This is a genomic window from Arthrobacter sp. Y81 (assembly GCF_002929335.1).
In the GTDB taxonomy this organism is placed as follows: domain Bacteria; phylum Actinomycetota; class Actinomycetes; order Actinomycetales; family Micrococcaceae; genus Arthrobacter.
Window position 1 is genome coordinate 1 of sequence record NZ_PJIL01000010.1, and the last position, 54,962, is coordinate 54,962.

Here is a 54,962-nt window from a genome sequence, read left to right on the forward strand (position 1 = left end):
CGCCGAACGCTACCTGGCCGCCCTGGACGACGCGGACAGCATCGCCACCGCCTTGGTGGAAGAACCCACCCACGCCTGAACCATGCCGGTACGGGAGTGGAACGGGCTCTGACGCAGCCGTGGCCTGGCCGCCTGGAAGCGGTTGCCAAGCGCTGTTCAAGCGCTGCACACGGGGCCACAATGGAGTATGTCTCCTGAACGCTTCAGCGGGCCTCCCCCCTTGGTGGTCGGGGTGCTGCCCGGCCAGCATGCGGAGGTGCTGCGCTCCGCCAGCGGCCTGGCGGAAAAGATGGGCCTCCCCTTGCTGTGCGCCTACGTGGATGAGGCAAGCTACCTGGTCGAGTGGGACCCTGCGCGTTCCGCGCACCGGCTGTCCCTGCACCCTGACAAGGACGACGCTGATGTCCGCGCCGTGAGCGAAGAGCTGCGCGCGGTTGTTGGCGCAGCCTGCGCCGGGAAGTCCGTTGAGTGGACACTCCGGGTCCTGGCCGGAGACCCTGCCCGCGCCTTGGGACGCGTGGCCGCAGAGGCCAACGCCTCCATGATTATCGTTGGCACGCCCGAGCGCGGACTGGGGCACCGCATCTCGGCTGCCCTTAACGGTTCAGTAGCCGCGTGGCTGAGCCACCACCAGGACCGCCCCGTCCTCGTAGTGCCCGCCCGCATGGGTGCCCACCGGGACGAACCGGAGTGACGGCCACTCCGGGCACCATTCATCACGGCTACGGGCGCAACTGCAGGGAACTGGAGCTATGGTTGGCCGCGGCGTCCGACGCCGACCTCCGCCGCCGCAGCGCGGGCACCCGCTGGACCAATGAGGAGCTGCTTTTCCACATGGTCTTCGGCTACATGGTGGTGCAGGCGCTGCTGCCCCTGGTTCGCATATTCGCAGCCCTTCCAGCCCCATTTAGCAGGGGATTCGCGCGAATCCTCAACGCCGGAACTGCGCCGTTCGACGTCGTCAATTACCTGGGCTCCAAAGCAGCGGCCCGGGTGTTCAACCGGAAGCGGATGGCGGCGAAGCTCCGACGGGTCACGCGGTCACTCGAGCGGCGGCTGGAGGGCGAGTCAGTTGCGTCAATGGCCCGGGGAATGTCCTTTCCCGACCGCTGGGACCCCTTCTTCACGCCCTGGATGTCCGTGGCGGACGTCTATGCCTATCCCATCCTGCACTTTGACTTCCATGCCGCGCAGCTCAGTCTCGGCCCCGGAAGAGCAACCTAGGAAAGTCGGGACGAAAGACCCTGTGAAACTAAAGCGAAAGTAGTTATTCAGGGTGGTGGCGCTCACCGCGGCCGCCAAGTATGCTGGATTTCGCAGGAAGATGTTGGACCTGCCCCAAAAGCTGCTCCGGAGTGCGTATCCCCCAATAACGCACTCCGGAGCTTTTTAATGTCCGGCCGGATTTCCCGTGTGGCCCCGGTCGCCCCTCAGGAGCAATCCCGTGACCTCAGCGCCAAGCCACTCCCCGACCGCAACACCTGCGGTGACCGCCCCGCTGTACGCGGCCGGCTTCGTCACAGCCTTCGGCGCACACAGCATCGCCGCCGGAATGGGCGCCCACAGCGGTGACATCGGGCTGAGCCTGCTCAACCTGGGTATCCTCCTGGCCGTCTATGATCTGGCGGAGGTGGTGCTAAAACCCGTGTTCGGAGCCCTGAGTGACCGCATCGGCACCAAGCCGGTAGTCGTGGCGGGGCTCCTGGCCTTCGCCCTGATGTCGCTGATCGGGCTGTGGGGGGCGAACCCCCTCATGCTCGGCCTCGCCCGTATTGGCCAGGGCGCCGCCGCCTCGGCCTTTTCACCGGCCTCCTCCGCGATGGTGGCGAGGCTTGCCGGCCGCAGCGCCGGCACATACTTTGGCCGCTACGGTTCGTGGAAAAGCCTCGGCTATGTCGCAGGTCCCCTGATCGGCGCGGCGCTGATTTTCCTGGGCGGCTTTCCCCTCCTCTTCGCCGCCCTTGGCATCCTCGCGGCAGCCACCGCAGTGTGGGCGATGGCGGCGCTGCCCCGGCTGGACCCTCTGCCGCGGCCCCGGTACACGGTGTTGGACCTAGCCCGCCAGGTCACGCACCGCAGTTTCCTTGTTCCCACGCTGGTCCTGGCGGCGGCCACCGGCGCCCTGGGCACTGCCATCGGATTCCTTCCCGCACTGGCCACCCGGCACGGCCTGGACCCCGTCGCCGCCGTGGCCGCCGTCAGCCTGCTGGCCCTCACGTCCGCCGCGACACAGCCGTGGATCGGCCGCCTGCGCGATCAGGGCCGGCTCCCTGACGGACCGGGGATGACAGCCGGACTACTGCTGACGGCGGCGGGAATCGCAGCCGTGGCGTTGCTTCCCGGGCCGGTCACCATCTTCGCCTCGGCTGCGGCCATCGGTGTGGGCATCGGCACCGCAACACCGCTGGGCTTCGCGCACCTCGCCGCCACCACCCCGCCCGAGCGGCTGGGCCGGACCATGGGATCAGCCGAGCTGGGACGGGAACTCGGCGACGCCGGCGGCCCCCTCCTGGTGGGTGTCGTCGCCACAGCTTCCGCGCTGCCCCTGGGACTCGGAGTTCTCGCCGCGGCCGTCGCCGCCACGTCCCTCCTGGGCATCGGCAGCATCGGGCGCAGCGGGCTTCCTGCGGAGCCCCCTGAACCGAGGCCCTGAACCCGCACCGCAAAAGCGCAGCGACGCAAACCGGAGACTCGCGGTATACCCCCAGGGGGTACTTGTTTTATACCCCTTAGGGGTATATGTTGAGTATATGGACTCACCTGAAGACGCCGCCACCGGGTTTGCGGACACCGAATCCGTCCCGCAGCACGGCTACACCTCAAACAAGGACGCGTACCTGCGCAGGCTTAAACGCATCGAGGGCCAGGTCCGCGGAATCGCCCGGATGGTGGATGAGGACAAGTACTGCATCGACATCCTGACCCAGGTTGCCGCGGTAAATAAGGCCCTGCACGCGGTGAGTCTCGGCCTCGTCGAGGAGCACATTGGCCACTGCGTCGTCGGAGCCGCCTCTGAGCCGGACCCTGTACTCCGCGCGGAAACCATCGACTTCAAGGTCAAAGAGGCCACCGATGCCATCGGGCGCCTGCTGCGGTAAACCCAACCCCGCCCGCCACACCTTCCGGCTGATCCAACCGGGTCAGTCCGGCACCACCGGCACCGCCGAGAAAAAGGAGCAACCATGAGCCCCGTATCCACCACCGTCAACGTGTCCGGCATGACCTGCGGACACTGCGTGTCCTCCGTAAGCGAAGAACTCGAAGCGCTGGAAGGCGTGGAAGCGATCGACGTCGACCTCAACGCAGGTGGAATTTCCACCGTCACCATCACGTCCGAAAAAGCGCTCTCGCGCTCCGAAATCGGGGAAGCAGTGGCTGAGGCCGGCTATCTCGTGGTGGCCAACGAAGCCTGACCCGCCCACCCCACCAGGACAGAGGACACCCTGTGAGTAACGAGCAATTGCTGCACCAGCCGGGAAACCGCGTGATCGAACTGGACATCGAAGGCATGACGTGCGCTTCCTGCGTCAGCCGCGTGGAACGCAAGCTCGGAAAGCTCGACGGCGTGGAAGCCTCGGTAAATCTGCCCCTCGAGTCCGCCCAGGTCACGGTCCCGGCCGGCATCACCGACGACCAGATCACAGCCACAGTGGAAGCGGCAGGCTACAAGGCAAAGATCCGCCCCCCGCGCTACCCGAGCCAAGGTTCCGGCCACGAAACCGCTGCGCCTGGCTCCGGTGGCGCCGCGCCTGCTGACCACATAGCTCACGGTGGCGCCGCCGCCCAACTCAAGCCGAGACTGACCGTCGCAGCCGTTCTTACGGTCCCGGTGTTCGTGATCTCGATGTTCCCGGCGTTCCAGTTCGCCGACTGGGGCTGGGTTGTGGGCGCCCTGGCTTTGCCCGTCGTGAGCTGGGCGGCCTGGCCCTTCCACCGCGCCGCGGCCATCAACGCACGGCACTTCGCCTCAACAATGGACACCCTGGTCTCCATCGGCGTCGTTGCCGCCTACCTGTTCTCTGCCTGGCAGTTGCTGGCCGATCCTCGCATGACCGAACACCCGGGCATGGAAATGGGGTCGGGTGGCCTGTACTTCGAGGTGGCCTCCGTGGTCACAACCTTCCTTCTCCTGGGCCGCTACCTGGAAGCAAACGCCAAGCAGAAAGCGGGCGACGCCCTCAAGGCGCTGCTGAACCTCGGTGCGAAAGATGCCACGGTGCTGGCAGACGGCGCGGAGCTGAGGATTCCGGCCGATCAGCTGGCGGTTGGCGACGTCATGGTGGTCCGCCCCGGTGAGAAGATCGCCACCGACGGCGTGGTGATCGACGGCGCCTCCGCCGTGGATGCCTCCCTGGTCACGGGTGAGTCGGTACCGGTCGAAGTGGGGCCGGAGAGCATTGTCATCGGTGCCACCATCAACACGTCCGGCCGGCTCCTGGTCCGGGCCACCCGGGTCGGCTCGGAAACCACACTGGCCCAGATGGCGCGACTGGTTTCCCAGGCGCAGACCGGAAAAGCACCGATCGCACGCCTCGCGGACCGCATCAGCGCGGTGTTCGTTCCGATTGTGCTGATCATCGCCGTCGGCACCTTCGCCGCATGGCTGCTGATTGCCGGGCCCGCCATCACGGATGCTGAATGGCGCGCGGCCTTCACCGCCGCGGTGGCGGTGCTGGTCATCGCCTGCCCCTGCGCCCTGGGCCTGGCCACTCCGGTTGGTCTCCTCACCGGCACCGGGCGCGGCGCCCAGCTGGGGATTCTGATCAAGGGCCCGCAGGTGCTTGAAGACACGCGAACTGTCGACACCATCCTGCTGGACAAGACCGGCACGGTGACCACCGGACGTCTTGCCGTTGACGGAACCCGGGCCTTCGGCACCTACAGCAGCGCAGAGGTGTTGCGCCTTGCCGGGGCAGTGGAGGCCGCTTCCGAGCACCCCATCGCCCACGCCATCGCGGCTGCTGCGCTTTCCGCGGAGCGCCGGAACGACGACGGCGGGCGGCTTCCCGCCGTCGGACACTTCCGTTCCGCGCCGGGCGGCGGGGTTTCCGGCCAGGTGGCCGGCCAGCTGGTCACGGCTGGAAGGACAGGCTGGCTGCGGGAAAACGGCATACCTGTGACGACGGAACAGATGGAGGCGCTACGGACCGCCGAAGAGTCCGGGGCCACTGCCATCTGGGTTGCCGTGGACGGGGAGGCCGCAGGGATTGTCTCGCTGCGGGACAGCATCAAGCCGGGCTCGGCTGATGCGATTGCGCGGCTAAGGCAATTGGGCCTCCGGCCGATCCTGCTGACCGGGGACAATGCGGCAGTGGCTGCTCAGGTGGCAGCCGTCGTCGGCATCGCTCCGGACGATGTGTTTGCCGCGGTTCTGCCGGCCGGCAAGGTCGACGCCGTGCGGAAACTGCAGGCCGGCGGGGCCACGGTCGCTATGGCCGGCGACGGGGTGAACGACGCTGCGGCCCTGGCGCAGGCCGACCTGGGCGTCGCCATGGGCTCGGGCACGGATGTGGCCATCGAAGCGGCGGACCTCACCGTGATGGGCAACGATCTGCGACAGGTGGCGCAGGCCATCGAGCTGTCCCGGCGGACGCTGGCCACCATCAAGACCAACCTGTTCTGGGCATTCTTCTATAACGCCGTCGGCATTCCGGTGGCGGCGCTGGGTTTGTTGAATCCAATGATCGCCGGCGCTGCGATGGCCGCGAGTTCCGTGTTGGTGGTGGCCAACTCGCTGCGGCTCCGCAGCTTCGGCCGGCCATCCCCAACCGGCCGGGCCGCTTAGGCGGCGCCGAAGCGGACAGCCGCCCTGGCACGCGCCTTGGCGGCCTCCTCGTCCCGGTGCTTGGCCGGGGCATGCGTCACCAGCGAATCAAGCAGGTGCTGGGTGATGTGGGCGATCTCGTGCACGGCCTCCTCAAAGGCCTCCTCATTGGCCTTGGAGGGCTTGGTGCTGCCGCTGACCTTCCGCACATACTGCAGGGCGGCGGCGTGCACCTCCTCGGAGGTGGCGTGCGGTTCAAAGTTGTGGAGAGTTCGGATATTCCGGCACATAAGCCCATGCTAGGCTCTGGAACGCCTGGGATCGACCCCCTACCATGGGCTGCTTGACGTCTTCCGCACGTGGGGAGAGCTGCATGGGGAGCGGTGCCCATCGACGATCGGTTGGGCCGCGGGATAGGTTCTAGGTAATGGATCTTCCGGATGAGCCGGGGGCCGCTGGGGAGCCGATCGGATCGGGTCCGTTGACTAAAGGAGATAACTAATGGCTATTTGGGGCGCAGACATTGCTCAGCTCAAGGCGCTCGGAACCAAGCTGCAGGCTGGTTCGTCCGAGATTGAGAAGCAGAAGTCGCAGCTGTCGAAGGCTCTTGACGGCACTGACTGGAAGGGTCCGGACGCTGACAAGTTCCGCAGCGAGTGGTCCGGTTCGCACGTGACGGCCCTGGCCAAGGTGGCACAGGCGCTGCAGGAAGCCGGCAAGCAGGCTACCAAGAACGCTTCCCAGCAGGAAGAGGCTTCCCGCTAGGAAGGCCGACTCCCGCCAGGGACGGATTCCGAGGAAGTACCGACAACATGCCGGATGCCCCGGACGCCACACAGCGTCCGGGGCATCCGTGCGTCCGGGGTGTCCGGCTGTTACCGGACCGAGATGCCGGCACGGCGTGCCGCTGCTTAGGGGACCGGCTCGACGTCGTTCGCGTGATCCAGCGGCGCCGGCGTTGCCGCGCTTTCCGAAACGGAGCCGCCCGCAGCGGCGGCTGCCGCCCGCGAACCCCGGAGTTCGTCCACCCGGACCAGAACCACACCGCCGACAATCAGCACCCCGCCGAGGAGCTGGATGGGACCGGGGAGTTCACCGAGCAGGAGCCACGCCCAGATAACGGCGAAGAGCACTTCGGTGAGCGACACGAAGGACGCCACTTTGGAACCCAGCGCCCGTGCGGCAACAATGCCGGAAACGTAGGCAAGGACCGTGGCCAGGACAATCAGGCCGCCCAGCGAAACCCACCACGGCGTGACCCACGGCCCCAGCTTGGTGTCCGCCGTGCTGAAGGCCATGGGCAGAAGGCCCGTGGCTGCGGCCAGCCACATCACTGCTGCACCCACCATCAGGCCGCCGGACGCCAGGACAATCGGCGGCAGCGTGTCATTTTCCTTGGCCGTGATGAAGAAGTAGATGGCCAGGCAGACAGCAGCGGCGATTCCCCAGAGGACACCGACGAAATCAATCTTCACTGCACCTGTCAGGTCCAGTACCAGGATCAGTCCGCCCAGCGAAAACAGCGTTCCCGCAATAGTCAGGGGGCGCGGCCGCCGGCGGCTGGCCGCCCACAGCCAAAGCACAATGATCACCGGGGCCAGATACTCAAGGAGCAGGGCAACGCCTACAGACAGCCGCGCCACGGCGTTGAAGTAGAAAAGCTGGCAGGCCGCCACGCCGATCAGGCCGAACAGCAGTATGGTCAGCCAGTTGTCCTTCAGCTGGTTCCAGCGGCCGCGCAGGGCTGGGACGGCCGGGACGGCGAGGATTATCGCCGCTCCGGTGAGGCGTGCCGTCACGGCGGCGCCGGGCGTCCAGCCGGTTTCGAGCAGGGCTTTCGCAAATGATCCGGAAAGTCCGAAAACCGCCGAGGAGAACAGCGCAACGCCGAGCCCGGACGCCAGAAAGCCGGCAGCGGGACCGCGGGTGGCGCCGGGCCGGGAAACGGCGCCCTCGACGGACGCTTCGGCGCGTTTGCGTACGGCAGGCACGGCTGCCTCCTGTCAGGAGTAAAGTGGGGTAATGGTCATGACATTACGCCCGGACCCTGTAAGGAGTCAAGATGGTATTTGCCCCTGACACTGAGGTTGCACTCCGTACCGTGGTGAGACTGATCAACAGCGCCGCCAACGGCGAAGAGCACCTCGCAACGGTCGGGGATTTGGACCGCTTTCTCCACGAGGAAGGGTTCTCCGGCGCGAGGGCCCGGGACGCGGCTGAACTGGCCAGCGTCCATAAACTGCGGGGCCAACTCACCGAACTCTGGACCATGGATGAGGACTCGGCCGTCGAAACAGTCAACCGGCTGCTCCGCGACGCCAGTGCCCTGCCGCAGCTGATCAAGCACGATGAATGGGACTGGCATCTGCACGCCACCACGCGGGAAGCCCCTTTGGCGGACAGAATGAGCACCGAAGCCGCCATGGCACTGGTGGATGTGATCCGCAGCAAGGAGATGGACCGGATGCTGGTCTGCGCCGCGGAAGATTGCGACGCCGTGGTGCTCGACCTCAGCCGGAACCGGTCCAAGCGGTATTGCGATACCGGGAACTGCGCCAACCGGGCGCATGTGGCCGCTTACCGTGCGCGGAAGGCGGCGTCATAGGAAACCGCGCCGGCCGGAACCGGCGCCCGAAGATCTAGCGGGGGTCGGCGCCGGGCGCGGAATCCGGCGTCCCCGGGGCCTGGGACTCCGGACGTGCGGAGTAGCCGCCGTGCCCGGAGGACTTTTTCGAACTCAGATTGACACCGGAACCCTTGCCCAGGTGGTCGGGGTTGTCCTTGTAGCTCATCGAGAGCATGGCGGCGATGACCAGGGTCACGATGAATGCAATGCCGGCACCGGTGAAGGCGAGATCGAAACGGGGAGCCCGGGAGCTGCCCCCGGAGGCGAAGATCAGCACGGCAAAGAACGCCAGGACAGCCCAGAATGCGGAGAACATGAGGGGTCCCCTGACCGAGGTCCGCAGATTGCGCGGTTCTCCTGGTTTCTGGTGTGCCAAGGTGTTTCCTCCCGTGCGGCACGGCCGGGGCCCTGCCGCCTTTAGTCAAGCGATTGTTCTACACGAAGTAGAACCGTTCCATACTAGTTTACGGCCTCACTGGAAACGGTCTGCGCATCGTGCCGCAGGGTCAGGGCAGCCAAGATCCAAAGAACGCCGGAAATGATCGCCCCGCCGCCGGCCACCCCCAGCAGGGCATGCGCTCCGAGGCTGATGAAGAACGGCAGGGCCACAGCAGTTCCCAGGCCGATCACGCCTGAGGCCATCCAGTCGCGCGCCAGGACGCTGCGGCCGCGGTACAGGATTCCCAGGTAGAGTTCCGCTGCCCCCAGCAGGCCCAGGCCAAGTGCCGCGATGACGCCGAACACCAGTTCACCGCCCAGGAACACCACGGCAACACCGGCCCCGGTCATGGCAGCGCCGGCTGCGGCCATGGCTTTGCCGGCCGGCTGCTTGGCTGCAATGCCAAACTGCCCGATACCGCGCAGCAGCGTCACACCGGTGGCCAGCAGGTAGAGGCCGCCCGCCCAGCCCATTTCGGATGCCGACGGCGCCGCCCAGAACACGGTCACCGCGCCGAAGGCAAGGGCTACCACCGCCCTGGTGAGCACCGGCTTCCACAGGTCCGCGGCGGGAGCGGTGAGGGCAGCAGGATCGGCAGGAGATGCGGGGAGGGTCACGCGTCCAGTTTAGTGCGCAGCGGATTCCACGCGAACCCGGCACGCGAACCGCGCAGCCGAACCGGCTGGTCAGCCCCGGGAACCGGCCTGGGACGAACCCAGGACCATCCACTTGTCGGTCCTTGCCCGCAGGCCCAGGGTCACAGCGCGGGCGGACATGTAGCCCAGCGAAAAGGCAACCCACAACCAGGCGAGGCCGGCGGCGCCGTCGACTGCCGCAAGCCGCACGGCCACCAGCAGGGGCACGTACACCGCAAGGTTTACGACGCCGGCGATCGCCAGGTACTTCGCGTCACCGGCACCAATGAGGACGCCGTCCAGGACAAAAACGTAGCCGGCGAGCGGCTGTCCCACGGCGAGCACCCACAGCGAGAGCATCAGCGCGGACTGGACGCCGGCGTCGGACGTGAAGAGGCCGCCCGCCCACGGAGCCGCAACGGCCAGCAACACACCGGTGACCACACCAAAACCCGCACCCCAGCGGATCATGGTCCGGGTCAGCTCGCGCACTTTGGCAGGGTTGGCCGCACCCAACTCCTTGCCGATCAGGGCCTGGGCGGCAATGGCCAGGGCATCCAGGGCGAACGCCAGGAACGTGAAGATGGTCATGGCCAGCTGATGGGCGGCCAGGTTCACCGAGCCCTGGGCCGTAACCACGAGCACCGTTGCGAGGATCGCGATGCGCAGGCTCAGCGTCCGCAGCATGAGCCAGGACCCCACTTTGGTCATGGCCCGCACTCCCCGCCAGTCCGGCCGCAGCGAGACGCCGTGGTCGCGGGCATTGCGCTGGACGATGACCAGATACACCAGGGCCATGGCCCACTGGGCGATGCTGGTGCCCACGGCGGAACCGGTCACGGACCAATTCAGCCCATAGACGAGGGCCAGGTTGAGGAGAATGTTCAGGGTGAAGCCCGCCGATGCCACGGCCAGCGGCGTCCGCGTGTCCTGCAGCCCGCGCAGCACCCCGGTGCCGGCGAAAATCAGGAGCATGGCCACGAGTCCGGGCATGGACCAGCGGAGATAGTCGACGGCGAACTGGCGGACATCGCCCGTTGCCCCCATCAGGTCGACCAGGAGCTCGGCACCGGCAAACCCTGCCGCTGCCAGCACCAGGCCCAGGACAAGTGCCAGCCACACGCCGTCCCGGCCTGCCGCCAGTGCCTTGGGGAGCTTGCCCTCGCCGATGGCCCGGGCAACCGCCGGGGTGGTGGAGTACGCCAGGAACACCATGAGGCCAACGGCCGTGTGGAGCACCGCGGACGCCAGCCCCACCCCTGCCAGTTGTGCCACACCGAGGTGGCCAACGATGGCCGAGTCCGCCAGAAGGAAGAGCGGCTCGGCGATTAGGGCGCCGAACGCCGGGACGGCTAGGCGGAGGATTTCCCGGGTGTTCCGGCCGGCGGGAACAACTTCGGCGGTGGCGGGTGATTCTGGCACGGATTCAGCCTATCGGGAGAGACCCGTCACATGCCGCTTCAATTAGTTGACTCTTCAACTAATTCTTGGCAATGTTAATTATTGAAGTTTCAATGGCGCGTTCCTCACGGGGCGTGCGGCAATGTCCCACCGATCTCCGAAATGGTGAAACTCCTATGAATCAGTCCACACTGACCACCACAGCACTCACTATCCTGCGCGTCATAGCTGGATTCCTCTTCGCAGCCCACGGCTGGCAGAAGTTCAATGAGTGGACCATCGCGGGCACCCAGGCCTCGTTCGCCAAGATGGGCGTACCGGCCGCTGAACTGGCAGCCCCCGCCGTCGCCACTCTCGAGCTTGTTGGCGGCATCGCGCTGATCCTCGGGGTGCTGACACGCATCTTCGCCGCACTTCTCGCGCTGGACATGCTCGGCGCCCTGTTCCTTGTCCACGCCTCTGCCGGCGTTTTCGCCGCCACGGGCGGTTACGAGCTGGTGCTTCTGCTTGCAGCCGGAGCCCTCGCCATTGCCCTGACCGGCGCGGGCAAGGTGGCCGTGGACCGCGCCCTGTTCGGCCGCAGCAACTCGAAGCTCAGCGTCCTCGCCTAAGCAGCCGTCCCCCGAAACAAAGAAAACCCGCACGACGCCGGGCCGGTCACCAAGAGGCGGCCGGCCCGGCGTCGTTTTCCGTGGGTACTCCAAAAAAATATTCCAAACTTGGAATACTAGCCGGAGACTCCCGTCAACTCGTTGGGCACGTGCGGCAGCTCAGCTGATTTCTTTACGCCGCCCGACGCAAGGTCCACGGCATGGATCACCCGGCGGGCCGGCTCGGTGACGTATGCAGTGGAGCCCTGCACGAACAATGTGGGGCGCGGATCCTGCCACGTCTCGGACTCCTCCCACGCCTCCACCACCGGAACGGTGGACGTGATGTTTCCGGTCAGCGGATCGATGATCCGCAGGGCACCGTCGGTCCCCAGCACCAGGGCCTCGCCCTCGGGGCCCCTGCCCAGCGAGCGGAACGAGTAGCTGGTGCCGAGCTCCACGAGGCGGAGGGTCGCCGTGTCCGTATTCACGAGTGACACACGTGTTGGACGCTCCAGTTCGGCCTCCCTGTCGACTTTGTAGTCGCCCACGACCACGGGCGACTCCGGCGATCCCGCCTGGTTCCCCATTCGGCCGTAGGTGTCAGGACTGGCCACCTTGGAAATGCGGCCGTCGCGGTAGATGAGCATCCCGTTTTCGCAGCCCACCACAACGGCGTCCTGCCCTGCCGATGCCTCGCCATGCACGCCCGGGCAGTCCTCGTTGCGCACCAGTTCGGTCCGGTCCTGGCCCGCCCCGGCACTGAGGACGGCGACTCCCCTCCTCGCCTCATCGTCGCCAAGGGTTACCAGCAGCTTGCCGTCCTTCAGCGGCACCGCCACGCCGTGGTGGGCTTCCGGCGTGGTGTAGACATCAGTCCCCGGAAGATCCCCGCCTTCTTCCGCCAGTCCGGCCGGGTCGAAGATTTCAACTTTTCCCGAACCGTCACTGAAAAGTGCTGTCCTGCCGGCATGGAATACGGCATGGCCGGGCTTGATCGCCTCAAACGCGGTGTCCGTAAGGGCCGGCGGCGCAGCATAGGAATGCCCGTGATCGCCATGCTTTTCGGTCCAGACGCCGGCATCAAACACCCGGAAGGCGCTGCCGGTCGATACCAGGACATGACGGCCGTCGCCCGCGGGGTTCAGCCTGTTGAAGCCCGCGAGCTCTGCCTCGCCCACCACCTCCAGCGACGCGGCGTCCAGCACCGTGATGCCCTCGGCGTGCGTCATGACCAGCCTGGGCACCGGGCCCTGGACTTCCTGGGTGGCGGCGGACTCGGCAGCCCGCCCCGTGGCTTGCGCGCCGGCTCCCGCGGCGTCACCGCCGACGCTTCCGGGAGCAGCACCGGCGCAGCCGCTCAGTACGAGAGCCGATGCAGCCAATGCCGCCGCACCGGAGAGGCGGGGAAGGGAGGCGCCAGGTCGCCGGGGCGCCGAGAGGCCGGCGGGCCACAGGAGCACCCGCGGGATGCGGGCTGGCGCGGACAGCGGGGAGTGGAGAAGGAGCCAGAAGCGGGACGGGCGTCGAGTGGGATTCGTCATGAACTAAATGATAGTGATTCTCATTAGCTAATCAAATCGAATGAAGATGGGAAACACAGCCTCCCCCGGCAACGGACGCCGCCGCACCCCGCATATGGCGGGTGGGGCGGCGTTTGTGTCATTCCGACCGGGCGGTACGCCGGGTCATCAGTAAACTCTCAGCATGAGCGAGACTGCCGCCAATTCAGTGACCCTCCGCTTCCTAGCGGCCCCCACCGACGTCGGCCACAGCGGTTCCGTGGACGCCGGAACGGTCCTCGAGTGGGTTGACAAGGCTGCTTACGCTGCCGCCGTCGGCTGGTCCAAGTCCTATTGCGTGACCGCCTACGTGGGCAATATCCACTTTGCGGATCCGGTCAACAGCGGCGACATGGTGGAGGTCACTGCCACGATCGTCTACACCGGGCGCTCCTCCATGCATATCCGGACGATGGTGTCCTCCGGCGACCCCAAAGGCGGCCCGGCCACGATGCGCAGCCAGTGCATGGTCATCTTCGTGGCCGTGGGCCCGGACGGGAAGCCGGTACCCGTCACGCAGTTCGAGCCGTCCACCGCGGAGGAAATCGAAGAGCGCGACCACGCCCTGGCACGGATCAAGGTCCGCGAAGACATCGTCCAGGCAATGAACGCGCAGGAATACACGGACGCCGGAACCGCCGAACGGGTTGTCCTCCGTTTTATGGCCGCTCCCACGGATGTGAACTGGGGCGGCAAGGTGCACGGCGGCATCGTCATGAAATGGATCGACGAGGCCGCCTATGTGTGCGCTTCGCGGTACTGCGGCAAGGACACCGTGGCCGTGTTCTCCGGCGGCGTGCGCTTCTACCGTCCGCTGCTGATCGGCCACGTGGTGGAAGTGGAAGCGCGGCTGGTGTACACCGGCACCAAGGGGATGCACATTGCCGTGCACGTCCGTTCCGGCGATCCCAAGGGCCGGGAGATGAACCTCACCACCTACTGCCTGACCGTCATGGTGGCCCGCGACGCCGCCGGGAACTCGGTGCCCATTCTGCCCTGGGTGCCGGTCTCCGAGGAGGACAAGCGGCTGCACACCCACGCCCGGGAACTGCTGGAGATCCGGGGCCGGGCACCTGGAAACCGGCTGCCAAACCACCTGCTGGCCGGTGGCGCGGCGCGCGACACTGCACAGGACACGGCCACGGCGGGGCAGGCGACGTAGCCCGGCAGGCTAAAAGCCGCCGCCTCCGGCGTCGGCCGCCATGTTGGCAAAGCGCGAGTAGTGCCCCTGGAACGCCACCACAATGTCCTTGGTGGGGCCGTTACGGTGTTTGGCGATGAGGATGTCCGCCTCGCCGGCGCGCGGCGATTCCTTGTCGTAGACGTCCTCACGGTGGAGCAGGATAACCATGTCGGCGTCCTGCTCGATGGATCCCGACTCACGGAGGTCCGAGACCATGGGCCGCTTGTCCTGCCGCTGTTCGGAGCCACGGTTCAGCTGCGAAAGGGCAATCACGGGCACCTGGAGCTCCTTGGCCAGCAGCTTCAGGGCACGCGAGAACTCTGAGACTTCCTGCTGACGGGATTCGACCTTCTTACCGGAGCTCATCAGCTGCAGGTAGTCAAGGATGACCAGCTTGAGGTCGTGCTGCTGCTTGAGCCGGCGGCACTTGGCGCGGATTTCCATGAGCGACATGTTCGGGCTGTCGTCAATGAACAGCGGGGCGTCGTTCATCCGGCCCATGGTGGTGGCGATCTTGGACCATTGTTCGTCCTTGATGGTGCCCTTACGGAGGTCCTGGAGGCCGATGGTGGCCTCCGCGGAAAGGAGGCGCATGGCGATTTCGTTCCGGCCCATTTCCAGGGAGAACATCACCGTGGCGAGGTTGTTCTTGATGGCCGCGGACCGGGCGAAGTCCAGGGCGAACGTGGACTTACCGACGGCCGGGCGGGCGGCGATGACGATCATCTGCCCCGGGTGCAGGCCGTGGGTGAGCTCATCCAGTTCGTAAAAGCCCGTTGGCACGCCCGTCATGCCTTCGCCGCGGTGGCCCGAGGCTTCGATCTCGTCCACAGTGGATTCCATGACGTCCTTGAGGACAACGTAGTCCTCAGCCGTACGTCGTTCGGCCACGGCGTAGATCTCGGCCTGGGCCTGGTTGACAAGGTCTTCCACTTCACCGTCTGAGCCGTAACCCAGCTGGACGATCTTCGTGCCGGCATTTACCAGCCGCCGCAGGACGGCACGCTCGGCAACGATCTCCGCATAGTATCCGGCGTTGGCTGCAGTAGGTACGGTCTGGATGAGCTCGTGCAGGTAGGCGGGGCCGCCGATCCTGTTGATCTCTCCGCGCTTGGTCAGCTCATCAGACACGGTCACGGCATCGGCAGGCTCGCCGCGGCCATAAAGGTCAATCACGGCCTCGTAGATTGTCTCGTGGGCGGGGCGGTAGAAGTCCTGGCCGCGCAGGATCTCAACGACGTCGGCGATGGCGTCCTTGGACAGCATCATGCCGCCGAGTACTGATTGCTCAGCAGGGATGTCCTGGGGCGGCTTTCGGTTGCCTTCGGAACTCCGGGTGCCCTCGATTGAGTCCAGGTGCGTAACTGACAAAGCTGCCGTCCTCCATTGTGTACCGCGGCGGTTTCTCAATGCCGGCGGTGCTGTAGCTATCTGCCTGTGGGCTGCCATGCGCAGCGGAATTCCCCGCTGCGCAGCAGGACCAGTAGTACCAGCAGGCACTGACAGTTTTCCGGCGTCGGCAAAGCGCCGACGTCCGCTCCTTCCGGCCGCTAATCCGGTTATCCCCAGTTTGCGGAGGTTATCCACAATTGAGCGTCCGAGTCCGTTTCCGGTTGTCCCGCAACTGGCCTGTCCGGACTATCGAAAACAGGTACCAACGCCCCAAGAACAGGTATCCCGCTACGTTAGTACCCGTTCCGCCGGCCACCAAGCCCACATACATGCACACCTGTGGATAAGTTGTGGATTAGGGGCCCCTGCTTGTGCACAGCCTGTGTGGTCACCTGTGGATACCAAAAAACTTTCGCCGCCAATGTGCCCCTGACCTGCGAAAACGTTCAAAGTGGCTTGTGGATGAAAGATTCTTTTGGGGAACGTTCATCCACAGCTTGCAGGTTCACATTGGGGATACTGGCCAGTAGGAGAGGCGTAGTGACGCAGAATATACGCGCATTGTGATGTACGCCACGACAACTGGCTCGAATTGACGGTTTACCCACCCGGACTGTATGCGCCCGTCAGAATATGCTGTGGATAACGGTGAACTGGCATAAGCTCTATTCATGGGCGATGTATTAGTAGTTATGCTGCCTGCCCTCATTCTGGTGGCAGTGATTTGGGGGGTTTCAACGGCGTTGAAACCACGGGACACCGGCATCTCCGACGCGGAACGCTATCAACTGGAACTGGCCCTCCGGTCGCAGGCTCACTACGCTGCCCAGGTGAAGGCAGCCACGGCCGCGCGGGCGCGGGTTGACGCCTCCACCCGGCCAAGCCAGAACGAGCAACAGCAGTCGCAGCAGGTCGACCACGCACGGGCGGCCCTGCGCGCCCAGGCCGGCTCCAGTCCGGGCGTGGGCATGCACGGCTACCAGGGACCGGTCCTCCCCGGCGGGCAGCTGAACCCGCAGTTCGCCTTGCAGCTCCAGTCGATGGCCCGCAGCGGCCAGAAACTCCAGGCCATCAAGTTGCTGCGGCAGGCAACGCATTCGGATCTCTTGACCGCCAAGAATTATGTAGATCGGCTGTAGTAATGGAATCGCTAGTGATCCCCGTTCTGATCCTGCTCCTCGTTGGAGCGGGCGTCCTCGTGGTGGCCCGCGCCGTCGGACGCCGCACCGCCGGCAACAGGGCCAGTGGCAGCACGCCGCCCGGGGACCCTGTGGAACTGGCCCGGGCCGCGGCGGCCAAGCTCACCGAAGACCAGCACCGGCGCCTGTACGCCCTGATCGCCCAAGGGCAGGCCATGGCGGCCATCAAGCTCTACTACGAAGCCTCAGGAGAGGGCCTACGGGCCTCGCGTGACGCCGTCGGCGCCCTGGCGGCCAATCCGCAGCCCTTCCACTCAGCGGCCCCTGAGGAGCCGGAGAATGACGACGACGACGCTCCCGAGCGTTTCCCGTACCGCTACCGGGCCATCGCCAGTAAGGGCGATGTCACCCGCGAAGTCAGCAGCAACATGCTGAATGACGAAATCTACGGCCGGATCCGCACGCTGGCCAGAAGCGGCGACACGGAAGCGGCGGCAATGGCGCTGACGCGGCACTCGGACATCTCCATGAAGCAGGCCCGGGAGTTCATCGCCCTGCTCGACGACTGAGCTTCCAGCCTGGGGCAGACCGCCTGACCCCGCACGCGGGGCCCTCCGGCTGATGCGGGCCGCCGGGGCCTGTTGTCAGAAATCGAAAAGCTCCCCGAGCCAGCCTTCCTTCTTTTTGGGCCGCCTGCGGTCGTCATAGCGCCGGTCGTCATGCCCGGGCTGATCGTACCGGGGCCGGTCCCGCCGCTCGTCATAGCGGCGATCATCGGGACGCCTGTCATCGCGGCGCGGATCCAGGTTGTTGTTGTACAGAGGCGGCGGAATGAGCCCCGGGGCGGGAGGGGCAACCGTCGCAGCCGGCACGGCCGGACCCATCAGATCAGCCGCCCTGTCGATGATCTTGTCCAACTCGCCGCGGTCAAGCCACACGCCGCGGCACTGCGGACAGTAATCGATCTCCACTCCGCTGCGTTCGCTCATGATTAGGTCTATTGAATCCACAGGGCATTTCATGTCCGGCACAACGAGCAGGGCCCCGGAAAAGTTCGGCGCCTCCACCGCGGGCCGGCTGCTGAGGGCCGGCGCCCTGTTCCTACCGCCCGCTCGAGATTCCGGCCAGCAGCTGTTCGAACGGCAGGGACTCGGCGGCTTCGTGCTTCCGCCGCGGCCCGGCAGCCGTCAGCAGCCCCGCGAACTCATCCGCGGCCCGGTCGATCCGCACCGAAAGGGGCGAACCGCCGTCGTCCGTGTTGCCCCAGTCCTGGGGGCCGGCGAAGACGGCGGTGGCCGCTGTGCGGGTCCGCAGGTAGCTGAACAGGGGACGCATGGCATAGTCCAGGACCATCTGGTGGCGGTCGGTGCCGCCGGTTGCCCCGAGGAGGGCGGCCTTACCCTCCAGCGACTTCGGATCCAGGACATCGATGAAGGACTTGAAGAGGCCGCTGTACGAGGCACTGAAGACTGGCGTGACCGCGATGATGCCGTCCGAGTCCTCCACGCCGGCGATGACTTCGGCCAGGCGCGGGCCCGCATAGCCCGTCACAAAATTGTTGGCGATGTCCACCGCGAGGTCACGGAGTTCCACAACGTCCACGGTCACGGCGTAGCCGGCTGCAGCCAGCCGCTGTTCGGCTGCGACCGCCAGCTGGTCAGCCAGAAGCCTGCTCGACGACGGTACGCCAAGGCCGGCGGAAAGGACGGTTATGCGGCGGGTTTCCACGGTTTTCTCCTGAAGGTCAACGGTAAATCCAGAGTATATGCGTTTGCATCTACCTACTCAACCTACGCATCCTCGTGTTTATTCCGCAGCGACGGGGCACCGCGGGCGGGCCTGCTGACAACCCGGGCGGCGTCTGCCAGACTGCCGTCATGGCTGATAACAAGACCCAGGCAACCGACGCGTCCGTGCAGGATTTCCTGGACGGCGTAGAAAACGACGCCCGGCGAAACGATGGCCTGCGGCTTCTGGCCCTCATGAAGGAAAACACCGGGGAGGCACCCGTGATGTGGGGTCCCAGCATCGTTGGCTTCGGAAGTTACCACTACCGGTACGAGAGCGGCCGGGAGGGAGACACCGTCGCTGTGGGGTTTTCCCCCCGGAAGGGGAGCCTTTCGCTGTATGGGCTCACCTACGCACCCGAGGCGGCGGACCTGCTGCCGCGGCTGGGCAAACACAAGGTGGGCGCGGGGTGCCTGTACGTCAACAAGCTGGACGACGTGGACGAGGCGGTGCTGGCCGAACTCATCCGGGCAGGCCACCGGCACTCCACCACCGTGATGCACCAGGACTAGGACTCAAGCGGGAACCGTGCGTTAAAGACAAAGGCCCCCACGTTCGGTTCCGAAGCGGAATCCGAATGCGGGGGCCTTCAGCAGTTCAGGACTGCGTAGCGCTCTGGCGAAGGGCCGGAGGGACTACTTGCCTGCGACTACGTCGAGTTCGATCACAGCGGCAACGTCGTCGTGCAGACGGACGTTGGCCTGGTAGGAACCAACCGACTTGATGTGTGCCGGCAGTTCAACCTTGCGCTTGTCGATGCGGCCGAGGCCAGCGGCCTCAACAGCGTCGGCCACGTCGCCCTGCTTGACGGTGCCGAACAGGCGTCCGGTCTCGCCAGCCTTGACAACGAGCTTGACCGGCTTGGCGGAGAGTGCAGCAGCCTGCTTCTGAGCATCTTCCAAGGAAGCGTGCTCGCGGGCAACGCGGGCAGCCTTGATGGACTCAACCTGCTTTTCGCCACCCTTCGACCAGGTCAGAGCGAAACCGCGGGGCAGCAGGAAGTTACGTGCGTAACCGTCCTTGACCTCGACAACGTCGCCAGCAGCACCGAGACCGGTTACTTCGTGGGTCAGAATGAGCTTTGCCATTTTAGTTAATCCCTTCCTTAGCCGCGGCCAGCGCCGGAGTAAGGCAGCAGAGCAACTTCGCGGGCGTTCTTGATTGCCTGGGCGATCTTGCGCTGTTCCTGCACCGTGACGCCGGTGACGCGACGGGCGCGGATCTTTCCGCGGTCGGAGATGAACTTGCGCAGCAATGCTACGTCCTTGTAGTCGATGACGGTGATGTCAGCGGCCTTCAAGGGGTTGGACTTTGGTTTGGGCTTACGGAGTTCAGCCTTAGCCATCGTGGAGCTCCTATTCTATGGAGCCCGTGGATATTGATCCACGGGATGGTGGTGGTTCGACGGCGGCACTCACCCGGGAGCCGTGAGGCATCCCGGCGGGTTCCGGCGCCGGACCTGAATTATTGGTTAGAAGGGAGGTTCGGAATCCGGGCCGTTGCCCCAGCCGCCGCCCGCATTGCTGACACCGGGCGTTGCCCAGGGGTCTTCCTGCGCTGCGGGCTGGTTGCCGCCCCAAGTTCCTCCGGTGTTGCCGCCCTGGTTTGCACCCTGGCCGCCACCGAATCCACCGCCGCTGTTGCCGCCGCCGAAGCCACCCTGGCCACCCTGACCGCCGGAGCGCTGGGTGCGGTTGACCTTGGCGTTGGCGTAGCGCAGGCTCGGGCCGATTTCATCGACTTCGAGCTCGATAACGGTGCGCTTTTCGCCTTCTTTGGTTTCGTAGGAACGGCTCTTCAAACGGCCGTTGACGATAACGCGCATGCCCTTGGTAAGGGATTCCGCGACGTTTTCGGCTGCTTCACGCCAGACCGAGGCGCGGAGGAACAGGGTTTCCCCGTCCTTCCACTCATTCGACTGGCGATCGAAGGTGCGGGGCGTAGAAGCGATGGTGAAATTCGCTACTGCCGAACCTGACGGTGTGAACCTCAGTTCGGGGTCATTGGTGAGATTACCGATGACCGTAATAGTGGTTTCGCCTGCCATCTACTGCCTCCTTGTTCGTTCCTGCGGGGTAAAGATTGAATGTCGGGAGCTGAAATTACTCAGCAACGACCTTCTGCTCTTCGGGGCGGGTGATCTTGGTGCGCATGATGGTCTCATTGAGACTCAGCTGGCGGTCAAGTTCCTTGGCGGTGTCCGGCTTGGCGGTGAAGTTCACCACTGCGTAGATACCTTCAGACTTCTTCTTGATTTCGTAAGCCAGGCGACGACGGCCCCAGATGTCAACCTTTTCGATGGTTCCACCATCGTTGGTGATGACGTTCAGGAACTTCTGAAGCGTTGGCTCAACGGTACGCTCTTCGACCTCGGGGTCGATGATTACCATCAATTCGTAAGGACGCATATGTGAACCCACCTCCTTTGGGCTAAGCGGTTACGGCATTTCCGTAACAGGAGGTTCATTTGCGATGCCATGCACGCCCGGTCACCAAAACGGAGACAGGACGCAGCACAGACTTCAATATCTTAGTGCATTTAGGCCGGTTTCGGCGATTCGTGACCCGTTCAGGCTAGTCCCGTGGCCGTGCCGGGCGGAAACGCCCCCGGACGCTATGTGGAAAAGCGTGCGGGAACGGGGCCCGGCCTGTTTGTTTGGCTAAAGTAACGACACATGGACACCAGCCCTCCGCCCCCCAGGATCAGACGAAGCCGGCTGCGGTTCTTGGCCATGGTCGCGGCAGGCCTGGCTGCCGCGGCAGCAACCGGGCTGTCCGGGCACTGGGTCGAAGCGCCGGCCGTAGGTTGGGGCAGCGCCGCGCTGGTCTACGTGGCCTGGGTGTGGCTTGTGGTGGGAAGGCTCGGCCCCGCCGGGACGCGAGCCCATGCGACGTCGGAGGACCCGTCCCGCAGGACCACCGACCTGCTGATCCTGGTGGCCAACGTTGCCAGCCTGGCCGCTGTTGCCGTCGTCGTCGTGGACTCCCATAGATCCGACGGCGGCTCGCGACTCAACGGCGGGCTGCTGGCCCTGGCGTGTGTCGCATTGTCCTGGATCCTGGTGCAGACCCTCTTCACCCTGCGCTACGCCGAGCTCTACTACAGCACCGGCAAACGCGGCGCACGGGAGGTGGGCGGCATTGACTTCAACCAGGAGCGGCCGCCGCAGTACACGGATTTTGCCTATCTCGCCACGAGCCTGGGCATGACGTACCAGGTGTCTGACACCAATCTGCAGAACCACCTCATCAGGGCCGAGGCCCTCAAGCACAGCCTGCTTTCCTATCTCTTCGGCACCGTCATCCTCGCCACGACCATCAACCTGGTGATCGGACTGGCCTGAGTATGGGCCGAATGGACCGGGCTCCCGGGCGGAATGACGGGCCGGACGATCGAAGTTTCCAAGTGCCGAGTCCGAGTCCCCCGGCGTTTCAGTGCGAGTGGTGCTTGCCCACTACCAAGTGGTGGATTCTCTAGTACCGGGTGAACCCAGCCACTATATTTGCCTCAATTCATCACCAGTGGTCCATGGACCGTCCAGCCAAGAGGCTGGCCGGAACTACCACGTCGTGGGGCGCCGCCGGTGAGAAGACTGCAGAAGCGCAACCTCCAACGAAAACTTGGGGGAATGGAAAAGGACTACAGAAGACACGGTCTCCTCCTCACGCAGGAAGGCGACCGCATTCTTCGAACCGGCAGTGGGGACCGCAAGCAGATGGAGCATGTTTTCGTATATACGCCCGGAAGCCGCTGGGAAAACATTCCTGGAACGGACCACCGGCTTGCGGCAGCTTTGGCCATCCGCGTGCCCGTCCTGTGGGTCGATCCGCCACTCCCGGTTCATTTGGCGTTCCGGAACGGGAAATGCGTGCTGAGGGGCCTCACCGAACTGAGCCAGGTCGCGCCAGAAATAACCCGCCTACGCTCGCTGGCCTTGCCCGGCTTTACCCGGCCGATTCTTGCCCGGGTGACCAAACATCTCCTAAGTCGGGCTGTCCGGGCCGCCCTTCGCGCAATGGCGGCAACACCCGTCGCGGTTATGGTCTCCTCGCCCATAACGGAATTCCCCTCCGGCGTCGCCGGCACCAGAATCCTTTTCGCCACCGATGACTGGGTTTCCGGAGCAGCGATGATGGGACTGTCCGGACCATTTGTGCGCCGGACCCTCCTCCGTAACCTGGACAGGGCAGACATCACCGCTGCAGTGTCTCCCTATTTGGCCGAAAGCCTTAGGCCCGGATTGCCAGCGGCCGTCGTCGTCCTTCCGAACGGGTGCAATCTCCCGGAGGAAGGGCCTCCGGGCGACGAACGGTCCGGAAACGCCGTCCTCGTGGGCCAGTTGAACGAACGCCTGGACATGGGGCTGCTGGAGGCAGTCACGGCTACCGGTGTTCCACTGCTGGTGATAGGGCCACGCACCGACCGCGACCCGGAAACCGGACGACGCCTGGACACTTTCCTCGCCTCCGAAAACGTCACCTGGCTCGGCGAGTTACCCGCTACCGAACTGGGGGCTCATCTGGCAGGAGCGGGTGTTGGCCTGACGCCTTATGCCGATAATGCGTTCAACCGGGCTAGTTTCCCACTGAAGACCTTGGACTATCTGGCCGCTGGAGTACCCGTCGTGGCAACCGACCTGCCCGCCGTGAGTTGGTTGAACACGGAACTGGTCACCGTCGGCAGCGGCAGCGACGAGTTCGCTCGACAGGTACAGCGGGTACTGGCTACCCCACGCGATCCCGCGGATGATGAGCGACGCCGCCATTTTGCGGGCCGCCACACTTGGGAGGCGAGAGCCGCCCAACTCCTTGAACTGATTCAAGACCACTCATCGGAACGGGAGACACAGGGCGGACCCGGGCGAGAACAGTTGATCGGAGGCACGGCCAATGAACGTAAGCAGACCAACCTGGACAGCGAACTCAACGGACCGAAGGGTGCACAGCATGACCGGAATCAGAGCGACGAGTATTAATCTGCGAACAGGAGGGAGGACGCGCGCCGCGTCCCGGGGGCTTGCCTGCATGGCGCTCCTTTCGGTTCTGGGGCTCGTCCTCGCAGGATGCAGTGCACCCAATGACGGCTCGTCGATCAATGCAAAACCCGTTGTGGCCGTCCAGGACCTCCCCAAGATCCCGTGGGAAGGAGGACCCGAGTACTGGAAGAAATTCACCAAAGCCGACGGTGCAGGGTGGGATGATCCGAACTTTTTCCCCATAGCCATTTGGTACAACGGCATCAGCAGCGACACCGAAGTCCAATACGACAAGGACCATGGCATCAACACGTACATGGGGATGTCAGACACTACGCCTTACTCACTCTTTGAAGCCAACGGTGTGTACTGGATTGGCGGAAAACTGAATGATACCTTCACCGAACAGAGCCGCAATTGGGTTGGCGCTTTCCTAGATGATGAAGTGGACGGACGTTTCACCCCGGAAGCCGGCCGGCAGCATCTGCAGGCGTTGGCCGACGGCACACCACAAGGCTTCTTCAAATACGCAAACTTCACGCAAATGGTGATAAGCCATTACATGCCTGCGGCGGACGCCCAGCCATTCGTGAACAATTTCACCGACACCGTTTCGGTCGACATGTATTGGTACACGATTCCGTACTGTGGCCTACGGCCATATTCGAATGCCCATTTGGCCCCCGTTTCTGAAGAAAACTGCCGCACGGCATCTAGCTACGGAAAAACAATGAAAGCGCTGCGGATGCAGGATGCGGCAGATGGAAAACTCCAGCCGCTGTGGCAATTTGTGGAAAACCTCAACGGCGGCCCGGGGGAAGGTCCATTTGTGGCGAACATATCCGCAGGCCAGCTGCAGGGGGCCGTGATGAATTCGATTATCAACGAAGCCAGGGGCATCGTCTATTTCAACCAGAGCCTCAGCGGCCCTTGCGGAGGAGGGAGTGTCCTACGGCTCTCACAGGTACTGCCGGGTTTCTGCGGTGCGGAGCAGATAGAAGCAGTCAAGACAGTGAACTCCCGAATCCGTGAACTCGCACCCGTCATTAATACACAGTCGTATGACTTTAAGCTGGGAAACCAGTTGGACACCATGCTGAAGATTCACGACGGCTACGCGTATATTTTTGCCATGGTGGACGGAAGTTCCGCTCCGGGTGAAAGGAACTTCAAGTTACCCGACAGCATGAATGCGACCCAGGCTGAAGTCCTGTTTGAGAACCGCACTGTCCCGGTTGACGCCACAGGGTCTTTCACAGACACGTATTCTGCAGAGTATACGTACCACATTTACAAGGTGAAGCTGTGAGCACGCAGGCCGACCATGTACTGCTGACAAGGTTCAACCTGCCCTCGCCTGGCCCAGAAAGCCTAATTAGGGCCAAAGAAGGATGGCTGCGCGATCGCTTGCAGCTTTTCGAACGCTATTGCCTGCCATCTGTGCGGCGGCAGTCGAACCAAAATTTCCATTGGATTATCTATTTCGATCCAGAAAGCCCCTCCTGGCTCAGGGAACGCATCAACGAGCTCAACGAGGATTCGATCTTCACACCGATCTACCGCGCCGAGGTCAGCAATGCTGAGCTGCTTCATGACCTGGAAGCCGTCTCCGGTGCCAAGCACAACGAGCTCATCACTACGAACCTGGACAACGATGACGGGCTCGCGGCAGATTTCGTTGCCCGCGTCCAGGATGCCCGGTCCGGAGGTACCCGCACTGCGATTTATCTGGTCAATGGGCTGATCCGCTGCGGCACCCGCCTGTACCTAAGGAAGGACAGAACCAACGCTTTTTGTTCGGTGAGGGAAGAGTGGGGCGGCGCACGGACGTGCTGGGCCGATTGGCACAATCTCCTCGGCCGCTCCATGAACGTCAAGGAAGTTAGCGGCGGCCCGGCCTGGCTCCAGTTGGTTCACGACTCCAACGTCAGCAACAGAGTCCGCGGACGGCGGGTCCCGGATGGTCCGTACCGTGATGCCTTCGCCGCATTGCTGGTCGGTGTATCCGAGTCCAGCCCGTTGGAGCAGTTCAGGGATCGCGCACTGGGCGTACCGAATCGTTTCGTCAAGGAGGCCGGCAGGGCGATGCTCAAAATGATCGCATTGAATGCCCTGGGCAAAGACGGCCTGGACCGGCTCAAATCAGGCTGGGCACTCCGCCCGGTCCGTCGAAGGTAAGGGAAACGATGATGATGGCATGCTGCATAGGCGGCCTGGGAGCATTGGGCCGGGGGATCTTCCATGTTCTTACGTGACTTGTACGCGAGTGCAAAACGCCGCTGGTATTTCGTGCTCGCGGGACTGCTGGTAACAGCCGCGATGTCCTTCTGGGTGTTCCGCGTAGCGCCGGTGACCTACGAGGCGACAGCCAATGTGGCCCTCATCCCCCCACCAACAGCTGTGATCTCAGGTGACAACCCTTTCCTTTACATGGGCGGTCTCGACCAGGCAATGGGCGTACTAACAGTCAAATTGAATTCGGATTCGGTGCGGAGCGCAATTGAGGATGAATTCCCGGGGGCGGAGTATGCCACAGAGCGTGACGCAACAACCAGCGGGCCAATCGTGCGCGTGAAAGTTGCCGGAGATTCGACTGCCACGACTTTAGAGGTCTTGAATCGCGTATTGGACGTAATGCCGGCGACTCTTTCCTCGCTCCAGGACGAGCTGTCCCTTCCGCAGGCATCACGGATATCCCTGCTGACGCTTGGCATCGATAAGGAAACGACTCTGGTGAGTGAAGCCAGAACGCGTGCCCTGCTGGTTGTGGCTTCCCTCGGAATGGCGGGCACACTCCTCCTGACCGGCCTTGCAGACAAAAGACTGATCAGGCGGCGCGGGAAGAAGCACGCGGGAGCGGGCACCGCGCCCCTCAACGAGTTGCCTCCTCCGGAGGGAGAGCTGAGGAGAAGGAACCGTACGGGGCGCCTTCCGTTGTCCGGCGAGGGGTACTCGGGCGCGACTTCGCCAACCGCCACGGCGTCCGAACCGCTCGCACCTGTTGCCGACCTGCGGCGGTAAAGAATGCGCGCCAGCGGGGTCCCCTACTATGAGATGCATCTGCCGGTGCGAGCGTTCAACCCGGCTGGCTTGGACGCAGTCACCGTTCTGACTGTGTATCTCTTCCTCCTGCTGGCGATCCCTTCCAACAGGAGTGTGGCCGCGCTGGGCGGCGCAGGAGCTCCCGCTGCGCTCTTCGCACTCATCGCCATGCTCTGGTGGTGCTGGTATCACGTTCAACGGCCAACGCCGTCGCTGGCGCGGGATTCCCAGCCGATCCGGATAGTCATGTTTGTGTTCGTCGCGGCGGCCCTGGCGAGCTACGCCGCCGGCGCCTCGCGGGCACTGCCGCCAGCCGAAATCAACGCCCTGAACCTCGGATTGCTTCGGGTGGCTGCCTTCGCCGGTATCCTGCTGCTGGCCACTGACGGCATACCTAACCGGGCCCGGCTGATGACCCTCCTTCGCTGGGTCTGTTTTCTCGGAGGTGTATTCGCAGCCCTCGGACTGCTTCAGTTCTTCACAGGACAGTCGTTTGTCGAAAAGCTCAATATCCCGGGCCTGTCTGTTTCTGATTTCGGCGCCCTCCAGGACCGCGGCGGATTCAACCGGTCCGTGTCCACTGCCCGCAACCCCCTGGAATACGCGTTTGTACTCTCCATGATCCTTCCGATCGCCCTGACGTTGGCCCTGCACGACACCGGTACTCGTCTCCTGTTGCGGTGGTTCCCGGTGGGAACCATAACCCTGGCAGCCCTCCTTTCCGTATCGAGGTCTGCGATTATCGGTGTCCTGGTAGCCATTGTGGTTCTGCTTCCTTCATGGAGTCCGGAAGTGCGACGCCGGGCCGGAGTGGTGGCCGTTGTTTTGCTGGGAATGGTCTGGGCGTTGGTGCCCGGCATGATGGGAACGCTGAAGGGACTGTTTGGCGGCCAGGATCCGAGCATTAAGTCCCGGACGGACAGCTACGACGTGGTCTCGACGTTTGTGGGAATGAACCCCTTTCTAGGCCGTGGCTTCGGAACGTTTCTGCCCGAATACCGGATACTCGACAATCAGTACCTCGTCACGCTCATTGACATGGGCATCGTCGGCCTAGCCGCCCTTTGCGCCGTTTCGGGCGTGGGTTTTGTCACCTCACTCGCGGCGCGCCGCCACTACACGGAAACCATCTTGGCCAAGCTTGGTCCGGCACTGGCAGCATCGCTGGCGGCTGGCGCCGTCCTCACCGGATTCTTCGACGCGTTGTCGTTTCCGCAGGCGGCCGGAATGCTGTTTCTCGTAGCGGGCCTCTGCGGGGCCTACTGGCGGATGAAGGATTCACACGGGACGGAGCGCTATGCCTAGCCCCTCGCGCCCACACCGTTCGCGCACCCGCCCTGTCCTCCGGCGTTGGTATGTAGCTTTGACGGTTCTCAGCCTGATGCTTCCGGCCATCCTGCACTCATGGGGGGCCACCGGCGTCTATTGGAGCAAAGTTGACGTGGTGTTCTACCCGCCAAGCGGCGCGGCAGCGGGAAATCCGCTGCGGGCCGATGCGCAGGCCACAGTCCGCTACGCCGCGATGGTGGAACGGCTGGTCAACGGGGAACAGGGCAACGCCGCACCCGGAACCACAAGGGCCAATCTTTACGGCACCGGCATCCGCAACGGCTACGTCGTCTACATCCCGAGTTCCGGCGGGCAATGGCAAAACTCGTTCGACCGTTCAGCCATCACGGTGGAAGTGGTGGCCGAGAGGAAGGACGACGTCGGCCGAATCCTCACCGGAATCGTGGACCGGATTCAAACAACGGCAGCGGAACGGCAGGCGGCCATTGGAGTGATTCCGCGGTCCTACATCACCACTAGTCTTTCCCCTGGCGCCCCTGAAATCAGCTACCAGCCGGCCAAGCCGGTCTACGCAGCCAGTGCCTTGGCTGCTTTGGCACTCGGACTGGCCGTCGCCGCTGCCGTTGTTGCCGACCGGTTGGCCCTGCGCAAAGGCCGTCCTCGCAGCAGCGCCCGGCCCGCTGCCAACGCCGTTCCGGATCAAACGCAGGTGCCCGTCCTGACTACGCCGGCGTCCGGAAGAACAGTTCGGTCACACTGGCCAGCCGGAACGGGTCTTCGACGCCGCAGAGTTCGCGTGCCGAGTGCATGGACAGCAGCGGCACACCCACGTCGACAGTCCTGATGCCCAGCCTCGTCGCTGTCAGTGGCCCGATGGTGGATCCGCACGGCATCACGTTGTTGGAGACGAACTCCTGGTACGGAATCCCCGCCTCGCCGCACAGCCGCGCCCAGAAGGCTGCTCCGGGCGCATCGGTCGCGTAGCGCTGGTTGGCGTTGATCTTCAGCAAGGGCCCGCCGTTGAGGACCGGCCGGTTGACCGGATCGTGGCGCTCGGCATAGTTAGGGTGCACCGCGTGACCCGCGTCGGCGGAGACGCAGAACGACGCCGCCAGTGCCTGCCGCCGCTGGCTCGCCGACGCGCCGAGGCCGTCCGAGATGCGCACCAGGATGTCCTCGAGCAGCGGGCCGCAGGCACCCGAGCGCGAGTTGGAGCCGATCTCCTCATGGTCAAAGGCCGCAAGGACGGCAATCGGCCCGCCGTCCTTGCGCTCCCCGGCCTCACCGTGTGCGATGAGTGCTGCCAGGCCCGCATGGGTGGCGGATAGGTTGTCCAGCCGCCCGGAGGCGAAGAACTCACTTTTGGCCCCGAAAACCGCGGCTGGCTGCGTGTCCGCGATGACGACGTCGTACCCGCCGATCTGTGCCGGATCCACCGGCGCGGAGCCGGGAACCGCCGGGGTGGCCCGTTCGGCCAGCAGCGCGAGGAGGTCCTCGCCGGCCGGGTCGCCGAGCCCGAAGACGGGATTCATGTGCTGCTGCTTGTCCAGCGCAAGGCCGTCGTTCACCGCCCGGTCCAGATGAATGGCCAGCTGAGGGAAGCGAAGCAGCGGCCCGGTAGCGGTCAGGCACTGCGTGCCGTCGAGCATCACCAGCCGCCCGGCCAGCTGCAGTTCACGGTCCAGCCAGGAGTTGAGCAGCGGACCGCCGTAGACCTCGACGCCTGCCTGGAGCCAACCGAACTTCCCCATGGTGGGCTTGGGCTTGAGCTTGAACGACGGCGAATCGGTGTGCGCCCCCAGGACGTTGAACCCGGTGGTGGGTCCGGCACTCTCCGGCGTCACCCAGGCGATCAGCGCACCGTCGCGGACCACGTAGAACCGGCCTGCCGCGCCGGCTTCGGGACCTTTGCCTGCGCCGGCCGGCCACGCCTCAAGCTCGTCCAGCCCGGTGAAGCCCGCCTCGTCCAGCCGCCGTGCGGCTTCCTCCACTGCGTGGAAGCTCGACGGCGACGCGCTGACGTACGCGCCGAGGTCCCGGATGTGGTCTGCGGCAGTGGCGTGGGAAGGCATGGCTCCGAGTCTAGCGGTGCCACGACGGCCCACCGCCGAAGGCGCTTTTCTACGCCGTTTCCTACACCGTCACGTTGAGCCCAGCCATGTAGCCGCCTGCCACCGAACCGGACATGGTGGCCAGCTGGTAGATGCCGCCGTCGTCGCCAAAGACGTTGTCCGAGGTGAGCGTGGTGTTGGGAAAGTTCCGGGCGCTGGACTCGTAGCCTGCCGTGGCGTAGACCTCGTTGCAGGCAGCCTCCGTCATGGCGATCTGTGAGATCGCCAGCACCTGGCCGGCCACCGTGGCATTGCTCATGGACTCGAAGACTTCGAAGTGGATGTGGGGCCATCGGCCGTTGTACGCCCCGGGGTAGATGGTGGTGAACGTGACCTGTCCGTTCGCGTCAGCTTCCTGGACCCCACGGAGGAAGTTCTCGTTTTCCATCCCGGCGTCGTACATCGAGTACTTGCCGTCGCGGTCGCAGTGCCAGGCATAGACGGCGGCGCCGGCAAGCGGTGTGCAGCCGTTGGCGTTGTCCAGAAGAGTCAGGGTGACCGTCAGCGGGATGCCTTCGGCCTTGGTGGTGGAGGCCCCGAAGCTCGAAGTGATGTCCTGCCGGACGACGCCGGATGCCTCCAGGACGTTGGGCCCGTTGGAACCGTCCCCCGGGTAGGGACCCGCTGTCTCCTGCGGAATTTCCACACCGCATTCGGCAATGGCACGGGTCAGCGTGGGTGACGCCGACGGCGTGGCGGACGTCGACGCGGAGGGGGTCGCCGTCGCTGTTGCGGAACCGGTGGCGGCCGCCGTCGTACTGGTAGCGTCGGAGGTGGACCCGCCCGGGCTGCAGGCAGCCAGTGCTGCGCCCGCTGCGCCGGCACCGAAAAACATGCCCAGCGACCGGCGGCTCATCAGCGTCGAAAGGTCGAATTCCAGGCCGCGGTCATGGTTGGGATGCGGTTCGTGGGGAGGCTGCGGTGATGTAGTCATGGACCCATCAAACTCCGAACGACTAGGCCGCGGGTAGGCCTTTCCTGTGTGCCGGCTGTGCGGTTGCTTCAGGCGCAGCGGCGGTGGCCGGCCGGCAAAGCGGCGGTGCCCGCCGCCGGGATCCCGCCGTTTCGTGAATGACCGGTCCAGTCGGGGACTTTGGTCCCTACCCCCGCTCGCCGGACAGGTATCTACTGGTGTGGGTCAGGCCGCCTGTGGTTGCCGCCCTGCCAGGAGAACAACCAGGAGAGAGCTATGTCCGGTGCGTTGAAATGGTCCCCGTTCGAGTCGGCCCGATGGCCGGACGCCGACGACGGGGCGGGCAGGACTCCCTCGGGCTTCACCGGCGCACTCGGGCGGGTCTTTGATCCCAACAACGTACAGGTCCCCGTTCATAACGAGGAGGTCTGTGTCGCCGATGTGCGTGTCGAGGAGTTCGTCGACCGGGAGACCCTCGTGGTCCGGGCCGAAATGCCCGGCGCGGACCCGGACCGTGACATCGAGGTGTCCGTGGCCGGAGGCGTGCTTCATATCCGCGCCGGACGCGGGGAATCCGATGGTCCCTCCGACGGGAACGGCCATCATTCCGGTTTGCGTTACCGCCCCTTCACCCGCAACCTGCCGTTGCCGGAAGGGGTTACCGACACAGATATCAAGGTGTCCTTCAGGGACGGCGTGCTCGAAGTCAGAACGCCGCTTCCCGCGGCACCATTAGCGGATGCCCCGGAGAAGCGGCTCCCGATCAGCCGCGAATAGCGTCGGTCCATCAGCCAACAGGCTCATTCAACCAGCCGGGCGACCGGGAAAGAGGCAGCAGAACATATGGAACGGGTCCCTCAATGGAACTGAAAACACAGTGGCACCGGCTTGATCCCGCCACCCGCCGCTGGTTCATGGACAATCCCGGCTGTGTGGTGCTGCCGAGGACGATCGCCACGATCGTTGCCCGGGTTGCCGATGAGCCGGTGGTTCGGGACCAGCACGGCGCCATCCAGCTCAGTGCGGAGGACGTCAGCTTCATTCGGACCCGCGTTCACAGTTCCGCCGCCGCAGCCGGGGAGCACAAGTTCTTCGATTCCGTGCAGCCGGGCCAGGGCGTGGATCCGGCGGCGGACGCGGACTCCCGTATGGACGTGGACTCCGAAAGCACGGAGTCCGGCCACCTGGACTGAAGGCGGCCGGACTCCGGTTTGCGGGCGGGTTACGCCCGGTTACTGCTGGGCTAACGCTGGCGAATCACGACGCCGGTCCGGCACCTACGCCGGCTTCTTCGGCTGTGGCGTCCGTCCGGTCGGTGCTGGTCGTGGCGGTTTGTTCGGTCCCGGCTTCTTCTGTCCCGCCGGTGCTGCCGAGGTTCTTGCGGTAGCGCCAGACGCCGATGCCCACCACAACGAGAGCCAATGCCAGTGAGAGCAGCAGCGACTCCCGGGTGGACTCCAGGACCACCATGCCGATCAGCAGCGCAACAATGCTGACGATGGACACCCAGGTCAGGTAGGGGAAGAGCCACATCTTCAGGGCAAGGTCCTTGGCGGCCGAACCCATGCGGTGGCGGAGAATCAGCTGCGAGGAAGCGATGACCAGCCAGACGAACAGCGCGATAGCGCCTGACGTGTTGACCAGGAACAGGAACACCGTGTCCGGCGCAATGTAGTTGAGGCCGACGGTGACGAAACCCACCACGGTGGAGGCCATCACCGCGGCGGCCGGAACGCCGCGCTTGGAGATCTTCATCCAGGCCCGGGGTGCGTCCCCCCGGCGGGAGAGCGAGAACAGCATGCGGCTGGCCGTGTAGAGGCCCGAGTTCAGGCAGGACAGCACCGAGGTCAGGACCACAATGTCCATGATGGTGCCGGCGCCCGGGATGCCGAAGAGCTCGATTACCGCAACGTAAGGGCTCTTGGCCACGGAGGCGGAGTTCCACGGCAGCAGGGTGACCACGATGGCGATGGAACCGATGTAGAACACCAGGATGCGCCAGACGGTGGACTTCACGGCCTTCTTGACGGCGTCCACGGGGTTCTCGGACTCACCGGCCGCGATGGTGGCGATTTCAGCGCCGAAGAAGGAGAAGACGACCACCAGGATGCCGGCGAGCACCGCTCCGGGGCCGTTGGGGAGGAATCCGCCGTTGTTGACCAGGTTGTCCAGCCCCGGTGCCGGAACTCCGGGGATCAGGCCCAGGATGGCGGCCACGCCGAAGAGCAGGAACAATACGATGGCAGCCACCTTGATGGAGGCAAACCAGAACTCGAACTCGCCGTAGGACTTCACCGAGCCCAGGTTCGTCAGCGTCAACAGCACCATGAGGACCAGCGCCCACACCCACTGGTCGATTCCCGGAACCCAGCGGTGCATGATGGCTGCGCCAGCCGTTGCTTCGATTCCCAGGACTATGATCCAGAACCACGCGTAGAGCCAGCCGATGCTGAATCCGGCCCACCGGCCCAGGGCCTTGTCCGCGTAGGTGGAGAACGATCCGGTCTCGGGGTTGGCCGCGGCCATTTCACCCAGCATCCGCATCACCAGGATCACCACGATGCCCGCAGCCATGTAGGCGAGCAGAATGCCGGGGCCGGCCTGCTGGATGGCGGCACCGGAGCCGACAAAGAGGCCCGCGCCGATCACGCCGGCAATGGCGATCATGGACAGGTGCCTGGGTTTCAGGGACTTGGAGAGCTGTTGGTCAGCGTGCATGGAAGCGCCGTCCTTAGTTGAGGGTGCGGGCCCCGGACAGGCACGGATCTCCGTGCGTCAGGCCACATTTCTTTCTCACCCTAGACCGGATGCCGGACGCCACATCTTGTGCAGTCGAACATATTAGGTGGCCACGAAACAGCGCTTCCCACAACGAAGAACAGCGCAAGGCAACAAAAGTATCCCTGAGGGCAATATGGAAATGTGCCCGAAATCTACTTCTGGGTAGTTAGTAGTCCGGATTGCTCGGGACCACCAGCCCTGTCTCGTAGGCATAAACAACTGCCTGCACCCTGTCCCGGAGATGGAGTTTGGCGAGGATCCTGCGCACGTGGGTTTTCACGGTTGCCTCGGACAGGAAGAACCTGTGGGCGATCTCGGCGTTGGACAGTCCCTCGGCCATGGCCTCCAGCATTTCCGTTTCGCGCGGTGTCAGCGCCTCCAGCAAAGGGTCCCTGTGCTGCTCGTCGCCGTTTGCATGCCGGCCCCGGCCCGCTGCCGGCGCGGAAGATCCCAGGCGTTGACCGGGCACGGCCGAGGGGTGGTCCCCGCGCACATAGGCTTCCAGCAGGCGGCGCGTGACGCGCGGGGCCACCACGGCGTCTCCGCTGGCCACCACCCGCACGGCATTCACCAGATCAGCCGGCGCCACATCCTTGAGCAAAAATGCCGAAGCACCGGCCTGCAGGCCGGCAAAGGCGTACTCGTCCAGGTCGAATGTGGTCAGGATGATCACCTTGGCGGCGGATCCTGAAGAGGTCACTGCCCGGGTTGCCTCGATTCCATCCAGGACCGGCATCCGCACATCCATCAGCACCACATCCGGGTTCATTTCCCTGACCTGCCGGATTGCTTCCGCCCCGTCGGACGCTTCCCCCACGATCCGAAGATCATCCTCGCCCTCGAGGATCAGCCGGAAGCCCATCCTCAGCAGCGGCTGGTCGTCCACCAGCACGACTTTGATCGGTGCATTGCCATTCATGATTTTCCTTGGTCCCCATTCCAATTCAGTACAGCCCTGACCCGCCATCCTCCGGCGGCCGGGCGTCCGGCTTCCACCGTACCGCCGTAGATTCCCGCCCGCTCGCGCATTCCGGTCAGGCCCTGGCCAGTCCCCAGCGGTTTGGCTCCGCCCACCGTTCCCGCTCCGCCCGTTCCCACCTGGCCCACAGTGCCCCGGCCGTCGTCGAGCACTTCAATGGTCACCGTGCCGTCAGCGCGCACCATGTTGACATCCACCCGGCTCAGGGCCCGGCCGTACCGGAGCACATTCGTCAGTGATTCCTGAACAATCCGGTAGACGGTCAGCTGGAACGCCGCGTCGTCAGGAAGTGCCGGCCCGGTGTGCGAGTAGTGCAGCGGCAATCCCGCCGTCCGGAATCCCTCCAGCAGTTTGGCAAGGCTGTTTCCTGCGCTCAGGGGCTGGCGCGGTGCCTGTCCGGCAGGCGATTCGTCGCGCAGGACGCCCAGCACGCGGCGCATGTCGGCCAAGGCCGTCCGTCCGGTCCGCGACAGTTCGGCCAGCACTACGGCGGCGCGGTCCGGGCTCTTCCTGACCACCACGGCCGCGCCGTCCGACAAGGTGACCATTACCGTCAGGGAGTGGGCAACGACGTCGTGCATTTCCCGCGCGATCCGGTTGCGTTCAGTGACCGAACCCAGCTCCGCCGTCCGGGCCGCCCATGCTGCGATTTCCTGTTCGTGTTCCCGGCGCTGCCTGACGGAGATGCCGATTCCGGTGGCGATGATGTTGGACAGCGTGATGGTGATGCCGGCAACGATTCCGAAGACAAGCTGCGAATTCTCCGGCGCTGCGGGACCCCCGTTGGGAAGCGCCCGTTCCAGCGGCCCCACAAGGGTGAGGAAGTACAGCAGTGATAACGGAGCGTTGGCCAATGCCAGCGCCGTGATGGAGAACCTGCGGGACCGCTGCACTGCCAACGCATAGAGGGCAAACCAGAGGCCGCCTGAAACATTGGAGCCCCAGGGGTGCAGGAGGGTGATGCCTACTTCGAGCACGGCCACTGCCGCCACAACGGCCACCGGATGGGACCGGCGGAACGAGAGCGCCACGGCGACGGCGGCAAGGAGCGCCGTCGCCGCCCAGCCGCCGTCGGCCACGGCGTCCACTGTGGTGGGCGTGACGAGGAGCAGGTAGCACAGCACCACCACGGCATCCATGGCCCGGGGGTGCCGGTGGAGGTACCGCCGGAGCCTGCCCCGGCGCCGGTCGGCGAGTTCGGCAAAGGACGCATCAACCTGAGTCAGGGCTGATGCGTCCTTTGCCGGCAGTTCTTCATGCATGCGTTGAGCCTAGACGGCCCTTCCGCTGCCGGACCTGCTCATACGTCGCGCTTTTTCAGTAGGATCATGGCGAGCACTGCAGGAACGACCACCCAAGCGCCGAGCACCAAGGCCGCCTGCCACGCCTCAAGGGACCCGTCCACATGGTTTACGGCCGTCAGGGGGTCAACGGTGTTGCCGGGGAGGTACTTGCGGGCTTCCTCGAAGAATTCGCCGGGAATCAGCTGGAAGGCGATCGGAACCACGAAGAAGAGACCCACCAGGCTCATGATCCCGCCGGCGGAATTCCGGATGATGCTGCCCAGGGACATGCCGATGGTAGCCACAGCGGCCACGTAGAGGCTGTTGACGATCAGGAGTTTGACGGACTGCGAACTGGCCAGGTCCAGGCCAAGGTCGTAGTTGTCCAGGATCGGGACGGATATCAGCCCGGCCAGCAGGGTCGAGACGCCTGTGAGGGCGAAGGACACGACACCAACCACGAGGAATTTCGCCACGAAGGCTGGGATCCTCTTGGGCACGGCCGCAAACGTGGAACGCGCCATCCCGGTGGTGAACTCGGAGCTCATCAGCAGCACGCCGAGGGACCCCAGGATCAGCTGGGCGAAGACGACACCGGAAGTGGGCGCAGTCACCGCAATATCGCCGCCCTGGGCGGCCATCTGGGCAGCCGCTGCCGGATCCGACGCCATCTGCTCGCGGAACTGGCCCGTCGACCAGGCCGCCAGGGCACCGAAGCCGACCATCACCAACATGGTGGAACCGAGCAGGATGAGCGTCGAGAGCAGGGTCCGGAACTTGATGAATTCCGAGTTCAGCACACGCAGGAAACTGGGACCGGGGCCCGGTGACGCCGGACGGCCGGCCGGAAGGGAAGCCTGCCCTGCGGGCGTCCCGGCTTGAGGCTGGCTGCCGGACTGGGCCCGGCGGCCTGAGGGGTTGGGTTCCAAAGTGGTTGAGCTCATGGCTTAGTTGCCTCCGGTCTGGGCGGGAACGGGGGCTCCCGTGGTGATCAGCGAGTGGTATTCGACCTCATCCTTGGTCAGCTCCATGTAGGCCTCTTCGAGGCTGGCCTGGAGCGGGGTGAGTTCGTAGATCATGACGTGGTTGTCCAGGGCGGCGCGTGCGATCTGGCGGGGATCCAGCCCCTTGACCTCCAGCAGTTCCTGATCCTGGGCCTCCACCGAAACTCCCGCGCCGGCGAGGAGGCGCATGAGCTGGTCGGGCTGGTCGGTGCGGACCCGCGTGCGGCTAGCGCCCTTGCCGTTGATGATGTCCCTGATGGGGGCGTCGGCAATGATTTTTCCGCGGCCGATCACAATCAGGTGGTCCGCCGTCACGGCCATTTCGCTCATCAGGTGGCTGGACAGGAAGACGGTCCGCCCTTCAGAGGCGAGGTACTTCACCAGGTTGCGGACCCACACCACCCCCTCCGGGTCCAGCCCGTTGACCGGCTCGTCCAGGATGATGGTCTGCGGATCCCCCAGCAGTGCCGCGGCGATGCCCAGCCGCTGGCCCATGCCCAGCGAAAAGCCCTTGACCTTCTTTTTGGCGACCTCGCCCAGTCCGGTCATTTCGATGACCTCGGTGACGCGCTTCTTGGGAATGCTGTGGGTGGCGGCCATGGCCAGGAGGTGGTTGTAGGCCGAACGGCCCGTATGGACTGCCTTGGCGTCCAGCAGGGCACCGATTTCCCGCAACGGGGCGGCGTGCTTGGCGAATGGGACACCGTTGACGGTGACCGAGCCCGACGTCGGGGTGTCCAGTCCCATGATCATTCTCATGGTGGTGGATTTGCCGGCTCCGTTGGGGCCAAGGAAGCCGGTGACCTGGCCTGCCTGGACCGTGAAATTGACTCCGCCGACGGCGGTTTTGTCGCCGTAGACCTTGGACAGGCCTTTTGCTTCAATCATGGAAGCGTTCCTTTGCGTAGCTGTGGATGCGGTGACGGCTTCTGCTCGCCGCAGATCCGTTCGTACCACCCACGCTACAGACGCAAGCCTCCGATTTCGCCGGTCTCAGGGATGATTCAGGGTGCAGTCAGGGTAGTCCCAAGGGATGACCCCGCCCCGTTCCGCCTGCCTACTCCGGCTGGGGCGAGTAGTAGGTCAGCGCCCTGGGCAGCACGGAGAATTCGACGCGGCGCACGCCGGGCATGGCTTCACCGTCCACGGCCAGGGCCATGGGCGATCCCGCTGCCTCCACTGTCACCGACGTAGTTTCGCTCAGGTGCGTGATCCGGGACGTGGCCACAGTGCCCGTCAGGACGGACCACAGCAGCCGGATCCGCGCAAACGACTCGTCGGCAGTGATCATCCGGAGGTCCAGGACGCCGTCGTCCATCACCGGCCGCACCAGCGGGGCATGGTCCCGGGGGTAGTAGCGGCCACGGCCAACGTAAAGGATCCATAGCTTGTGGCGGACGCCGTTCACAATCATGGTGGTCGGGGTTCCGGAAGCGAAGGTCCGGAACATGGCCGCGACTCCGGCAAGCGGTTTGCCGAGGGCCGGCTGAAGCTGTTCCCGCCGGCGGACCAGGTTGGGATACAGGCCGATGCTGGCCGTGTTGAGCATGATCCGTTCCAGCTTTTCGGGACTTCCCGCGAGGCCCCGTTCGAGCCGGACATGCCCGACGTCGGCGCGGGCCGCCGCCCCGTTGGACGCCGCCCGCACGGCATCCTCGAGGGAGGATGTTCCGGCGTCACGGGCAAAGTGGTTCAGTGTTCCGCCGGGAAGGACCAACAAAGGAAGGGAGAGTTCGACGGCGACAGCCGCCGCCGTCCCCACCGTTCCGTCCCCGCCCCACACGCCGAGCGCCGTCACACCGGGCCGGGCAGCAGCCGCCTCGATCTCGGCGGCGATGTCGCCTTCTTTACCGATCTCCTGTATATGCGCCAACGGGAATACATCCTGCAGCGCCTTCAAGGTTTCCGGCGCATAGGACCCGCCCAGGGTGTTGACCGCGATGCTGAGGCCCTCGCCGCCGGGTAGCTTTGCGGCCTCGGCACCGGAGCGGCTGGTCTCCGGGAAGGGCGGGCGGACGGGCCACCACTTGCGGGTAATCATGGCTGCACCGGCGCCTATGGCGGACCCGAACAGCACATCCGAGGGCCAGTGGGCGCCGGTGTGCACACGGGAATACGCAACACCGGCCGCAAGGGGCGCCAGGGCTGCGCCGATGGCTGGCTGAACCAGCCCGACGCCCACGGCAAAGGCAGCCGCGGACGCCGAGTGGCCTGACGGCATTGAGGAACTGGTGGGTTGCGGGTTGACGAACCTGAACACGGGAAGATGCTCGGGCAGCGGCCGGGCACGCGGAAGGAGTGTCTTGAACACCACGTTGGTGACCGCCGACGCCACGCCCTGGGCAATCAGCCCGTGCAGCGCCGCGCGCCGCGGTTTGCCGGGGATGAGGGCCAGGCCTCCGGCCACCGCGAACCAGAGCTTTCCGTGGTTGGCGGACGCCGAGAGCCGCCTGAACAGCACGTCATGGTTGCCGCCGGGTAGGCCGGACACGGCCTTGAGTAACATCCGGTCCAGCCCGGCGACCAGGCCCGGGCCCTTCCTCAGCATGCTTCGCATTTTCCCACCCTACCGCCGTGGAGCCGCCTATTCGTTGCGGAGCGGCGCGCCCGGCAGCGGCTTCGCGGCTCCGGCAAGGAGGAGCGCCACGAGGATGGGCGCCATGATCGCGAGCAGGGCCAGGTGGATGCCGGTGAGGTCACCCAGGTATCCGAGGAGCGGCGGCCCTGCCAGGAAGGAGATGTATCCCAGCGTGGATACCACCGACACCCGGGCGGCGGCCTTTTTTGGATCGTCGGCAGCGGCGGACATGCCCATCGGGAAGGCCAACGCGGCCCCGATTCCCCAGAGCGCGGCCCCGGCCGTGGCCAGCCAGATGTTGCCCGCAAGGACAAAGAGACCCAGGCCCGCAGCGGCGGCGGCCATGCTGGCGCGGAGCACGGCAACACGTCCGTACTTGTCGATGACGAACCCGCCGCAGAACCGCATCGCCGTCATGGCGAGGACAAAGACGGCAAACATCAGTGCGCCGGTGGATTCGCTGGTGCCGAGGCCGTCCACTGAGGCCTTGGCGATCCAGTCATTTCCGGCGCCCTCGGTGAGGGTGGCCCCGAGGACCACCACGCCGATCAGCAGCGTGCGGCTGTCCCGCCAGGCGGACTGCCCCTTCGGTGCCGCGGTTTCCGGGTCAGAGTGCACCTCGGCGGCGATGTGTGGCAGGAAGTAGCGGGGCGCCACCATGGTCAGCACGGCCACTATGGCAGCAATGACCAGCAGGTGGGCCGGGAGTCCGACGCCAAGACCGGAGAGGCCGGCGCCGATCAGGGCGCCCACGAAGGCGCCGCCGCTGAAGGCCGCGTGGAACTGCGGCATGATGGTGCGCTTAAGCCGGTGTTCGACGTCGGCTCCTTCAATGTTCTGGGAAACGTCCCACAGACCGATGCCGATACCGAAGAAGAACAGCGCCACCGCCGTCCCGGGCACGGATTCGGCCGTCAGCGAGAGGGCGATGCCCGCGCCAGCCACAGCAGCCAGAAGACCGCTGGCGCGTACAGCGTTGGCCGTTCCGATCCTTCCCACTACCCACCCGGCCGTGGGAAGGGCGATCAACGAGCCGACGGCCGTGCAGAGGAGCAGCGTTCCCATCTGTCCGGAGGTCACGTGCAGAATTTCGGTGACAGCGGGGATGCGGGCGGCCCAGCTGGCAAACACCAGGCCATTGATCCCGAAAATCAGGAACGTCGCGGCGGCCGCGGCATTCAGTTTCTGGCTGGAGACGGCGATGCTCATACGTTCACTACTTTCACTGAGTGTTTTCCAAGTTGTGTGAGTTCCTGCGGGCTGAATGTCCTGTCCGTCACGATGACATCGACCGCGTCAAGGGCTGCCACGAGCGCCACGGCGGCTGCGTTCCATTTGGAGCCGGCGCAGGCGGCGATCACCCGGCCGGCGGATTCCAAGCCGGCGCGCTTAACGGCGGCATCGTCGAGGTCGTGCGCCAGCAGTCCGTCTTTGAAGGTCACCGCGCAGGGTGTCACCACGGCAGTGTCGAAGCGGAGGGAACGGATGTTGGCCTCGGCCAGCGGCCCGCGGAAGCACAGTTCGCCCGGGATCAGGCTTCCGCCCGGCACCAGGAGGGTGGGCCGGTACCCGGCGTGGCTTTCCGCCGTCAACACATTGAGGGCGCGCAGCGACATGGGCATGAGGGTCAGCTCGCGCTGCCGCAGCTGGCGGGCGATCTCGGTCGCAGTGGTGCCGCTGTCCAGCCAGACGTGCTCCCGGTCCCGCAGCAGTCCTGCCACGCCGGCGGCGATCCGGGCCTTGGCGTCCTGCCCCTCCAGCTCCCGCTGTCCGTACCCGGGATTCTCACCCCGGAGCACCAGGCTCTTGGCTCCGCCGTGCACCCGGCGGAGGACGCCGTTGCCGGCCAGGGTATCCAGGTCGCGCCGGATGGTGGCACCGGAAGCTCCGCACTCCGCCATCAGCTCGTCAACGGTCACCTCTTCGCGGCTCCGCAGCAGTTCACCGATCAACCGGTGCCGCTCTTCAGTCCTCATGTTCAGATGCTAACGGAACATGATCATTTAGTCAGAACCGTGAGCGTTTGGACGGCGTAGTGTTTCCCTATGGCTGAGGAACTCTTCAAGGACGGCAAACTTTCAGGAGCCGGGGACTACCTCGACGGCGAACGCGAGGGCCGCTGGCTCTTCTATTACCGGAACGGGCAGCTGAAGGCTGATGCCGGCTACCGCCGCGGTGAACTGGACGGAGACTGCGTCTGGTACCGCGAAGGGGGCGGACTGCTCCAGAAGGGGGCGTTCCGTGAGGGGCAGCAGGACGGTTTCTGGCAGCGGTGGCACAGCACCGGGAACCTCATGGATGAAGGAACGTACGACGCCGGCCGCAAAGTGGGCGAATGGGTCACCTACGCGCCCGACGGCGCGGAGACCAAGCGCAAGACCTTCAAATAATCCGACGCTCTCTCACTTCCTGCAACTAATCCCCCAACCGTCTCTCACTTCCTGCAGGAAAAACACGAACGCTCGCTCACCAAGTGAGCGAGCGTCGGCACAAAACGTGCAGGAAGTGCGAGAGCGTCCCGCTTAGCGGGCGCGCTGCACGCGCTTCTCGTCCCAGACAGGCTCGGCGGATTCGTACACCCTGCCGTCCGAACCGAACACCATGAAGCGGTCGAAGGTCCGGGCGAACCAGCGGTCGTGCGTCACGGCCAGGACGGTTCCCTCGAAGTGGTCGATGGCGCGTTCGAGCGCCTCGGCCGAGTGCAGGTCCAGGTTGTCGGTCGGCTCGTCGAGGAGCAATAGTGTGGCGCCGGAGAGCTGGAGCAGCAGGATCTGGAACCGGGCCTGCTGCCCGCCGGACAGGGACTCGTACTTCTGCTCCGACTGTGAGGCCAGGCCGTAGCCGTCCAGGGCGCCGGCGGCAGCCTCGCGGCCCAGGCCTGAGCGGTGCTCGTCGCCGCGGTGCAGGATCTCCAGCAGCGTCTTGCCGAGGAGGTCCGGGCGGACATGCGTCTGCGCGAAGAAGCCGGGACGGATCCGGGCGCCGAGTTTTACGGTGCCTTCGTGGGGCACTTCGGCGATGTCGACGTCGGACACCGGCAGGTGCTCACGCTCCGGGTCGGTGCCGCCGGTGGCGAGCAGCCGCAGGAAGTGGCTCTTGCCGGAGCCGTTGGAGCCGAGCACGCCGACGCGGTCGCCGAACCACACTTCGGTGGAGAACGGCTTCATCAGTCCGGTCAGTTCCAGCTTTTCGGCCACGATGGCCCGCTTGGCAGTCCGGCCGCCCTTGAGCCGCATCCGCACGTTCTGCTCGATCGGCAGCGCCTCCGGCGGCCCGGCTTCGAGGAACTTCGCCAGCCGGGTCTGGGCGGCGTGGTACCGGTTCGCCATGTCGGAGCGGAACGCGGCCTTGTTCTTGTACATGTTGACGAGTTCCTTGAGCTTCACGTGCTCCTCGTCCCAGCGCTTGCGCAACTCCTCGAAGCGGGCATTGCGGTCTGCACGCGCCTCGACATAGGAGCCGAAGCCGCCGCCGTGGACCCACGCGCCCGCACCGTTGATGCCCGGTTCGAGGGTGACGATGCGGCCGGCCGCGTTGTTGAGCAGCTCGCGGTCGTGGCTGATGAAGAACACGGTCTTCTTGGACTCGTTGAGCTTGCCCTCGAGCCAGCGCTTGCCTGGCACATCGAGGTAGTTGTCCGGTTCGTCCAGGAGCAGGAGCTCGTCCGGGCCGGCGAAGAGCGCCTCCAGTACCAGCCGCTTCTGCTCGCCGCCGGAAAGGCTCGACGCCGGGCGGTGCTGCGCGCGGTCGAACGGCAGTCCCAGCGCGGCCATGCAGACCACGTCCCAGACGGTCTCGACGTCGTAGCCTCCTGCGTCTCCCCAGTCCACGATTGCCTGGGCAAACTGCATCTGGGTGGGCTCGTCGTCGTGCTCCATCATGGCCATCTCGGCCTCGTCAACGGCGCGGGCAGCGGCGGCCAGGGCGGGCGGGGCAGCCGAAACGAGCAGGTCGCGCACGGTGGAGTCGTCCCGGACCTGTCCGACGAACTGGCGCATGATGCCCATGTTGCCGGAGCGTCCAATCACGCCTTCGTCCGCGATGAGGTCGCCGGAGATGATCCGGAACAGCGTCGTTTTGCCGGTTCCGTTGGGCCCGATCAGCGCGGTTTTGGTCCCGTCCGGGACCTTGAAGGTCACGCCGTTGAGCAGCTGGGTGCCGTCGGACAGGAAGTAATCGATATTGGAAACGTCAATATGAGCCACGCTTCCATCCTCCCACGGCCACCCCGCCGGAGCTTTTGAAGGGCGTGCTACCCCGCTGAGACCAGGAAGTCCTTGAGCAGCGGACCTGAGGTGGTGGCGCCAAGGCCGCCTTCCTCGACGAACACGGCAACGGCGAGGTCGCCGTGGACGGCCACAATCCAGGCGTGCGTCTTCGGCGGGTTTTCATTGCCGAATTCGGCGGTGCCTGTCTTGGCGCCGACGGGTTCCCCCGGCACGGAAGAGAGGAATCCAGCGTGGCCCGACGTCACCACTGCACGCATCATGTCGGCCAGGGCGGCAGCCTCCGCCGCCGTAACCGGCTTGTCCGCGGCTTTCGCGGGCGCAGGTGCGGTGGAGGTCAACGACGGCGACGCTCCCTCCGCCGTCGGGGTTCCGGCGCCGTCCGTGCCTGCCGTGCCGGCGCCTGCTTCAGCGTTGAGCACGAGGGTGGGCGAGACGGGGGAGCCCTTTGCTACGGATCCGGCCATGACGGCGGCTGCCAGCGGGGAGAGGAGCACCTTGCCTTGCCCGATCATGGATGCGGCATGCTCGGTGCCTTCGGCCTCGCCGGGGACGGAGCCAAGGAAGGCATCGGCCCCCAGGCCGGGCGCCTCAACGGCAACGCCCAGGGAAGTGGCGGCGGACTCCAGCTGGGCCTGGCTGACTGAATCCCGGGCTGAGATGAACGCGGTGTTGCAGGAGTGGGCAAACGCGTCGCGCAGGGTGACGGACCCAAGGGAGTCTGCCGGATAGCCTTCGGCGTTCTTGAACGTGCGGCCGTCCACCGTGAGCGTGGGCGTGCACTCAACCTTGGAGTCCGGGGTCATGCCGTTGCGGATCATGGCGAGTGAATCCACCATCTTGAACGTTGAGCCCGGGGCGTACTGGCCCAGCATTGCGGTGTTATAGCCGTTGCTGCCCGGTCCTGACGCTGCGGCCAGCACCGCGCCGCTGGAGGGACGCAGGGCCACGATGGCGGAGGCCGGACCCACATCGGCAAGGACGTCTTCTGCGAGCTGCTGAAGATTCGGATCCAGTGTGGTCTTCACGGGCGTCCCCGGCTTGATCTCAACCTGGAACAGGAGCCGGCGGCCCTCGTTGGGCAGCGCCTGCTTCTCCTCAGCGGTGAGGCCGGCCTTTTCGGCGAAGACCTGGACTCCATCGGTGCCACGGAGTTGCGCGTCGTATTGCTGCTGAAGCCCGCCGGTGCCGGTGGTGTCCCCGGCCTTAAGGGTCCCGCCGGACTTTTCAATCTGTTCGGCGTTCGCCTCGGCCGCAGTGCCCAGGAGGGCGCGGGCGAAGGTGCGGGAGGGTGCCAGCGGCAGGGAGTCGCGGATGGAACGGGCGCCGGGAATCTCGGCGATCTGCGCGTCCGTGACGGTCCGGCCGTCCTCGCGCAGGGTGATGGCGGCGACGAAGGCCTCGGCCCCGGCCGCCTGGACCTGCTGGGTGTAGGCGGCGGGATCAACTCCCACAAGCTGGGCAAGTTTGGTGGCGGACGCAGCCGGATCGGCGGAACCCAGCTGGGGCTTGTCGATGCCGACGTTCACTACCGGCCGGTACGTGACGAGTTTCGCGTCACCGGCGCCCAGGATCTCGGCCCGCTGCGGCGAGTGTACGGCCGCGCTCAGGACTTCGCCGTCCGCCAGTTCGGGGACCAGCATGTCCGGCTTCCACACGGTCAGCCACTTGTCGCCGGACTTCTTCAGTTCGGCGGAAACGGTGTACTTCCAGTCATCGGAGCCGACCTTCCAGCTGTAGTTCAGCGGGACCGTTGCGGTGTCCTTCTCCAGTTTCACCTCGCCGCTTTCAACAGCCGGCTTGGCAGGCTCGAGCGCCTGGAACACCTCTTTCAGCTGTTCGTTGGCGGCGGCGGCGTCCTTGCCGTCAAAGGCAACGGAGCCTACATCCAGCGCCGTCACTGCGGCAGCGAGCTGCTTCGCGGCGTCCTGCGCGCCGGCACGGCCGTCATCGCAGGCCACCAGCGATCCGCCAATTATGAGTCCGACAAGGGCAAGCGAAAGTTTCTGAAAGTTCCCCACCGCGCCATTATGCCCGTTGGCGCGGACAAAGTTCTTGTCACAGCGTTGCTGCGCTCAGGCGGGGCGGATGATCCGGCGCTGCGTGGCGACCGAAATGGCCGCCGTGCGGTTGTCCACGCCCAGCTTGCCGTAGATGTGCACAAGATGGGTCTTGACAGTTGCCTCCGAAATGAACAACTGTCGGGCGATGGCACGGTTCGGCAGTCCCGTGGCCAGCAGCTGCAGCAGCTCGATCTCCCGGCCGGACAGTGCCGGTTCGGGATTCCGGATCCTGCCCATCAGCCGGGCGGCCACCTCGGGTGCCAGTGCCGTGTGGCCTGACGCCGCCATCAGCACGGCCTGCCGGATGTGCTCGGGCGGTGCGTCCTTGAGCATGTAGCCGCTGGCGCCGGCTTCGACGGCGGCGAGGATGTCGGCGTCGGAATCGTAGGTGGTGAGGATCAGCACCGGCGGCGCGGGGGTGCCTGCCGCACCGGCCTTGATCTTTTCCGTGGCCGTGACGCCGTCCATGCCGGCACCCATTTGCAGGTCCATGAGCACCACGTCCACGGGCTCACCGAGGGTGCGGAGCCTGGAAAGCTGGGCCAGTGCCGCGGCACCGTCGGCGGCTTCTGCTGCCACGGTGATGCCCTCGAAGTCGCTGAGCATGGCGCGGAGCCCGGCACGGACCACCGGGTGGTCGTCCACCAGCAGGATGCGGATTGCGGTCACTGTGGTTCCTCCGACGCCGCGGCAGCGTCCGCCAGCGGGAGCCGGATGGCCACCACGGTTCCCTCGCCCGGCGCGGACTCGATGGCGAGCGTTCCGGCCAGCGCCGTCACGCGTTCCCGCAGGGACCTGAGGCCGTACCCGGAGCCGTCTTTTCGCTGCGGATGGTCCGCGGACGCCGCCGCCTCCGGACGGAACCCGACGCCGTCGTCGTAGATGTCCAGGGCCACTTCGGTCCCCATGAAGGACAGGGTGACGACGGCGGTGCTTGCCTTCGCATGCACCCACACATTCGCGAGGCTCGCCTGCGCCGCGCGCAGCAGGGTAGTGGAGTACGGGTTGGACAGCTCAACGGGGGCACCTTCGACGTCGAAGCGGCAGCGGAGCCCTGCCCCGCGGGCCGCCGCCTCTGCCTCGGTCTTTTCGCAGAGTCGGCGGAGGCTGCTTGCCAGGGACATCTGCTCGAGCGCCGGGGATTGCAGTCCGCGGACAAAGTTGCGCGCCTCGGCGAGGTTCGCGGACGCCGTCTCCTGCACCGTGCGGAGCCGCTCGCGCGCGGTTGCCGTGTCACCGGCCTCGAGCGCCTTCTCGGCCGAGCGGCCCATCAGCACAATGCTGGAGAAGCCCTGGGCAAGGGTGTCATGTATTTCGCGGGCCAGCCGTGCCCGCTCGGTCAGTGTCCCGGCATCGTGCTGGCTGCGGGCGAGCTCGCCGCGCGTCCGGCGCAATTCCTCGGCTGCAAGCCGCTGGTTCTCCGCTTCGAGATAGAGCGCCCGGTACGCGAGGCCCGTAACCACGGCAAAGGCTGCACCGAACACCGGACCCAGCACCATCGGCAGTTCCAGGCCCGGGCCCGCGGCACCCGTGTTGTGGAACCAGAGCGCCACCACAACCAGCACGGTGGACGCCGCAATGACCGGCAGGGCCACCCGTCGGGGCAGGACGTGCAGCTGCAGGAAGAAGAGCGGGAAGGCCAGCCAGACGAAGTCCGCACTGGCCCAGATGAGCACCAGCCACAGAACTGAGACCGCGCCGAGCCACCATCGGGCATAACGCCTCGGATCAAAACGGCCAGTGTCCGTGGAGTGGCGTTTCTCGAGAACAGTCCCGATGAGGTAAACGGCCGCGAGCAGCAGCGCAAGGGCCACCGTAATCCAGCCGGACGGCGCCGGACCGGACAGCAGAACGCGCGCCATGGCCACCAGAAGCAGGACGGCGAAGCCCACGTGGAGGCTGATCCTCAGTAGCCGCAGGATTATCGCGGAACCGCTGGGCTCACCCTGCATCAACACGTGCCTCGCATCAATCCAGCCTATCCCCCGGCGCCCCGTTCTTCGGGCGAAAGGTGGGGGGCCGGACGGCAAATCAACCGTTTGGTTGACCCGCGTCCCCACCCGTTGTCTCCAGGCGGCCAACCGGCCTGCCGATGTGCGGTGCCGCGGGCGGCGGAAGACTGAAAACAAGCCACCAACCCGCCACGAAAGGAACCCCGTGTTTCTCGCTATTCGCGATCTCCGCTTTGCCAAAGGCCGCTTTGCCCTGATGGCTGCCGTGATCGCCCTGATCACCTTCCTGCTCGTGATGCTCTCGGGACTGACCGCCGGGCTGGGAAACCAGTCGACGTCGGCGATCGCCGGGCTCCGCGCCGACCAGGTGGTGTTCGGCGCCCCCGCGGGGACTCCCGCGAAGGAATCGTTCACGGAGTCGGAAGTGACCCGGGAACAACTGGCTGCCTGGTCCGGCCGGGACGGCGTTTCCGGGGTTGAGGCGCTTGGCATCAGCCAGGTCCGCGCGAAGGCGGTTGGGTCAGCCGGAGGAGCCCCCGGCGGCACCGCCAACGTGGCCGTCTTTGGCAGCGGCAACGGCCTGCCTGCGGACCCGCCCGGCGGTCTGCTGCCTGCCCATGCGGCCGACGGAACGGTTGTGGTGGGCGAAACCCTGGCCGAAGACCTGCATCTCGGACCCGGCAGCCTCCTGGCGGTGGGCGGCATCGAGCTCACCGTTGCCCGGGTCGTCCCGGACCAGTGGTATTCACACACCGGCGTCGTCTGGACGTCGTTGGACGACTGGCGGCAACTGGCCCGCACGGGCAACGGGTCCGTCGGCACTGTGCTGGCTGTGACATTCGACGCCGGCGCACCGGTGGACGTGGAGGCCGCGAATGCTGCAGCGGGGACAGTCAGCGCCACCCGTGAAGGTTCCTTTCAGGCGCTCGGTTCCTTCAAGAGCGAAAACGGATCGCTGGTGCTGATGCAGGCGTTCCTGTACGGAATCTCGGCACTCGTCATCGTCGCGTTCCTGACGGTGTGGACCGTGCAGCGGACCCGGGACATCGCCGTCGTCAAGGCGATGGGCGGCTCATCCGGCTATGTCCTGCGGGATGCGATGGTGCAGGCCGTCATCGTGCTGGCCGCCGGAACCCTCGCCGGAGGCGGAATGGGCCTGCTCGGCGGATTCGTTGCCGCGCAGGCCGCTCCGTTCCTGGTCACACCGGCAACCACACTCCTGCCGGTCGCCGGCATCCTGCTCCTGGGCCTGGCAGGAGCAGCTGCGGCCGTCCGCGGCGTCACGCGGGTGGACCCCCTGCTCGCCCTCGGTGGCAACTGAATCCCTCCTGAACACCTTATACATTCCTCGAAAGGAATACTCATTGGATACCGCGCTCAACCTCGTCAACGTAACTCTCGAGTACCCGGACGGAGACGGCACGCTGAAAGCGCTGGACCGGGTAAGCCTCGCACTCGGCGCCGGGGAGTTCCTGGCCCTGGTGGGCCCGTCAGGGTCCGGAAAGTCCTCGTTGCTGGCAGTCGCTGCGGCGTTGATCCGCCCGACCTCCGGTGTGGTCACCGTTGACGGCCAGGAAGCCACGGGCCTGCGCGACGCCGGGCTGACGGCATTGCGCCGGGAAAAGGTGGGCATCATATTCCAGCAACCCAATCTGCTGCCGTCCCTGACGGCAGTCGACCAGCTCATCCTGGCTGACCACCTGCGCGGGAAGCCACTGGCGGCCGCGCGCCGGAGGGCAGCCGAGCTATTGGAAATGGTCGGACTCGCTCCGGTCCGGAACAAACGCCCGCATCAACTGTCCGGTGGCCAGCGCCAGCGCGTGAACGTTGCGCGCGCCCTGATGGGGCGTCCTGCCGTACTCCTCGTGGACGAACCGACGGCGGCACTGGACCACGAGCGGAGCGGGGAAATTGTCCGGCTCCTGCGGGAGGTCACCGACGAATTTAGCGTGGCCACCGTGATGGTCACCCACGACACCGAATTCGTGCCGCTGACGGATGCCGTGGCCACCATGCGGGATGGCCGGATCTCTGCCCGTCAGCCCTCCGGCAGCGCCCCGGCACGGGCGTCATCGTAGGCGTCCCTGGCGTCCAGGATGCTGGGAACGTTTGACTCGGCCCAGTCCCGGAGGATCGCGAGGGGACCCAGCAGCGACTCCCCCAGGCCGGTCAGTTGATAGTCGACGCGCGGGGGAACCTGGGCGAACACTGTCCGGATTATCAGCCCGTCCCTCTCCAGCGTCCTGAGGGTCTGGGTCAGGACCTTGGGCGTAATGACGTGGACGTGCTTGCGCAGTTCGGAGAAACGGACGGGCCCGTCCGCGAGCACCTGGACCACAAGCGACGCCCATTTGTCCCCGATCCGTTGGAAAACAACGCGGGACGGGCACAGCGGATCCATGATGTCGGCACCGGGCCTCAGGCCGGGCAGATGGGTATCCAAGCAGCACCTCATTTCTCTTAAGCCAACGGTATCCTATAGATACTATGAAGTCCTACGGTACCAACGCTAGGAGTGGCATGAAAATTGCGGTGTACGGTGCCACCGGGATGGTGGGCGGCCAGATCGTCAAGGAGTCGCTGCGGCGGGGGCACGACGTAACGGCCGTCTCGCGGACGGGCGCCCCCGTCCGGGGTGCCACGGCATGCAGCGCCGAACTGGCGGATGTCCGCACGTTCGCGAACATAGCCAAGGACCACGACGCCGTAGTGCTGGCCACGGTGCCCAGCCGCACCGGCGGCGACCACGGTGAGTGGCTGGCGGCCATGACGGCCGCCTTCAGCCACGCCGGCGATACGCGGCTGTTGGTGGTGGGCGGTGCAGGGGCGCTCGAAATCAATGGTGTCCGGCTATGCGATTCCCCCAATTACCCTGAGCCGTACCGGCCCGAGGCCCGCACCATGGCAGCCGCCTACGACGAGATCCGGTCAGCCCCGGAGGCCCTCGACTGGACCGTGGTTGCCCCTGCGCCCGTCATGCAGCCGGGTCCCAGGACCGGCATGTACGTCACGGCGAAGGATTCGCCCGCCGGCCCTTCCATCTCCACTCAGGACTTTGCGGTGGCGATGCTGGACGAGTTGGAGTCCCCGTCCCATCACCGTGCCCGCTTCACGGTGGCAAACCCTGAAGGAGCGATGGCCCGGGATGCTCCCGCCTATCCCGTCTCCTGAACTGGAGGGCTAGAGGCCCAACCGGGGCAGCGGCAACCCGAATATGTCCTTGAGTGCATATTTAGCGGCATGGAAGCCCGGCATGCCGGTCACACCGGGACCGGGCGGGGTCGACGAGGAACAGAGGTAGACACCGGCCAGCGGAGTGCGCCACGGCACGGGGCTGATTACCGGCCGCTGGATCAGCCCGCGGAGATCCATCAGCCCGGCAGCGAAATCTCCGCCGACGTAGTTCTGGTTGTACTCGGCCAGCCCGGCCGCCGTCGTGACGTGGACCTGGACCACGAGGTCCCGGAAACCCGGGGCGAACCGTTCCAACTGGGCCGAAACCGCCTCCGTCATATCAACCGCTGAACCCGCCGGAACGTGGCAGTAGGTCCACAGGATATGCCGCCCCTCCGGAGCGCGGGAGGCGTCAAAACGTGACGGCTGGGACACCAGTACGTATGGCCGCTCTGGGTGCTTCCCCGCAGCCACAAGGTTTTCGGCCTCGGCCATCTCGGCGCGTGAGCCGCCCACATGGACTGTTCCGGCGTCGGTCAATCCGGCTGCGGCCCACGGCACAGGTCCGGACAGGATGAAGTCCACTTTGCAGGCCGCGTTGCCGAAGCGGAAAGACTCCAGCGACCGGCGGTAACCGGAAGGCAAGCTGTCACCGGCAAGTCTGAGCAGTGCAGGCGGCGCAATATCCAGGAGCGTCGCCTTGGCCGCCGGCAGCTCCTTCAGGGAGCCGATCGGCCGCCCGGTTTCGACGGTCCCGCCATGGGCTTCGATGTCCCGGACCATGGCACGGGCGATCGACACGGACCCGCCCACGGGTATTGGCCAGCCCTGCGCGTGGGCCAGCGTCCCGAGCATCAGCCCGGCTCCCGAAGGTGCCAGTGACGGCAGCCGTCCCACGGAGTGCGCGGCAACACCGGTCAGGAGTGCCGGCGCCAGCTCGTCCCGGAATCTGGCACCCCATGCCGGTGAACCCTGTTCGAGCGTCCGCAGCCCGAAGAGGATGGCTGCAAGCGGATCGTGCGGGATGCGCAGGAGCTGGTTGAGGGTGAAGTCGGCTACGCCGTTCGCCCGGCGTACGAGCGGTGCCATCAGGCGGCGGTAGGCGGGGCCGTCGCGCCCCAGCCCTGCAACCGTCCGGTCCAGGGAGTGGTACGCCAGGGCAGCCCGGCCGCCGTCCAGGGGCGACCCGAAGGAGAGCTCCGGCGTGATGAGCTCCACGCGCCGGGACAGCTCGAACGACCGGAAGAAGGGCGACGCAAGCGCCATGGGCTGCACGGCCGAGCAAATGTCGTGCAGGTGGCCCGGCTGCATCAGCTCGGACGTCCGGAGTCCGCCGCCAGGGGTGCCGGCTGCCTCATACACATGCACCTTGAGGCCCGCGCGGGCCATTGTCACCGCAGCGGCGAGTCCGTTGGGACCGGAGCCGACGACGGCGACGTCAGGCATTGCTGGCCGCCCGCCGCCAGGGGAGGACCGAAGAGGCAGGATCTCCCGGATTCAATCGCAGCCAGTCCCGGGCGCCATCGAACGCGCCGCCCTGGGGATCGTCCAGCGCATGGCGGCGGATGATGTCGTAGCCCGGGTCCCAGATGTCCCAGGCCACACGGGCCATAAGGTACGCAGTGGCGATCATGTGCAGGCCCACTGCCAGCACGTAGTACGGCATATCGATATTGTGCTGCGTCGGGCCGCCGCTGGTCACCTGTCCCAGGTACATCCACACCGCCGCCCAGTGCAGTCCTTCGATCCCCTGCCAGATGAGGAAGTCGCGCCAGCGCGGGCGGGCCAGGGCCAGCAGGGGGATCAGCCAGATGACGAACTGGGGTGAATAGACCTTGTTCGTCAGGATAAAGGCCGCCACAATCAGGAACGCCAGCTGCGCCAGCCGGGGGCGGCGGGGTGCCGTCAGGGCCAGGCCTGCGATGAGCACGCAGCTGATGAGGAAGAGGTTGAGGGCGAGGGTGTTGATCGCCTCCGGCCCCAGGACCGGCCATTGCAGGCGCCCGGCCACAAGGTTGTACGCGAACCAGGGGGAGCTGTATCCGGCCGGGCGGTCCTCCGTGAATTGGTAGAAGTACTTCCAGCCGGAGGGGTTCATAGCGGCAATGGGGATGTTGACGGCGAGCCAGGCCGCTGCGGCTGCGGCGGCCGTGACCAGTAGAGGACGGATCTTCCCCGTGCGAAGGGCCAGCAGGAGGATCGCGCCGAAAACCAGGACCGGATACAGCTTGGTGGCCGTGCCCAATCCGATGAGGATGCCGGCCAGCACCAGCCGTTCGCGCGAGAAGAAGTACATCCCGACGGCCAGCAGCCCGACCGCCCACATGTCCCAGTTGATCACTCCGGCGAGGATGATCCCGGGCGCGACGGCCACCATGGCGGCGTCCCACGGCCTGCGGCGGCTCATGCGCGCGGTGGCCAGGACCGTAACGATCCAGACGGCGGCGATCAGTGTGGCGTTGACGTCGAAGTAGCCGAGGATGCGGGCATCGGTGGCGCCCTGCCCGGGGACCAACATGGCTGTCAGCCCCGCAATAATTCCCATCAGGACGGGATATTCGAAGAAACTGCCCTCGCTGAAAAAGGGGAAGGTGCCGTCGCCCAGGCCGCGGTTGCGGAAAAGTTCCGGGAAATCCGAGTAGCAGGTGGAATAGAACTGGCCCGGCGAATCCCAGCCGTTTGCCCGGCAGTAGTTCTTGACCAGGACACTTGCCAGGGCGGCCAGCACGGTGAGGACGATGAGGACGCGTTCGACGGTGAAAATTCCGGGCGAGACGATGCCCGGTGCAGCCCGGTGGCCCATGGGGCCGCCGATCAGCTCGGTGAAGTTCCTGAGCAGGAGATCGCTTCGGCTCGGGATAACCAGGCGGGACCGTTTTCGGTGCGCCGGCGGCATAGTCTCCTGCATTCCTCGAGCTTACCGTCGCGTTTAGGGGATCAGGGTCCCCGTAGCGGCTTGGCCCGCCCGGGGGAGCGGCTCCGGCAAAACAAAAAGCCCACGCGTTGCCGCGTGGGCTTTTTGTGCATGGAGATCGGTTGCCGCCATCAGGTCCTCCTGGTTGATCCGTTCCCGGCTGCAGCCCGGGAAGTTCAGAAACGAAGGTCCGGCCTCAGCGGATGACGCCCATCTGGTGCATTACGACGTACACGTCTTCACGTTTCTGGTCGAGGAGCTGGCCGTCGAACAGCGTCTTGTCCTTCAGGGCAGGCCTCCAGCCAAGGCGCAGAACGCTCCGGAGCCTTTTCATCATGGTTACCTCCTTTCGGGGTGTGTTTCGCCGGTGCCGGACGCGGCGGGGTTCGACGCGGCGCTTTGCCTCGGTCGTGCTGACAGGGGTGCTGACTGTGGTGCTCACACTGGATCCTTTGATTGGTTGAATAGTGAATTCTCTTGGAATTGGGCATGACAATTAAGGCCAGTTAATTGCGGGAATTAATGGCTTGTATAAAGGCAGGGAAATACCCAGTGAATATACCCGCGCAAAAAATGCGCTAAGTAATTGGTGCGGTTCGCTGGGCGAAGGATGGCCCCTGGATGCAGTTACGCCGCCGTCCCCAACAAGAAGCTGGGTTCCGAACTATGGGGTGGTGTTGCGCAACCGCTCGGGCCCGCGCGGACGGCCGCCTGCCGCACGGCTTCCTTTGTCAGGAAGCCGGTCACCGATACCTCGGCCGCAAGGCCGGAGTCAGTGGGTCAGGAGACGGTCAGTCCGTGATTTGGGCGCGATACAGCAACAGAGGCCGGGGACGCGGTGATGGTCATCTTCCATCCGCTAGTCAAAGTAATCATTTTCCCAACCTCCTTTTCTGCTATGCCGCCGCCCAGTTGACTAACTGGACAACGCGCGCCGGTGACCCTGGCAGGACGCACTGGGGTCAGGAATAAAATTACACTAAGCCCAGGGCTTTTGCCTACTGAATTTAGAAGATTCTTCGAGATATTTGATAAATCGTCTTTATAGTCCCCAGCGGACCACAGCGGGGGTCTTCTTATCCCATCCCAGGGTGCAGACTTTCGCCGTGCCCAGGATGAAGTGCCGGCCTTCTTGCGGGTCCAGTCCAAGCCAGCGC

57 protein-coding genes (1 of these 57 running past the window's edge) are annotated in these 54,962 nt (G+C 65.4%); 25 read left to right on the plus strand and 32 right to left on the minus strand.

From position 1 onward, the window contains the following. Positions 1-187: 187 nt before the first annotated feature. From CXQ91_RS14100 to CXQ91_RS14125, 6 genes are all read left to right on the plus strand, one after another. Positions 188-694, plus strand: a complete 507-nt coding sequence (locus CXQ91_RS14100) for a universal stress protein (RefSeq protein WP_104174549.1) — start codon at positions 188-190, stop codon at positions 692-694. After that, positions 691-1,224 (plus strand): DinB family protein, encoded by a 534-nt coding sequence (locus tag CXQ91_RS14105; protein ID WP_104174550.1) that lies wholly within the window; start codon positions 691-693, stop codon positions 1,222-1,224. Before CXQ91_RS14100 ends, CXQ91_RS14105 begins: the two co-directional genes overlap by 4 nt. Before the next feature lie 220 nt (positions 1,225-1,444). Then, complete coding sequence (locus CXQ91_RS14110) at positions 1,445-2,653, plus strand: MFS transporter (RefSeq protein WP_104174551.1); 1,209 nt, start codon at positions 1,445-1,447, stop codon at positions 2,651-2,653. 97 nt (positions 2,654-2,750) lie between these two features. Further along, positions 2,751-3,098, plus strand: a complete 348-nt coding sequence (locus CXQ91_RS14115; protein ID WP_104174552.1) for a metal-sensitive transcriptional regulator — start codon at positions 2,751-2,753, stop codon at positions 3,096-3,098. An 84-nt stretch (positions 3,099-3,182) separates the two neighbouring features. Beyond that, positions 3,183-3,413, plus strand: a complete 231-nt coding sequence (locus CXQ91_RS14120) for a heavy-metal-associated domain-containing protein (RefSeq protein ID WP_104174553.1) — start codon at positions 3,183-3,185, stop codon at positions 3,411-3,413. A 32-nt stretch (positions 3,414-3,445) separates the two neighbouring features. After that, positions 3,446-5,785, plus strand: a complete 2,340-nt coding sequence (locus CXQ91_RS14125) for a cation-translocating P-type ATPase (RefSeq protein WP_104174554.1) — start codon at positions 3,446-3,448, stop codon at positions 5,783-5,785. Here the strand turns inward: CXQ91_RS14125 and CXQ91_RS14130 are convergent. Then, a complete protein-coding gene (locus CXQ91_RS14130) occupies positions 5,782-6,054 on the minus strand; it encodes a DUF2277 domain-containing protein (protein ID WP_104174555.1) in 273 nt (90 codons plus the stop codon). The two genes, CXQ91_RS14125 and CXQ91_RS14130, sit on opposite strands and share 4 nt — an antisense overlap. A gap of 211 nt (positions 6,055-6,265) precedes the next feature. Here CXQ91_RS14130 and CXQ91_RS14135 point away from each other — a divergent pair, with 211 nt between their 5' ends. Beyond that, positions 6,266-6,529, plus strand: coding sequence for a hypothetical protein (locus CXQ91_RS14135; protein ID WP_104172623.1), 264 nt, complete (start codon positions 6,266-6,268; stop codon positions 6,527-6,529). 146 nt (positions 6,530-6,675) lie between these two features. On the opposite strand, the gene CXQ91_RS14140 is transcribed toward CXQ91_RS14135, so the two are convergent. Then, positions 6,676-7,668, minus strand: a complete 993-nt coding sequence (locus CXQ91_RS14140) for a DMT family transporter (RefSeq protein WP_104174697.1) — start codon at positions 7,666-7,668, stop codon at positions 6,676-6,678. 158 nt (positions 7,669-7,826) lie between these two features. On the opposite strand from CXQ91_RS14140, the gene CXQ91_RS14145 reads away from it, so the two are divergent. Then, positions 7,827-8,369 (plus strand): CGNR zinc finger domain-containing protein, encoded by a 543-nt coding sequence (locus CXQ91_RS14145; RefSeq protein ID WP_104174556.1) that lies wholly within the window; start codon positions 7,827-7,829, stop codon positions 8,367-8,369. 34 nt (positions 8,370-8,403) lie between these two features. Here CXQ91_RS14145 and CXQ91_RS14150 read toward each other — a convergent pair whose 3' ends face one another. From CXQ91_RS14150 to CXQ91_RS14160, 3 genes are all read right to left on the minus strand, one after another. Then, entirely contained in the window at positions 8,404-8,766 is a 363-nt protein-coding gene (locus CXQ91_RS14150) for a hypothetical protein (RefSeq protein ID WP_104174557.1), read from the minus strand. Between the two features lie 83 nt (positions 8,767-8,849). Next, positions 8,850-9,446 carry a hypothetical protein gene (locus tag CXQ91_RS14155; protein ID WP_181038892.1) on the minus strand — a complete coding sequence of 199 codons (597 nt, stop codon included), beginning with the start codon at positions 9,444-9,446 and terminating at the stop codon, positions 8,850-8,852. A gap of 69 nt (positions 9,447-9,515) precedes the next feature. Further along, entirely contained in the window at positions 9,516-10,886 is a 1,371-nt protein-coding gene (locus CXQ91_RS14160) for an MATE family efflux transporter (protein ID WP_104174558.1), read from the minus strand. A gap of 155 nt (positions 10,887-11,041) precedes the next feature. Between CXQ91_RS14160 and CXQ91_RS14165 the strand changes: the two genes are divergently transcribed. Continuing rightward, positions 11,042-11,476, plus strand: coding sequence for a DoxX family protein (locus CXQ91_RS14165; protein WP_104174559.1), 435 nt, complete (start codon positions 11,042-11,044; stop codon positions 11,474-11,476). A gap of 116 nt (positions 11,477-11,592) precedes the next feature. Here the strand turns inward: CXQ91_RS14165 and aztD are convergent, their stop codons facing one another. Continuing rightward, positions 11,593-12,999, minus strand: a complete 1,407-nt coding sequence (aztD, locus tag CXQ91_RS14170; protein WP_258073988.1) for a zinc metallochaperone AztD — start codon at positions 12,997-12,999, stop codon at positions 11,593-11,595. Between the two features lie 163 nt (positions 13,000-13,162). Between aztD and CXQ91_RS14175 the strand changes: the two genes are divergently transcribed. Next, positions 13,163-14,179: an acyl-CoA thioesterase gene (locus CXQ91_RS14175; protein ID WP_104174561.1), complete on the plus strand. Its 1,017-nt coding sequence runs from the start codon at positions 13,163-13,165 to the stop codon at positions 14,177-14,179. A gap of 9 nt (positions 14,180-14,188) precedes the next feature. Here the strand turns inward: CXQ91_RS14175 and dnaB are convergent, their stop codons facing one another. After that, the gene (gene dnaB, locus CXQ91_RS14180; RefSeq protein WP_104174562.1) at positions 14,189-15,571 is read right to left on the minus strand and encodes a replicative DNA helicase; all 1,383 of its coding nucleotides are present in this window, start codon (positions 15,569-15,571) and stop codon (positions 14,189-14,191) included. A gap of 692 nt (positions 15,572-16,263) precedes the next feature. Here dnaB and CXQ91_RS14185 point away from each other — a divergent pair. Further along, positions 16,264-16,731 carry a hypothetical protein gene (locus tag CXQ91_RS14185; protein WP_104174563.1) on the plus strand — a complete coding sequence of 156 codons (468 nt, stop codon included), beginning with the start codon at positions 16,264-16,266 and terminating at the stop codon, positions 16,729-16,731. 2 nt (positions 16,732-16,733) lie between these two features. Next, positions 16,734-17,300 (plus strand): hypothetical protein, encoded by a 567-nt coding sequence (locus CXQ91_RS14190; RefSeq protein WP_104174564.1) that lies wholly within the window; start codon positions 16,734-16,736, stop codon positions 17,298-17,300. Positions 17,301-17,375: 75 nt separating this feature from the next. Here CXQ91_RS14190 and CXQ91_RS14195 read toward each other — a convergent pair whose 3' ends face one another. Both CXQ91_RS14195 and CXQ91_RS14200 read right to left on the minus strand, forming a co-directional pair. Next, positions 17,376-17,753 (minus strand): zf-TFIIB domain-containing protein, encoded by a 378-nt coding sequence (locus tag CXQ91_RS14195; RefSeq protein ID WP_104174699.1) that lies wholly within the window; start codon positions 17,751-17,753, stop codon positions 17,376-17,378. Positions 17,754-17,832: 79 nt separating this feature from the next. After that, the gene (locus tag CXQ91_RS14200) at positions 17,833-18,459 is read right to left on the minus strand and encodes an FMN reductase (protein ID WP_104174565.1); all 627 of its coding nucleotides are present in this window, start codon (positions 18,457-18,459) and stop codon (positions 17,833-17,835) included. Between the two features lie 149 nt (positions 18,460-18,608). Between CXQ91_RS14200 and CXQ91_RS14205 the strand changes: the two genes are divergently transcribed. Further along, positions 18,609-19,031 carry a DUF1801 domain-containing protein gene (locus CXQ91_RS14205; protein WP_104174566.1) on the plus strand — a complete coding sequence of 141 codons (423 nt, stop codon included), beginning with the start codon at positions 18,609-18,611 and terminating at the stop codon, positions 19,029-19,031. A 123-nt stretch (positions 19,032-19,154) separates the two neighbouring features. On the opposite strand, the gene rplI is transcribed toward CXQ91_RS14205, so the two are convergent. The 4 genes from rplI to rpsF form a co-directional block, all read right to left on the minus strand. Continuing rightward, positions 19,155-19,607: a 50S ribosomal protein L9 gene (rplI, locus tag CXQ91_RS14210; protein WP_011693939.1), complete on the minus strand. Its 453-nt coding sequence runs from the start codon at positions 19,605-19,607 to the stop codon at positions 19,155-19,157. Between the two features lie 17 nt (positions 19,608-19,624). Continuing rightward, entirely contained in the window at positions 19,625-19,864 is a 240-nt protein-coding gene (gene rpsR, locus CXQ91_RS14215) for a 30S ribosomal protein S18 (RefSeq protein WP_003800144.1), read from the minus strand. Positions 19,865-19,990: 126 nt separating this feature from the next. Further along, positions 19,991-20,566, minus strand: a complete 576-nt coding sequence (locus tag CXQ91_RS14220; protein WP_104174567.1) for a single-stranded DNA-binding protein — start codon at positions 20,564-20,566, stop codon at positions 19,991-19,993. Between the two features lie 55 nt (positions 20,567-20,621). Then, entirely contained in the window at positions 20,622-20,927 is a 306-nt protein-coding gene (rpsF, locus tag CXQ91_RS14225; RefSeq protein ID WP_055802737.1) for a 30S ribosomal protein S6, read from the minus strand. A gap of 267 nt (positions 20,928-21,194) precedes the next feature. Here rpsF and CXQ91_RS14230 point away from each other — a divergent pair, with 267 nt between their 5' ends. From CXQ91_RS14230 to CXQ91_RS14255, 6 genes are all read left to right on the plus strand, one after another. Beyond that, positions 21,195-21,863, plus strand: a complete 669-nt coding sequence (locus tag CXQ91_RS14230) for a DUF1345 domain-containing protein (RefSeq protein WP_104174568.1) — start codon at positions 21,195-21,197, stop codon at positions 21,861-21,863. A 285-nt stretch (positions 21,864-22,148) separates the two neighbouring features. After that, a complete protein-coding gene (locus CXQ91_RS14235) occupies positions 22,149-23,495 on the plus strand; it encodes a glycosyltransferase (RefSeq protein WP_104174569.1) in 1,347 nt (448 codons plus the stop codon). Next, positions 23,467-24,804 (plus strand): hypothetical protein, encoded by a 1,338-nt coding sequence (locus tag CXQ91_RS14240; protein WP_146072342.1) that lies wholly within the window; start codon positions 23,467-23,469, stop codon positions 24,802-24,804. Before CXQ91_RS14235 ends, CXQ91_RS14240 begins: the two co-directional genes overlap by 29 nt. Then, complete coding sequence (locus tag CXQ91_RS14245; protein ID WP_104174571.1) at positions 24,801-25,673, plus strand: glycosyltransferase; 873 nt, start codon at positions 24,801-24,803, stop codon at positions 25,671-25,673. The genes CXQ91_RS14240 and CXQ91_RS14245 overlap by 4 nt, the downstream gene beginning before the upstream one ends. A gap of 63 nt (positions 25,674-25,736) precedes the next feature. Further along, positions 25,737-26,516, plus strand: a complete 780-nt coding sequence (locus CXQ91_RS14250) for a hypothetical protein (RefSeq protein WP_104174572.1) — start codon at positions 25,737-25,739, stop codon at positions 26,514-26,516. A 69-nt stretch (positions 26,517-26,585) separates the two neighbouring features. Further along, a complete protein-coding gene (locus CXQ91_RS14255; protein WP_181038893.1) occupies positions 26,586-27,842 on the plus strand; it encodes an O-antigen ligase in 1,257 nt (418 codons plus the stop codon). A gap of 707 nt (positions 27,843-28,549) precedes the next feature. On the opposite strand, the gene CXQ91_RS14260 is transcribed toward CXQ91_RS14255, so the two are convergent. Both CXQ91_RS14260 and CXQ91_RS14265 read right to left on the minus strand, forming a co-directional pair. Continuing rightward, on the minus strand, positions 28,550-29,899 hold the full coding sequence (locus CXQ91_RS14260; protein WP_104174574.1) for a M18 family aminopeptidase: 1,350 nt from the start codon (positions 29,897-29,899) through the stop codon (positions 28,550-28,552). Positions 29,900-29,960: 61 nt separating this feature from the next. Further along, positions 29,961-30,872 (minus strand): intradiol ring-cleavage dioxygenase, encoded by a 912-nt coding sequence (locus CXQ91_RS14265; RefSeq protein WP_104174575.1) that lies wholly within the window; start codon positions 30,870-30,872, stop codon positions 29,961-29,963. Between the two features lie 255 nt (positions 30,873-31,127). Here CXQ91_RS14265 and CXQ91_RS14270 point away from each other — a divergent pair, with 255 nt between their 5' ends. After that, positions 31,128-31,628 carry an Hsp20/alpha crystallin family protein gene (locus tag CXQ91_RS14270; RefSeq protein WP_104174576.1) on the plus strand — a complete coding sequence of 167 codons (501 nt, stop codon included), beginning with the start codon at positions 31,128-31,130 and terminating at the stop codon, positions 31,626-31,628. A gap of 83 nt (positions 31,629-31,711) precedes the next feature. Continuing rightward, on the plus strand, positions 31,712-32,044 hold the full coding sequence (locus tag CXQ91_RS14275) for a hypothetical protein (RefSeq protein WP_181038894.1): 333 nt from the start codon (positions 31,712-31,714) through the stop codon (positions 32,042-32,044). 64 nt (positions 32,045-32,108) lie between these two features. Here the strand turns inward: CXQ91_RS14275 and CXQ91_RS14280 are convergent, their stop codons facing one another. The 8 genes from CXQ91_RS14280 to CXQ91_RS14315 all read right to left on the minus strand — a co-directional run bounded on the left by CXQ91_RS14280 (position 32,109) and on the right by CXQ91_RS14315 (position 41,452). Then, positions 32,109-33,569, minus strand: coding sequence for an amino acid permease (locus CXQ91_RS14280; RefSeq protein ID WP_104174577.1), 1,461 nt, complete (start codon positions 33,567-33,569; stop codon positions 32,109-32,111). Between the two features lie 229 nt (positions 33,570-33,798). Then, positions 33,799-34,551: a response regulator transcription factor gene (locus tag CXQ91_RS14285; RefSeq protein ID WP_104174578.1), complete on the minus strand. Its 753-nt coding sequence runs from the start codon at positions 34,549-34,551 to the stop codon at positions 33,799-33,801. Beyond that, positions 34,548-35,873 (minus strand): sensor histidine kinase, encoded by a 1,326-nt coding sequence (locus tag CXQ91_RS14290; protein WP_104174579.1) that lies wholly within the window; start codon positions 35,871-35,873, stop codon positions 34,548-34,550. The genes CXQ91_RS14285 and CXQ91_RS14290 overlap by 4 nt, the downstream gene beginning before the upstream one ends. Positions 35,874-35,911: 38 nt before the next feature. After that, positions 35,912-36,838 (minus strand): ABC transporter permease, encoded by a 927-nt coding sequence (locus CXQ91_RS14295; protein WP_104174580.1) that lies wholly within the window; start codon positions 36,836-36,838, stop codon positions 35,912-35,914. Between the two features lie 3 nt (positions 36,839-36,841). Continuing rightward, positions 36,842-37,786, minus strand: coding sequence for an ABC transporter ATP-binding protein (locus CXQ91_RS14300; protein ID WP_104174581.1), 945 nt, complete (start codon positions 37,784-37,786; stop codon positions 36,842-36,844). A 169-nt stretch (positions 37,787-37,955) separates the two neighbouring features. After that, the gene (locus CXQ91_RS14305) at positions 37,956-39,455 is read right to left on the minus strand and encodes a bifunctional phosphatase PAP2/diacylglycerol kinase family protein (protein WP_104174582.1); all 1,500 of its coding nucleotides are present in this window, start codon (positions 39,453-39,455) and stop codon (positions 37,956-37,958) included. 27 nt (positions 39,456-39,482) lie between these two features. After that, entirely contained in the window at positions 39,483-40,685 is a 1,203-nt protein-coding gene (locus tag CXQ91_RS14310) for an MFS transporter (RefSeq protein WP_104174583.1), read from the minus strand. Next, a complete protein-coding gene (locus CXQ91_RS14315; RefSeq protein WP_104174584.1) occupies positions 40,682-41,452 on the minus strand; it encodes a DeoR/GlpR family DNA-binding transcription regulator in 771 nt (256 codons plus the stop codon). The genes CXQ91_RS14310 and CXQ91_RS14315 overlap by 4 nt, the downstream gene beginning before the upstream one ends. Before the next feature lie 69 nt (positions 41,453-41,521). Here CXQ91_RS14315 and CXQ91_RS14320 point away from each other — a divergent pair, with 69 nt between their 5' ends. Further along, positions 41,522-41,866: a toxin-antitoxin system YwqK family antitoxin gene (locus CXQ91_RS14320; RefSeq protein WP_104174585.1), complete on the plus strand. Its 345-nt coding sequence runs from the start codon at positions 41,522-41,524 to the stop codon at positions 41,864-41,866. A 132-nt stretch (positions 41,867-41,998) separates the two neighbouring features. Here the strand turns inward: CXQ91_RS14320 and CXQ91_RS14325 are convergent, their stop codons facing one another. Genes CXQ91_RS14325 through CXQ91_RS14340 form a run of 4 tightly spaced genes read right to left on the minus strand, consistent with a single transcriptional unit; the run spans position 41,999 to position 47,717 of the window. Beyond that, the gene (locus CXQ91_RS14325) at positions 41,999-43,681 is read right to left on the minus strand and encodes an ABC-F family ATP-binding cassette domain-containing protein (RefSeq protein ID WP_104174586.1); all 1,683 of its coding nucleotides are present in this window, start codon (positions 43,679-43,681) and stop codon (positions 41,999-42,001) included. Between the two features lie 47 nt (positions 43,682-43,728). Further along, positions 43,729-45,723: a penicillin-binding transpeptidase domain-containing protein gene (locus CXQ91_RS14330; RefSeq protein ID WP_104174587.1), complete on the minus strand. Its 1,995-nt coding sequence runs from the start codon at positions 45,721-45,723 to the stop codon at positions 43,729-43,731. A gap of 54 nt (positions 45,724-45,777) precedes the next feature. Further along, entirely contained in the window at positions 45,778-46,434 is a 657-nt protein-coding gene (locus CXQ91_RS14335) for a response regulator transcription factor (RefSeq protein ID WP_104174588.1), read from the minus strand. Continuing rightward, positions 46,431-47,717 (minus strand): sensor histidine kinase, encoded by a 1,287-nt coding sequence (locus CXQ91_RS14340; protein WP_104174589.1) that lies wholly within the window; start codon positions 47,715-47,717, stop codon positions 46,431-46,433. The genes CXQ91_RS14335 and CXQ91_RS14340 overlap by 4 nt, the downstream gene beginning before the upstream one ends. 205 nt (positions 47,718-47,922) lie before the next feature. Between CXQ91_RS14340 and CXQ91_RS14345 the strand changes: the two genes are divergently transcribed. Both CXQ91_RS14345 and CXQ91_RS14350 read left to right on the plus strand, forming a co-directional pair. After that, positions 47,923-49,038, plus strand: coding sequence for an ABC transporter permease (locus CXQ91_RS14345; protein WP_104174590.1), 1,116 nt, complete (start codon positions 47,923-47,925; stop codon positions 49,036-49,038). A 43-nt stretch (positions 49,039-49,081) separates the two neighbouring features. Continuing rightward, positions 49,082-49,795 carry an ABC transporter ATP-binding protein gene (locus tag CXQ91_RS14350; protein WP_104174591.1) on the plus strand — a complete coding sequence of 238 codons (714 nt, stop codon included), beginning with the start codon at positions 49,082-49,084 and terminating at the stop codon, positions 49,793-49,795. Here the strand turns inward: CXQ91_RS14350 and CXQ91_RS14355 are convergent. After that, positions 49,756-50,118 (minus strand): helix-turn-helix domain-containing protein, encoded by a 363-nt coding sequence (locus CXQ91_RS14355; protein WP_258074008.1) that lies wholly within the window; start codon positions 50,116-50,118, stop codon positions 49,756-49,758. The genes CXQ91_RS14350 and CXQ91_RS14355 overlap by 40 nt on opposite strands. Before the next feature lie 119 nt (positions 50,119-50,237). On the opposite strand from CXQ91_RS14355, the gene CXQ91_RS14360 reads away from it, so the two are divergent. Continuing rightward, the gene (locus CXQ91_RS14360) at positions 50,238-50,888 is read left to right on the plus strand and encodes an NAD(P)-dependent oxidoreductase (RefSeq protein WP_104174593.1); all 651 of its coding nucleotides are present in this window, start codon (positions 50,238-50,240) and stop codon (positions 50,886-50,888) included. Between the two features lie 9 nt (positions 50,889-50,897). Here the strand turns inward: CXQ91_RS14360 and CXQ91_RS14365 are convergent, their stop codons facing one another. The 4 genes from CXQ91_RS14365 to CXQ91_RS14375 all read right to left on the minus strand — a co-directional run. Next, a complete protein-coding gene (locus CXQ91_RS14365; RefSeq protein ID WP_104174594.1) occupies positions 50,898-52,337 on the minus strand; it encodes an NAD(P)/FAD-dependent oxidoreductase in 1,440 nt (479 codons plus the stop codon). Next, a complete protein-coding gene (locus tag CXQ91_RS14370) occupies positions 52,330-53,799 on the minus strand; it encodes a glycosyltransferase family 87 protein (RefSeq protein WP_104174595.1) in 1,470 nt (489 codons plus the stop codon). Before CXQ91_RS14370 ends, CXQ91_RS14365 begins: the two co-directional genes overlap by 8 nt. Before the next feature lie 202 nt (positions 53,800-54,001). Then, the gene (locus CXQ91_RS24505; RefSeq protein WP_146072343.1) at positions 54,002-54,247 is read right to left on the minus strand and encodes a hypothetical protein; all 246 of its coding nucleotides are present in this window, start codon (positions 54,245-54,247) and stop codon (positions 54,002-54,004) included. 600 nt (positions 54,248-54,847) lie between these two features. Beyond that, positions 54,848-54,962: the 3' end of a histidine phosphatase family protein gene (locus tag CXQ91_RS14375; RefSeq protein ID WP_104174700.1), read on the minus strand. It continues 467 nt past the right edge of the window; 115 of the gene's 582 nt are visible here — the last part of the coding sequence; its start codon lies beyond the right edge, outside the window — the gene reads right to left on this strand; it ends in the stop codon at positions 54,848-54,850.

What these genes read in the sequence shown, in the direction of transcription:
- CXQ91_RS14285 (WP_104174578.1), bottom strand. Translation starts at nt 34,551, where the DNA reads ATGAATGGCAATGCACCGATCAAAGTCGTGCTGGTGGACGACCAGCCG.
- CXQ91_RS14265 (WP_104174575.1), bottom strand. Translation starts at nt 30,872, where the DNA reads ATGACTACATCACCGCAGCCTCCCCACGAACCGCATCCCAACCATGAC.
- CXQ91_RS14190 (WP_104174564.1), top strand. Translation starts at nt 16,734, where the DNA reads ATGGAATCGCTAGTGATCCCCGTTCTGATCCTGCTCCTCGTTGGAGCG.
- CXQ91_RS14195 (WP_104174699.1), bottom strand. Translation starts at nt 17,753, where the DNA reads ATGAAATGCCCTGTGGATTCAATAGACCTAATCATGAGCGAACGCAGC.
- CXQ91_RS14295 (WP_104174580.1), bottom strand. Translation starts at nt 36,838, where the DNA reads ATGAGCTCAACCACTTTGGAACCCAACCCCTCAGGCCGCCGGGCCCAG.
- CXQ91_RS14365 (WP_104174594.1), bottom strand. Translation starts at nt 52,337, where the DNA reads ATGCCTGACGTCGCCGTCGTCGGCTCCGGTCCCAACGGACTCGCCGCT.
- CXQ91_RS14340 (WP_104174589.1), bottom strand. Translation starts at nt 47,717, where the DNA reads ATGCAGGGTGAGCCCAGCGGTTCCGCGATAATCCTGCGGCTACTGAGG.
- CXQ91_RS14275 (WP_181038894.1), top strand. Translation starts at nt 31,712, where the DNA reads ATGGAACTGAAAACACAGTGGCACCGGCTTGATCCCGCCACCCGCCGC.
- aztD (WP_258073988.1), bottom strand. Translation starts at nt 12,999, where the DNA reads ATGACGAATCCCACTCGACGCCCGTCCCGCTTCTGGCTCCTTCTCCAC.
- CXQ91_RS14310 (WP_104174583.1), bottom strand. Translation starts at nt 40,685, where the DNA reads ATGAGCATCGCCGTCTCCAGCCAGAAACTGAATGCCGCGGCCGCCGCG.
- CXQ91_RS14250 (WP_104174572.1), top strand. Translation starts at nt 25,737, where the DNA reads ATGTTCTTACGTGACTTGTACGCGAGTGCAAAACGCCGCTGGTATTTC.
- CXQ91_RS14315 (WP_104174584.1), bottom strand. Translation starts at nt 41,452, where the DNA reads ATGAGGACTGAAGAGCGGCACCGGTTGATCGGTGAACTGCTGCGGAGC.
- CXQ91_RS14230 (WP_104174568.1), top strand. Translation starts at nt 21,195, where the DNA reads ATGGACACCAGCCCTCCGCCCCCCAGGATCAGACGAAGCCGGCTGCGG.
- CXQ91_RS14260 (WP_104174574.1), bottom strand. Translation starts at nt 29,899, where the DNA reads ATGCCTTCCCACGCCACTGCCGCAGACCACATCCGGGACCTCGGCGCG.
- CXQ91_RS14280 (WP_104174577.1), bottom strand. Translation starts at nt 33,569, where the DNA reads ATGCACGCTGACCAACAGCTCTCCAAGTCCCTGAAACCCAGGCACCTG.
- CXQ91_RS14360 (WP_104174593.1), top strand. Translation starts at nt 50,238, where the DNA reads ATGAAAATTGCGGTGTACGGTGCCACCGGGATGGTGGGCGGCCAGATC.
- CXQ91_RS14135 (WP_104172623.1), top strand. Translation starts at nt 6,266, where the DNA reads ATGGCTATTTGGGGCGCAGACATTGCTCAGCTCAAGGCGCTCGGAACC.
- CXQ91_RS14320 (WP_104174585.1), top strand. Translation starts at nt 41,522, where the DNA reads ATGGCTGAGGAACTCTTCAAGGACGGCAAACTTTCAGGAGCCGGGGAC.
- rpsR (WP_003800144.1), bottom strand. Translation starts at nt 19,864, where the DNA reads ATGGCTAAGGCTGAACTCCGTAAGCCCAAACCAAAGTCCAACCCCTTG.
- CXQ91_RS14290 (WP_104174579.1), bottom strand. Translation starts at nt 35,873, where the DNA reads ATGCATGAAGAACTGCCGGCAAAGGACGCATCAGCCCTGACTCAGGTT.
- CXQ91_RS14220 (WP_104174567.1), bottom strand. Translation starts at nt 20,566, where the DNA reads ATGGCAGGCGAAACCACTATTACGGTCATCGGTAATCTCACCAATGAC.
- rpsF (WP_055802737.1), bottom strand. Translation starts at nt 20,927, where the DNA reads ATGCGTCCTTACGAATTGATGGTAATCATCGACCCCGAGGTCGAAGAG.
- CXQ91_RS14175 (WP_104174561.1), top strand. Translation starts at nt 13,163, where the DNA reads ATGAGCGAGACTGCCGCCAATTCAGTGACCCTCCGCTTCCTAGCGGCC.
- CXQ91_RS14205 (WP_104174566.1), top strand. Translation starts at nt 18,609, where the DNA reads ATGGCTGATAACAAGACCCAGGCAACCGACGCGTCCGTGCAGGATTTC.
- CXQ91_RS14185 (WP_104174563.1), top strand. Translation starts at nt 16,264, where the DNA reads ATGGGCGATGTATTAGTAGTTATGCTGCCTGCCCTCATTCTGGTGGCA.
- CXQ91_RS14145 (WP_104174556.1), top strand. Translation starts at nt 7,827, where the DNA reads ATGGTATTTGCCCCTGACACTGAGGTTGCACTCCGTACCGTGGTGAGA.
- CXQ91_RS14130 (WP_104174555.1), bottom strand. Translation starts at nt 6,054, where the DNA reads ATGTGCCGGAATATCCGAACTCTCCACAACTTTGAACCGCACGCCACC.
- CXQ91_RS14305 (WP_104174582.1), bottom strand. Translation starts at nt 39,455, where the DNA reads ATGCGAAGCATGCTGAGGAAGGGCCCGGGCCTGGTCGCCGGGCTGGAC.
- CXQ91_RS14100 (WP_104174549.1), top strand. Translation starts at nt 188, where the DNA reads ATGTCTCCTGAACGCTTCAGCGGGCCTCCCCCCTTGGTGGTCGGGGTG.
- rplI (WP_011693939.1), bottom strand. Translation starts at nt 19,607, where the DNA reads ATGGCAAAGCTCATTCTGACCCACGAAGTAACCGGTCTCGGTGCTGCT.
- CXQ91_RS14235 (WP_104174569.1), top strand. Translation starts at nt 22,149, where the DNA reads ATGGAAAAGGACTACAGAAGACACGGTCTCCTCCTCACGCAGGAAGGC.
- CXQ91_RS14355 (WP_258074008.1), bottom strand. Translation starts at nt 50,118, where the DNA reads ATGGATCCGCTGTGCCCGTCCCGCGTTGTTTTCCAACGGATCGGGGAC.
- CXQ91_RS14370 (WP_104174595.1), bottom strand. Translation starts at nt 53,799, where the DNA reads ATGCAGGAGACTATGCCGCCGGCGCACCGAAAACGGTCCCGCCTGGTT.
- CXQ91_RS14165 (WP_104174559.1), top strand. Translation starts at nt 11,042, where the DNA reads ATGAATCAGTCCACACTGACCACCACAGCACTCACTATCCTGCGCGTC.
- CXQ91_RS14115 (WP_104174552.1), top strand. Translation starts at nt 2,751, where the DNA reads ATGGACTCACCTGAAGACGCCGCCACCGGGTTTGCGGACACCGAATCC.
- CXQ91_RS14270 (WP_104174576.1), top strand. Translation starts at nt 31,128, where the DNA reads ATGTCCGGTGCGTTGAAATGGTCCCCGTTCGAGTCGGCCCGATGGCCG.
- CXQ91_RS14300 (WP_104174581.1), bottom strand. Translation starts at nt 37,786, where the DNA reads ATGATTGAAGCAAAAGGCCTGTCCAAGGTCTACGGCGACAAAACCGCC.
- CXQ91_RS14120 (WP_104174553.1), top strand. Translation starts at nt 3,183, where the DNA reads ATGAGCCCCGTATCCACCACCGTCAACGTGTCCGGCATGACCTGCGGA.
- CXQ91_RS14240 (WP_146072342.1), top strand. Translation starts at nt 23,467, where the DNA reads ATGACCGGAATCAGAGCGACGAGTATTAATCTGCGAACAGGAGGGAGG.